General features: G+C 56.8%; 61 protein-coding genes and 2 riboswitches (1 of these 63 cut by a window edge). Of the genes, 51 read left to right on the forward strand and 10 right to left on the reverse strand.

All coding sequences use genetic code 11. The features are described from left to right. On the reverse strand, positions 1-356 hold a 356-nt coding region (locus KDN35_RS01740; protein WP_212131935.1), incomplete at its 3' end, for a hypothetical protein. Positions 357-598: 242 nt separating this feature from the next. Between KDN35_RS01740 and KDN35_RS01745 the strand changes: the two genes are divergently transcribed. The 4 genes from KDN35_RS01745 (at position 599) to KDN35_RS01760 (ending at position 2,713) form a co-directional block, all read left to right on the forward strand. Beyond that, a complete protein-coding gene (locus KDN35_RS01745; protein WP_212131936.1) occupies positions 599-1,759 on the forward strand; it encodes an iron-containing alcohol dehydrogenase in 1,161 nt (386 codons plus the stop codon). A gap of 168 nt (positions 1,760-1,927) precedes the next feature. After that, positions 1,928-2,149 (forward strand): WYL domain-containing protein, encoded by a 222-nt coding sequence (locus KDN35_RS01750; RefSeq protein ID WP_171564793.1) that lies wholly within the window; start codon positions 1,928-1,930, stop codon positions 2,147-2,149. Next, entirely contained in the window at positions 2,133-2,375 is a 243-nt protein-coding gene (locus KDN35_RS01755) for a LexA family transcriptional regulator (protein ID WP_212131937.1), read from the forward strand. The genes KDN35_RS01750 and KDN35_RS01755 overlap by 17 nt, the downstream gene beginning before the upstream one ends. A 59-nt stretch (positions 2,376-2,434) precedes the next feature. Further along, entirely contained in the window at positions 2,435-2,713 is a 279-nt protein-coding gene (locus tag KDN35_RS01760; RefSeq protein WP_249178862.1) for a YolD-like family protein, read from the forward strand. 101 nt (positions 2,714-2,814) lie between these two features. Here the strand turns inward: KDN35_RS01760 and KDN35_RS01765 are convergent, their stop codons facing one another. Beyond that, entirely contained in the window at positions 2,815-3,606 is a 792-nt protein-coding gene (locus KDN35_RS01765) for a DUF2935 domain-containing protein (protein WP_171564796.1), read from the reverse strand. Positions 3,607-3,901: 295 nt separating this feature from the next. Here KDN35_RS01765 and KDN35_RS01770 point away from each other — a divergent pair, with 295 nt between their 5' ends. Then, positions 3,902-5,626, forward strand: a complete 1,725-nt coding sequence (locus tag KDN35_RS01770; RefSeq protein ID WP_212131939.1) for a WG repeat-containing protein — start codon at positions 3,902-3,904, stop codon at positions 5,624-5,626. A 53-nt stretch (positions 5,627-5,679) separates the two neighbouring features. Here KDN35_RS01770 and KDN35_RS20220 read toward each other — a convergent pair whose 3' ends face one another. Together KDN35_RS20220 and KDN35_RS20045 are read right to left on the reverse strand one after the other, a co-directional pair. Further along, a complete protein-coding gene (locus KDN35_RS20220) occupies positions 5,680-5,928 on the reverse strand; it encodes a phospholipase A2 family protein (protein ID WP_230077890.1) in 249 nt (82 codons plus the stop codon). Then, positions 5,867-5,995, reverse strand: a complete 129-nt coding sequence (locus KDN35_RS20045) for a hypothetical protein (RefSeq protein ID WP_256379856.1) — start codon at positions 5,993-5,995, stop codon at positions 5,867-5,869. The genes KDN35_RS20220 and KDN35_RS20045 overlap by 62 nt, the downstream gene beginning before the upstream one ends. A 165-nt stretch (positions 5,996-6,160) precedes the next feature. Here KDN35_RS20045 and KDN35_RS01780 point away from each other — a divergent pair, with 165 nt between their 5' ends. The 17 genes from KDN35_RS01780 to KDN35_RS01860 all read left to right on the forward strand — a co-directional run bounded on the left by KDN35_RS01780 (position 6,161) and on the right by KDN35_RS01860 (position 20,215). Continuing rightward, the gene (locus KDN35_RS01780) at positions 6,161-6,406 is read left to right on the forward strand and encodes a hypothetical protein (RefSeq protein WP_171564799.1); all 246 of its coding nucleotides are present in this window, start codon (positions 6,161-6,163) and stop codon (positions 6,404-6,406) included. Positions 6,407-6,617: 211 nt separating this feature from the next. Then, complete coding sequence (gene mnmA, locus KDN35_RS01785) at positions 6,618-7,730, forward strand: tRNA 2-thiouridine(34) synthase MnmA (protein WP_212131940.1); 1,113 nt, start codon at positions 6,618-6,620, stop codon at positions 7,728-7,730. Between the two features lie 21 nt (positions 7,731-7,751). Then, on the forward strand, positions 7,752-8,078 hold the full coding sequence (locus tag KDN35_RS01790; protein ID WP_171564801.1) for a hypothetical protein: 327 nt from the start codon (positions 7,752-7,754) through the stop codon (positions 8,076-8,078). Between the two features lie 45 nt (positions 8,079-8,123). Further along, a complete protein-coding gene (locus tag KDN35_RS01795; RefSeq protein ID WP_212132044.1) occupies positions 8,124-8,636 on the forward strand; it encodes an ACT domain-containing protein in 513 nt (170 codons plus the stop codon). Between the two features lie 221 nt (positions 8,637-8,857). Then, a complete protein-coding gene (gene adh, locus KDN35_RS01800; protein WP_171564802.1) occupies positions 8,858-10,378 on the forward strand; it encodes an aldehyde dehydrogenase in 1,521 nt (506 codons plus the stop codon). Positions 10,379-10,411: 33 nt separating this feature from the next. Next, on the forward strand, positions 10,412-10,786 hold the full coding sequence (locus KDN35_RS01805) for a DUF779 domain-containing protein (protein ID WP_171564803.1): 375 nt from the start codon (positions 10,412-10,414) through the stop codon (positions 10,784-10,786). 168 nt (positions 10,787-10,954) lie between these two features. Then, positions 10,955-12,238, forward strand: a complete 1,284-nt coding sequence (locus KDN35_RS01810) for a glycoside hydrolase family 18 protein (protein WP_171564804.1) — start codon at positions 10,955-10,957, stop codon at positions 12,236-12,238. A 104-nt stretch (positions 12,239-12,342) separates the two neighbouring features. Further along, positions 12,343-12,570, forward strand: a complete 228-nt coding sequence (locus KDN35_RS01815) for a 50S ribosomal protein L7ae (protein ID WP_171564805.1) — start codon at positions 12,343-12,345, stop codon at positions 12,568-12,570. Between the two features lie 99 nt (positions 12,571-12,669). Then, a complete protein-coding gene (locus tag KDN35_RS01820; RefSeq protein ID WP_171564806.1) occupies positions 12,670-13,881 on the forward strand; it encodes an alanyl-tRNA editing protein in 1,212 nt (403 codons plus the stop codon). A gap of 36 nt (positions 13,882-13,917) precedes the next feature. Then, entirely contained in the window at positions 13,918-14,298 is a 381-nt protein-coding gene (gene kapB, locus KDN35_RS01825) for a kinase-associated lipoprotein KapB (protein ID WP_171564807.1), read from the forward strand. A gap of 46 nt (positions 14,299-14,344) precedes the next feature. Beyond that, positions 14,345-14,455: riboswitch (TPP riboswitch) on the forward strand. 232 nt (positions 14,456-14,687) lie between these two features. Then, positions 14,688-14,891: a sulfur carrier protein ThiS gene (gene thiS / locus KDN35_RS01830; protein ID WP_171564808.1), complete on the forward strand. Its 204-nt coding sequence runs from the start codon at positions 14,688-14,690 to the stop codon at positions 14,889-14,891. A gap of 4 nt (positions 14,892-14,895) precedes the next feature. Beyond that, entirely contained in the window at positions 14,896-15,666 is a 771-nt protein-coding gene (locus KDN35_RS01835) for a thiazole synthase (RefSeq protein WP_212131941.1), read from the forward strand. 1 nt (position 15,667) lies between these two features. Then, complete coding sequence (locus KDN35_RS01840; RefSeq protein WP_376717847.1) at positions 15,668-16,936, forward strand: acetylornithine deacetylase; 1,269 nt, start codon at positions 15,668-15,670, stop codon at positions 16,934-16,936. A gap of 8 nt (positions 16,937-16,944) precedes the next feature. Beyond that, complete coding sequence (gene tenA, locus KDN35_RS01845) at positions 16,945-17,625, forward strand: thiaminase II (protein WP_212131943.1); 681 nt, start codon at positions 16,945-16,947, stop codon at positions 17,623-17,625. Beyond that, a complete protein-coding gene (locus tag KDN35_RS01850) occupies positions 17,610-18,386 on the forward strand; it encodes an ABC transporter ATP-binding protein (RefSeq protein WP_171564812.1) in 777 nt (258 codons plus the stop codon). The genes tenA and KDN35_RS01850 overlap by 16 nt, the downstream gene beginning before the upstream one ends. Continuing rightward, on the forward strand, positions 18,386-19,165 hold the full coding sequence (locus KDN35_RS01855) for an ABC transporter permease (RefSeq protein WP_212131944.1): 780 nt from the start codon (positions 18,386-18,388) through the stop codon (positions 19,163-19,165). The genes KDN35_RS01850 and KDN35_RS01855 overlap by 1 nt, the downstream gene beginning before the upstream one ends. 15 nt (positions 19,166-19,180) lie before the next feature. Next, positions 19,181-20,215 (forward strand): ABC transporter substrate-binding protein, encoded by a 1,035-nt coding sequence (locus tag KDN35_RS01860; RefSeq protein ID WP_212131945.1) that lies wholly within the window; start codon positions 19,181-19,183, stop codon positions 20,213-20,215. A gap of 279 nt (positions 20,216-20,494) precedes the next feature. Here the strand turns inward: KDN35_RS01860 and KDN35_RS01865 are convergent, their stop codons facing one another. Next, positions 20,495-21,658, reverse strand: a complete 1,164-nt coding sequence (locus KDN35_RS01865; protein WP_212131946.1) for a glycosyltransferase family 4 protein — start codon at positions 21,656-21,658, stop codon at positions 20,495-20,497. A 255-nt stretch (positions 21,659-21,913) separates the two neighbouring features. On the opposite strand from KDN35_RS01865, the gene dacB reads away from it, so the two are divergent. The 14 genes from dacB to KDN35_RS01935 all read left to right on the forward strand — a co-directional run bounded on the left by dacB (position 21,914) and on the right by KDN35_RS01935 (position 37,550). Further along, on the forward strand, positions 21,914-24,814 hold the full coding sequence (gene dacB / locus KDN35_RS01870; protein WP_212131947.1) for a D-alanyl-D-alanine carboxypeptidase/D-alanyl-D-alanine endopeptidase: 2,901 nt from the start codon (positions 21,914-21,916) through the stop codon (positions 24,812-24,814). A 214-nt stretch (positions 24,815-25,028) separates the two neighbouring features. Further along, on the forward strand, positions 25,029-25,187 hold the full coding sequence (locus KDN35_RS01875) for a hypothetical protein (protein WP_212131948.1): 159 nt from the start codon (positions 25,029-25,031) through the stop codon (positions 25,185-25,187). Then, positions 25,184-25,927 carry a 5-oxoprolinase subunit PxpB gene (gene pxpB / locus KDN35_RS01880; RefSeq protein WP_171564818.1) on the forward strand — a complete coding sequence of 248 codons (744 nt, stop codon included), beginning with the start codon at positions 25,184-25,186 and terminating at the stop codon, positions 25,925-25,927. Before KDN35_RS01875 ends, pxpB begins: the two co-directional genes overlap by 4 nt. Continuing rightward, complete coding sequence (locus KDN35_RS01885; protein WP_212131949.1) at positions 25,924-26,928, forward strand: 5-oxoprolinase subunit C family protein; 1,005 nt, start codon at positions 25,924-25,926, stop codon at positions 26,926-26,928. The genes pxpB and KDN35_RS01885 overlap by 4 nt, the downstream gene beginning before the upstream one ends. A gap of 11 nt (positions 26,929-26,939) precedes the next feature. Next, positions 26,940-27,707, forward strand: a complete 768-nt coding sequence (locus KDN35_RS01890; protein WP_212131950.1) for a LamB/YcsF family protein — start codon at positions 26,940-26,942, stop codon at positions 27,705-27,707. Positions 27,708-27,728: 21 nt separating this feature from the next. Then, the gene (locus tag KDN35_RS01895) at positions 27,729-28,916 is read left to right on the forward strand and encodes an NRAMP family divalent metal transporter (protein WP_171564821.1); all 1,188 of its coding nucleotides are present in this window, start codon (positions 27,729-27,731) and stop codon (positions 28,914-28,916) included. An 83-nt stretch (positions 28,917-28,999) separates the two neighbouring features. Next, positions 29,000-29,791, forward strand: coding sequence for a putative hydro-lyase (locus tag KDN35_RS01900; protein ID WP_171564822.1), 792 nt, complete (start codon positions 29,000-29,002; stop codon positions 29,789-29,791). Position 29,792: 1 nt separating this feature from the next. Next, positions 29,793-31,073, forward strand: a complete 1,281-nt coding sequence (locus KDN35_RS01905; protein ID WP_171564823.1) for a purine/pyrimidine permease — start codon at positions 29,793-29,795, stop codon at positions 31,071-31,073. Between the two features lie 68 nt (positions 31,074-31,141). Then, complete coding sequence (locus KDN35_RS01910) at positions 31,142-31,978, forward strand: alpha/beta fold hydrolase (protein WP_212131952.1); 837 nt, start codon at positions 31,142-31,144, stop codon at positions 31,976-31,978. Positions 31,979-32,238: 260 nt separating this feature from the next. Further along, positions 32,239-33,549: a branched-chain amino acid transport system II carrier protein gene (gene brnQ, locus KDN35_RS01915; protein WP_212132045.1), complete on the forward strand. Its 1,311-nt coding sequence runs from the start codon at positions 32,239-32,241 to the stop codon at positions 33,547-33,549. A gap of 214 nt (positions 33,550-33,763) precedes the next feature. Continuing rightward, positions 33,764-34,957, forward strand: coding sequence for a DUF418 domain-containing protein (locus KDN35_RS01920; protein WP_216369281.1), 1,194 nt, complete (start codon positions 33,764-33,766; stop codon positions 34,955-34,957). Between the two features lie 114 nt (positions 34,958-35,071). Further along, positions 35,072-36,250 (forward strand): acyltransferase, encoded by a 1,179-nt coding sequence (locus tag KDN35_RS01925; protein ID WP_212131953.1) that lies wholly within the window; start codon positions 35,072-35,074, stop codon positions 36,248-36,250. A gap of 142 nt (positions 36,251-36,392) precedes the next feature. After that, positions 36,393-36,797: a MarR family winged helix-turn-helix transcriptional regulator gene (locus KDN35_RS01930; protein WP_171564827.1), complete on the forward strand. Its 405-nt coding sequence runs from the start codon at positions 36,393-36,395 to the stop codon at positions 36,795-36,797. Between the two features lie 48 nt (positions 36,798-36,845). Then, complete coding sequence (locus KDN35_RS01935) at positions 36,846-37,550, forward strand: YczE/YyaS/YitT family protein (RefSeq protein ID WP_212131954.1); 705 nt, start codon at positions 36,846-36,848, stop codon at positions 37,548-37,550. Positions 37,551-37,625: 75 nt separating this feature from the next. On the opposite strand, the gene KDN35_RS01940 is transcribed toward KDN35_RS01935, so the two are convergent. Beyond that, the gene (locus tag KDN35_RS01940) at positions 37,626-38,927 is read right to left on the reverse strand and encodes an aminotransferase class I/II-fold pyridoxal phosphate-dependent enzyme (RefSeq protein ID WP_171564828.1); all 1,302 of its coding nucleotides are present in this window, start codon (positions 38,925-38,927) and stop codon (positions 37,626-37,628) included. A 173-nt stretch (positions 38,928-39,100) separates the two neighbouring features. Between KDN35_RS01940 and def the strand changes: the two genes are divergently transcribed. Continuing rightward, a complete protein-coding gene (gene def, locus KDN35_RS01945; protein ID WP_171564829.1) occupies positions 39,101-39,628 on the forward strand; it encodes a peptide deformylase in 528 nt (175 codons plus the stop codon). A gap of 106 nt (positions 39,629-39,734) precedes the next feature. On the opposite strand, the gene KDN35_RS01950 is transcribed toward def, so the two are convergent. Then, on the reverse strand, positions 39,735-40,469 hold the full coding sequence (locus KDN35_RS01950; RefSeq protein ID WP_171564830.1) for a CAP domain-containing protein: 735 nt from the start codon (positions 40,467-40,469) through the stop codon (positions 39,735-39,737). Positions 40,470-40,476: 7 nt separating this feature from the next. Next, positions 40,477-40,627, reverse strand: a riboswitch (cyclic di-AMP (ydaO/yuaA leader). A gap of 169 nt (positions 40,628-40,796) precedes the next feature. Here KDN35_RS01950 and KDN35_RS01955 point away from each other — a divergent pair. The 7 genes from KDN35_RS01955 to KDN35_RS01985 all read left to right on the forward strand — a co-directional run bounded on the left by KDN35_RS01955 (position 40,797) and on the right by KDN35_RS01985 (position 48,504). Next, a complete protein-coding gene (locus KDN35_RS01955) occupies positions 40,797-40,952 on the forward strand; it encodes a hypothetical protein (RefSeq protein ID WP_171564831.1) in 156 nt (51 codons plus the stop codon). A gap of 244 nt (positions 40,953-41,196) precedes the next feature. After that, a complete protein-coding gene (locus tag KDN35_RS01960; protein ID WP_171564832.1) occupies positions 41,197-42,162 on the forward strand; it encodes a phosphotransferase in 966 nt (321 codons plus the stop codon). 37 nt (positions 42,163-42,199) lie between these two features. Further along, a complete protein-coding gene (locus tag KDN35_RS01965) occupies positions 42,200-42,934 on the forward strand; it encodes a 2-phosphosulfolactate phosphatase (protein WP_171564833.1) in 735 nt (244 codons plus the stop codon). 409 nt (positions 42,935-43,343) lie between these two features. After that, entirely contained in the window at positions 43,344-44,732 is a 1,389-nt protein-coding gene (locus KDN35_RS01970) for an amino acid permease (RefSeq protein WP_171564834.1), read from the forward strand. A gap of 246 nt (positions 44,733-44,978) precedes the next feature. Then, positions 44,979-45,614 carry a TetR/AcrR family transcriptional regulator gene (locus KDN35_RS01975; protein WP_349290947.1) on the forward strand — a complete coding sequence of 212 codons (636 nt, stop codon included), beginning with the start codon at positions 44,979-44,981 and terminating at the stop codon, positions 45,612-45,614. Positions 45,615-45,616: 2 nt separating this feature from the next. Then, positions 45,617-46,300: a DUF2306 domain-containing protein gene (locus tag KDN35_RS01980; RefSeq protein WP_171564836.1), complete on the forward strand. Its 684-nt coding sequence runs from the start codon at positions 45,617-45,619 to the stop codon at positions 46,298-46,300. A 131-nt stretch (positions 46,301-46,431) separates the two neighbouring features. Beyond that, positions 46,432-48,504 carry a thioredoxin domain-containing protein gene (locus tag KDN35_RS01985; RefSeq protein ID WP_212131956.1) on the forward strand — a complete coding sequence of 691 codons (2,073 nt, stop codon included), beginning with the start codon at positions 46,432-46,434 and terminating at the stop codon, positions 48,502-48,504. A 98-nt stretch (positions 48,505-48,602) separates the two neighbouring features. On the opposite strand, the gene KDN35_RS01990 is transcribed toward KDN35_RS01985, so the two are convergent. Together KDN35_RS01990 and KDN35_RS01995 are read right to left on the reverse strand one after the other, a co-directional pair. Beyond that, positions 48,603-50,000 (reverse strand): hypothetical protein, encoded by a 1,398-nt coding sequence (locus tag KDN35_RS01990; protein ID WP_212131957.1) that lies wholly within the window; start codon positions 49,998-50,000, stop codon positions 48,603-48,605. 98 nt (positions 50,001-50,098) lie between these two features. Then, the gene (locus tag KDN35_RS01995; RefSeq protein WP_171564839.1) at positions 50,099-50,245 is read right to left on the reverse strand and encodes a hypothetical protein; all 147 of its coding nucleotides are present in this window, start codon (positions 50,243-50,245) and stop codon (positions 50,099-50,101) included. A 246-nt stretch (positions 50,246-50,491) separates the two neighbouring features. Between KDN35_RS01995 and KDN35_RS02000 the strand changes: the two genes are divergently transcribed. Together KDN35_RS02000 and KDN35_RS02005 are read left to right on the forward strand one after the other, a co-directional pair. After that, positions 50,492-51,793, forward strand: a complete 1,302-nt coding sequence (locus KDN35_RS02000; protein ID WP_212131958.1) for an AAA family ATPase — start codon at positions 50,492-50,494, stop codon at positions 51,791-51,793. 19 nt (positions 51,794-51,812) lie between these two features. After that, the gene (locus KDN35_RS02005) at positions 51,813-53,537 is read left to right on the forward strand and encodes a hypothetical protein (protein ID WP_212131959.1); all 1,725 of its coding nucleotides are present in this window, start codon (positions 51,813-51,815) and stop codon (positions 53,535-53,537) included. A gap of 152 nt (positions 53,538-53,689) precedes the next feature. Here the strand turns inward: KDN35_RS02005 and KDN35_RS02010 are convergent, their stop codons facing one another. Beyond that, positions 53,690-54,568, reverse strand: coding sequence for a 5'-3' exonuclease (locus KDN35_RS02010; protein WP_212131960.1), 879 nt, complete (start codon positions 54,566-54,568; stop codon positions 53,690-53,692). 244 nt (positions 54,569-54,812) lie between these two features. Between KDN35_RS02010 and KDN35_RS02015 the strand changes: the two genes are divergently transcribed. From KDN35_RS02015 to KDN35_RS02035, 5 genes are all read left to right on the forward strand, one after another. Next, positions 54,813-55,016, forward strand: coding sequence for an alpha/beta-type small acid-soluble spore protein (locus KDN35_RS02015; RefSeq protein WP_304414317.1), 204 nt, complete (start codon positions 54,813-54,815; stop codon positions 55,014-55,016). Between the two features lie 188 nt (positions 55,017-55,204). Then, positions 55,205-55,477, forward strand: coding sequence for a hypothetical protein (locus tag KDN35_RS02020; protein ID WP_171564843.1), 273 nt, complete (start codon positions 55,205-55,207; stop codon positions 55,475-55,477). 131 nt (positions 55,478-55,608) lie between these two features. After that, positions 55,609-55,926, forward strand: a complete 318-nt coding sequence (locus tag KDN35_RS02025) for a hypothetical protein (protein ID WP_212131961.1) — start codon at positions 55,609-55,611, stop codon at positions 55,924-55,926. Positions 55,927-56,068: 142 nt separating this feature from the next. After that, positions 56,069-56,884 carry a GTP pyrophosphokinase gene (locus KDN35_RS02030; protein ID WP_171564844.1) on the forward strand — a complete coding sequence of 272 codons (816 nt, stop codon included), beginning with the start codon at positions 56,069-56,071 and terminating at the stop codon, positions 56,882-56,884. Between the two features lie 50 nt (positions 56,885-56,934). After that, positions 56,935-57,274 carry the 5' portion of a D-alanyl-D-alanine carboxypeptidase family protein gene (locus KDN35_RS02035; protein WP_212131962.1) on the forward strand. Its footprint extends 890 nt past the window's final position, so the window shows 340 of its 1,230 coding nt (coding positions 1-340); the start codon lies at positions 56,935-56,937; the stop codon falls past the right edge of the window.

Consider the following 57,274-nt stretch of genomic DNA (forward strand, 5'->3'; position numbering starts at 1 on the left):
GTATAATAGGGAACGGCTTCGGCACTGACAAACATCATGACGTTTTCCCATGTGATAGGGCTCCCTTCCATTATGACATAGCAGCTGCCGATCAGAAAAATCAGAACCTTTTCTGCGATGGCAGGGAGTATACCGATCCACACGGCTGCTCTTGTTGCCCCTCGTTTATGAGCAATCCCTGCGTACAGACCACCGACGATATATGGGATGACTACCATTACAGATCCTAAAACCAGTCCTGACACATCTCGATGTTGATCAATCGGCAGCTTCGTGATCGCAGTGTACATCCATGATGCAAGGAATAGGGTAACAAAATAGGAACCTGTAATCACATACCATCCATTTTTTATCACTGCTAGCCCCCCTGGGAACTGGAGTTCATACCGTATGACGAACAGATTGTCTGGCTGGTCACGTAAACATCAAAGCGATTTTTGCAGAAATTGCAACAACATTTTCGTATGGCGGTTTCTGTTCGTCGTACATAATTGTTCGCCTCAATAAGTGGAATATTTCAAATTTTGTGTGGAAATCCGTTTTTCCTGCCAGTTATGATGGTACTGTCACGAGCTTGTAAAAATCGGGGGGAAACCGGATGAATGCCTTTCACTACAATTGCTCCACGCGTATTGAAATGGGGATGGGCAAGGCTCTCCACCTGCCGGAACTGCTGCACTCCCTGCAGGTCGGCTCGTCCATATTGCTGGTCAGTGACCCCGGCGTGATCCGCGCGGGCCTGGTTGAACCGATCCAGACAGCTCTGCAGGAAGCGGGTTTTGCCGTGTCGCTGTTTGCGTCGCTCAGCCAAAATCCGCGGGATACGGAATGCTTGGCGGGAGCAGAACAATTCCGTGACACAGGTGCCAGCATGGTGGTGGCCATCGGCGGGGGAAGCGCCATGGACACGGGGAAAACGATCGCGCTGTGCGGACCAAATGGCGGAACGCCCGCCGACTACGCGGACGGACGGCTTCCCTACGCAAACATTGCCCCGATCATTTGCGTTCCCACTACAGCCGGGACGGGATCGGAAGTGACCCGCTCCGCAGTCATTACCGAGTCGGCCACGCACCGAAAAATGACGCTCAAACACGCCGCCTTGCGCCCAACGCTGGCCGTGCTTGATCCCAGTTTGACGCTCAGTGTTCCGCCCGCTGTCACTGCTGCCACCGGCGTCGACGCCTTGGTTCACGCCATCGAGGGGTATACCTGCAAGGTGACCAATCCGATCTCGCAAGCCCTCGGCGCCCGTGCGATGCAGACGATTGTCTCCGCACTGCCGGCTGCTTATGCCGATGGTCGAAATGTAGAGGCCCGTTCCGCCATGCTGGAGGGCAGTCTGCTGGCGGGGCTCTGTTTTGGCTCGGCGGATGTCGCGGCTGTGCACTGTCTGGCGGAAGCGCTCGGCGGGCTTTACGACACGCCCCACGGCGTCGCGAATGCAGTATTTTTGCCCCATGTGCTTCGGTTCAATGCAGTGGAAAACAAGCCGATGCACGCCAGATTGGCGCGTTACATGGGGTTTGCCGCCGATGCGGACGCGGACGAGTTGGCTGTCGAAAAGCTGATTGACGGCATTGAGGCCTTTACGCACAGCCTGGACATTCCAAAGCTGAAAGACTTGCCGGGTGTGCGCGAAGAGGACTTTCCGCGGATCGTAGAGCTGTCGGTGCAAAACGCCTCCACGCCAAGCAATGTGCGGACGATTACGGCGGAGGATTACCTGCGCATTCTGGAGGAGGCGTATCGGTCGTAAGAATGCCGGAAACAATTGAAGCGCTGCACTTCTGACGCAATCACCACAATGGGCTGACAATGGTGAACGAACACATGCTCCACGGACAGTGGGGCATTTTTTCTTGCATGTTCGCCTCATGTTCGCATATAATACAAACAAATGTTCGTATATACAGGAGGAATGACGATGATCGGGTACCTGCAGCGCTATATGAACAGCGGTCAGCTAGTCGAGATCATCTATCTGGATCGCCATGGGCGAACGTCGAAGCGAACTGTCCGAATTCATGAGATCAGCAGGGGGCGTGTAAAAGCCTACTGTTTTGCGCGTCGGGCGTTTCGCATCTTCTCCGTTGACAACATCCTCGCTGCAGTTCCAGTGGTGAAACAGCGTGCTGCAGGATATTGAACGGAAGGTGCTCCGCATCATCGCCAACTTTTCTGTTGGGCGCAGGCGAACGCCGAACGTGGATGAACTGTGCGTGAAAACAGGTCGTAGCCGCGCCGGTGTCATGGAGGTACTGGCCATTTTGGCACGGGAAGGGTACATCCAATGGGTTCGCTCACACCCGAACGACATCAAGCTGTTGGAAGCGTGGGAACGAAAGGAGACATCTAGATGGGGCAGAAAATAGGAGATTGGTTCAGAACCGCGCGGATGGTACAGCCGGAGAAAAAAACAGAAAGCGGGCCTGTGAACGCGGATGAAGGGCTTGCAGAGAGACCGGTTGTTGACGAGATCGACTATGATGAAAACTGTTTTCGTATCTATGACGCTACGCAGTACGACTACGCGATCAGCGTTACATGGTTCCGGGAAATATCCGCAGGACGCGGCGTGTTTGAAACGGCATGGGGGAGCGTAAAGCAGATTGACGCTGACGAACGACGGTTCCTGCTGGTCAGTGATTGGGATTCTGTGTGGATTCAGATCGAGGATGTCGTGCGTGTGACGAAATCGTACACCGGTTGACTCCTACAGCTCACTTGGTTCAAATGTTGTAAAATGTTGAAACCCCCATTATGGGGGTGGGGGTGGATTCATCATGCTTACAGACCGATATGACGTTCTCTTTATTTCGAGGAGGACAAAGCCACCTCAAATGCATCCAGGATTTCGAGAAAGCGCGATGCTTCTCTGAATACGTGATCAGCGAGCAGCGGCGGGATTATGCTTTTTATTCTGCATGCCTCAATCAGTTCACGTGCTGTCTTCTTGAAGTCGCGCAATTGACGTACGGAAACGCGATTTTGATCGACAAATTGTTCAAGGAGAGGAAGGGTTTGTGACTGAGGCCGCATGGAGTTGAGGTCAATCGCTTGATAAAGGAGTTGATCAAAGTCATGGCTAAACTCACGAGCCTGTTCGACAAGTTTTCTTTCGGAAGGATCAAGCAAGTGGTTGATAAATTTGGCGTGGTCTGCCATGATTCTGAGGAAAAATACATTTTCATTAATGATGGCATCGGGCAAGGGATCAAGGGTTCCCGTATTTAATTGCTCTAATCGATTCATGAAATAGGCAGCTTCCCTGCTGATATGATCGACCAACAAGGGAAAATTATTTCCCCCAATCTTGCAGCGAATAATCAAGTCAAGGACTCTTCGTTTGAACTTCCAAATGTGACAAACCGCATGGTGAACGACATTGTTAAATTCGAAAATTCTTTGCGGGTCTGCATCCGGCGAGAAGGCATGGGCCTGATTTTCAATGTCTTCAAAAATGTTGTAAAACCGATTGGCTTCGTCGATTAATTTGGTATCGTCATAACGAAACCCCAATTTAAGGAACAGGGAATGTTCTTTCATGATTCTTGACCAAAATCTGATTTCATCTAACGACCGACTCACAAATGTATCTGCCATACGGTAACTCCCCCATGCATTTTTGTGTCGCTTCGCGCAATCCTGGCCACTGGGAATGGACAGTTCCCAGCGTGGATTCGCATCCGCAGACGACTCCTTTGTATTTGCAAGTACGATGTATCTCTATGCCAATACCCAGGTCGTGGACTGGGCTTACGCCTACATTTTGAAAAAGTGCGAACTTGGACGCTCACGCCCAAAAATGTTTTGTGCTGGAAACTGGCAACCGGAACTTTTCCATTTCATTGGCGTCTTAACATTTTGCAACACATTTGACGAAAGAGGGAGAAGTTACTTGAAGAAGTACAGAAAACACTGCTTGAAGATGGTAGTCGCCGGCGTTTTGGCGTGGAGCAGCGTCGGTTTGACGGCTGCGGCGGAGTCCGTTACGTTTCAGGACGTCACCTCGGCCTACTGGGGGTACGATACGATCAGATGGGGTGTGGAGCAGCGTTTGGTTTCCGGTTTCCCGGACCGCACCTTCAAACCGGATCAGTACGTCAAGGAAAGCGAATTTTTGGCGATGCTGCTCCGTTATTACGCTAACCACGGAAACGCACTGACGCTTCAGCCTGCAGGTACATACTGGGCTGACGTTTATTATCGTCAGGCCGAAGCGTATCATTGGCCGGTGTCCCGTGCTCAGTCGGCTCGTCCGATCAAACGGGGCAGTGTAGCCAAACTGATTGCTGCCTCGCAGGGCTTCCGTTACGACACGAACAACGCGATCCAGTATTTGTACAACCAAGGGCTGGTCAAAGGGCGGGGGGAAACAGCCAGCTTGACCGGCTTTGCCAAGGAATCGTATCTCACCCGGACAGAAGCGGTTCAATTCATCAAGAATCTGGCGGACAAGTCCATCGTCCAAGCCAAACCGGCGCCCGATCAGCCGTCCACTCCGCTCATTCCGCCGAGTGAGAAATTGTACCCGTTCACCCAAAACGGCAAATGGGGATACATGGATGCTGCGGGTCGTGTCCTGGTCGATCCGCAGTTTAGCAATGCCAGACCGTTTCGGGATGGATTGGGGGCGGTATACTTCAACGGCAAATGGGGATTTGTCGGAGCCAATGGCGAATTGGCGATTCCCCTGCAGTTTGATGATGTGAAAGATTTCAGTGAGGGACTGGCTGCCGCGCGGGTCGGTTACAAGTACGGGTACATCAATAAACAAGGGAAGTGGGCCATCAACCCTGTCTATCCGCTGGGGTCTGCCTACGAGTATGACAGAGGCGTCGATTTTCAAGAGGGGCTTGCTGTCATTACACAAGGGAACAAGTACGCCTTCATCAACAAAAGCGGCAAGTTTGTCTCGGCAGCGTATGACGAGGTCATGCCGTTTCAGGAAGGACTTGCCGCCGCGCGGGTCGGCAACCTGTGGGGGTATATCGACCAAAACGGAAAGGTGGTCGTCAAACCGCAATTTGACATCGCCAACGACTTTCACGAAGGCCTGGCCGCGGTAGCGCGAAACGGTCGGTACGGCTATATCGGCAAAAACGGTGCCTACGTCATCAAGCCGCAATTTTCAGTGGAGGGGCTCAATTACAATTACAGCGGCAAGCCGCGGTTGTTTGACTTTCATGAAGGATTGGCCCGGGTTATGATCAGCGGGAAGTACGGGTATATCGACAAAACAGGAAAGACCGTCATTTCACCGACGTTTGACACCCGCAATCAAACAGGTGACTATGCCACGGATTTTTCTGACGGCCTGGCAATGGTCAGGATCGGATACCGATTCGGTTATATTGACAAGACCGGAAAAATGGTGATCCCGGCACAGTTTGATGAAGCAGAGTCATTCTCCGAGGGGCTGGCGCGCGTCCGCGTCAAGGGGAAAGACGGATTTATCGACAAAACCGGAACATGGGTGATTTCGCCGCAATTTTCCCATGCACGCAGTTTTCAAGACGGTTTGGCGCTTGTGACGCCGGACGGGTCGAACGATCAAATCTATATTGATAAAAAAGGAAACTACGTAATGAAACAAGTGGCTGGAACTGACCTGATCCAATGAAGTGAGGGGCGAATGACTTCATGACCAGATAACGATCCCAGGCGGTTGATCGCTTAGCGCTTGGGATCGCAGATGCTTTTGCAAAAATACAGATACATGAGATAGGCGATTCGCCCGTTCTCCGTCTTGTGATCAATGCACCGCTTCAGGCATTTCACCATTTTTCTGTCGCAGCTGCACGCAAAATAGCCGCGTTTTTGGTAACACTTGTCGTGCATCATGCAGCACCAGTCTATCTCGTCAATGGGCGGATTTGGCCCAGAACAGCCGGGACCGCACCAGTTTCCGTAAAAACAGGGAATTGATCCAAAACGCCGCTTGCGGATTGGCACTTCGCATCACCGCCATGGAAAGAGTTACTACTACCATATCGGGTTTCGCCAAAAGTGATTGTACGCTTATCTGATCGACTGACGCTGCTTTTTCACCATTGACAGTTCGGGGATTGGCAGCCGGCGTCAAGACTGGCAGAATGAAGAGGACAAGCCAGCTTCCCTGTACAGGGCCGAAGCGTTTGACGAAGGAGAGAATTCCATGAAGACGGCATTATACCAGATCGCCTATCAAATCGGCATCCATCCCACAAAAATGGCCAAGCTGGTGCGGGAAGGCGAAATTACCGGCGAGGTGCCGGGAGACAACCCGCAGTCCAAGGAGGCCTGGATCGACCTCCTCTCCCTGCGCAATTACATCGAGTGGCAGCGTGAGCAGGGGCGACTGGACGAAGCAGCCTATTGGAAGGCGATTCGCCACATTGAACGAACGCTTAAAAACCGGTAACCCGCAGACAAGGCAAAGGAAGTGGAACACCCGCCGGGAAGAGCGTCCCCATCTGTCTTTGCGTTGTACACAGTACGAAACGTTTTCCGCCTCAAACACAAAATAGAAAGGTGCAGTCAACCATTCGCACTTCGCTTTGTTTCTACACATGAATTGTCGCTGAAAACGTGGTATGCTGATAAGGAACCTTAGTGAAAAGAGGAGAAAGACCATGAAGCGACCAGAAGACACGCGCGTCGTCGTCGGCATGTCCGGTGGGGTCGACTCCTCCGTGACGGCTTACCTGCTGAAACAACAGGGATACGACGTCATCGGCATCTTTATGAAAAACTGGGATGATACCGATGAATTTGGCCACTGCACGGCGGAAGAAGACTTCCAGGACGTCCGGCGCGTCTGCGAACAAATAGGCATCCCGTACTACACGGTTAACTTTGAAAAAGAATACATGGAGAAAGTCTTCCAGTATTTTTTGGATGAATATAAACGGGGACGCACGCCCAACCCGGATGTCATGTGCAACCGGGAAATCAAGTTTGGCGAACTGCTCGACAAGGTGATGGACCTCGGCGCCGATTACATTGCGACCGGCCACTATGCCCGGGTGGAGTACCGGGACGGAGCGTATCGGCTGCTGCGCGGTGTTGACACCAACAAGGATCAGTCCTACTTTCTCAACGCCCTGAATCAGCACCAATTGTCCAAAACGATGTTTCCGCTCGGTTCCCTGACCAAGCCGCAGGTGCGGGAGATCGCGGAAAAAGCGGGGCTGGCCACCGCCAAGAAGAAGGACAGCACCGGGATCTGTTTCATCGGGGAGCGCAATTTCCGCGAGTTTCTGCAAAACTATCTGCCCGCCAAACCGGGGAACATCGAAACGGTGGACGGCGAAGTGATCGGCCGCCACGATGGCTTGATGTATTACACCCTGGGACAGCGGCAGGGGCTGGGTATCGGCGGCGGACACGGAAAGACCGGCCAACCGTGGTTTGTGGTTGACAAGGATTTGGAGCGCAACGTGCTGATTGTCGCCGAAGGGGCCGGCCATCCCCGCCTTTACTCTACCAGTCTGATCGCTACTGACGTGAACTGGATCAGCGGCAAGGAGCCGGAGTCTTCCTTTACCTGTACAGCCAAGTTTCGCTACCGACAACCGGATCAAGGTGTGACGGTGCATCTTCGCGAAGGCAACACCGTGGAGGTCGTCTTTGATCAGCCGCAAAAAGCGGTTACGCCGGGACAAGCCGTTGTCTTCTACAACGGGGAGGAGTGCCTCGGCGGCGGAATCATCGACCAGGTGACGCGGCTGGATGCAGAGAATTAACGCGGATGGGAGAATCGGAACGTGGAAGCGACACAGAAATCAAAGCTGATCATCGTTTCGTTTTTGCTGGGAGCGATACTCATCGGGGGACTGGCCTACATGGGCTTGTACACCACAAGTCAGGAGCACGTGTCGATGATTCACGAAAAGATCGCCAGCCAAGGGGGAAAGGTGACAGCCATTACCGTCGTCCCTGTGGATGAGAGCCCGTTTGAGAAGAGCGGAAAAGGAAACACGATCTACAAAATCACGTACGAAAAGGACGGCAACACCTTGACGGCGTGGTATCGCTCGATCAATCATTCCTCGATCATCAAAGAGGAAGAAGCGTGGATTCTCCCCAGGTAACACCCGAGAAAACAAAGAGATGACAGGGGATGTGAGTGCATGAACATGATCAATGCGGAACAACTGCGCGACCTGGCAAGCCTGATCCGCAGGCTGGAGCCAAATCTGGCGGGAGCGTCGCTGACGATCCTGGCATACGAGCAACGCGATGCCATTGCCAAGGCGTTGGTGGAAGGACTGGGTGCCGACGTACCGGTACAGACCAGTTCGGGGGAGTACGCCAACCATCTGGCTGTTGTCCGGGTGGGAGGCAACAAGTACACGATCGCCCAGGACTGGCGGGAGGTGTACATTGCCGAGATCAATTACTGTCCATGCCGGATTCCGCCGCAATCGCACGGACTGCTCGTCTATCATAATGATTATCCCGGCGTGATTTACGACGTGTCCCGCATATTAGCCGACAATCAAATCAACATCTCCAAATTGAATGTCTCCCGAGAGCAAAAAGGGAAAAACGCGCTGCTCGTGTCCGTTACCGACGAAGCCATTACGCCTGACGTGGTCACTGCCATTGAGAAACTGCCGCAGATCACCCGCGTGATTTCCCTCCAATGAAGCACACGGCCGTCCGCAACCGCGGGCGGCTGTTTTTTGTACATCATTTGTACATCAGCAGATGGATGAGCGGGACGGGGCTGTATTCGGTCTGGTGGCCAAAATCGGGCCCCTCCAAATTGTACGAGACCCGGGCTGGGAGAAACGCTTCTGATTTGTCCGCTCCCCTCATATGTATAAAAGGGATGAACATGAAAATGTAAGAGGAGGAGTGGCCATCGATGATCTACGCGCAGCCGGGACAACCAGGGGCAAAGGTTTCGTTCAAAAAGCGGTACGAAAATTTTATCGGAGGGAAATGGGTTCCGCCGGTAAAAGGGGAGTACTTTGAAAATGTCACGCCCATAACGGGACGGGCATTTTGCGAAGTGCCGCGCTCCACGGCGGACGATATTGAATTGGCGCTGGATGCGGCTCATGAGGCAAAAGCAGCGTGGGGGCGCACATCACCGGCAGAGCGGGCGGCCCTCTTGAACAAAATCGCCGACCGCATGGAAGCCAATCTGGAAATGCTGGCCGTAGCGGAAACGTGGGACAACGGCAAGCCGATTCGCGAGGCGCTGGCAGCCGATCTGCCGCTGGCGATCGATCATTTCCGCTACTTTGCCGGCTGCATCCGGGCCCAGGAAGGAAGCATCAGCCAAATCGACGAGCACACGGTGGCCTACCATTTCCACGAGCCGCTCGGCGTCGTCGGTCAAATCATCCCGTGGAACTTTCCGCTGCTGATGGCCGTATGGAAACTGGCTCCGGCACTCGCCGCAGGCAACTGCGTCGTGTTGAAGCCGGCCGAACAGACGCCCGCGTCCGTTCTGGTCTTCCTCGAACTGGTGCAGGACCTCATTCCGCCCGGTGTCGTCAATGTGGTCAACGGCTTTGGACTGGAAGCCGGCAAACCGCTGGCCACCAGCAACCGGATCGCCAAAATTGCCTTTACAGGGGAGACGACGACCGGCCGCCTGATCATGCAGTACGCGTCGCAAAACATCATCCCGGTGACGCTGGAGTTGGGCGGCAAGTCGCCAAACATCTTCTTTGAGGACGTCTGCGCCAAGGATGACGCGTTTTTCAACAAAGCGGTGGAAGGATTCGTCATGTTTGCGCTCAATCAGGGCGAGGTCTGCACGTGCCCGTCACGCGCCTTTATCCAGGAGTCGATATACGACCGGTTCATGGAAAAAGCGCTGGCCCGCGTTGCGGCGATCAAGCAGGGCAACCCGCTCGACACAGAGACGATGATCGGTGCGCAGGCGTCGGCGGAACAATTGGAAAAAATCCTCTCCTACCTCGACATCGGCAGACAGGAAGGGGCTCAGTGTCTGATCGGCGGCGAGCGGAACATCCTTCCCGGCGAGCTGAAAGACGGGTACTACGTCAAGCCGACCGTGTTCAAAGGGCATAACAAGATGCGCATTTTCCAGGAAGAGATCTTCGGCCCGGTCGTCTCCGTGGCCACCTTCCGGAACCAGGAGGAAGCGCTGGAACTGGCCAACGACACGCTGTACGGGCTGGGGGCAGGCGTTTGGACCCGCGACGTGAATCTGGCGTACCGGATGGGGCGCGAGATCCAGGCCGGCCGCGTCTGGACCAACTGCTACCACGCCTATCCGGCGCATGCCGCGTTTGGCGGGTACAAGGTATCCGGCATTGGCCGCGAGACGCACAAGATGATGCTTGAGCACTATCAGCAGACGAAAAACCTGTTGGTCAGCTACAGCCCGGATGCGCTCGGATTGTTCTGAGCGAGACAAAGCCCCTGTAAAAGGAGGAAGCGCATGGGCACAGTGCCGAAAGTGCTGGCAACAGAAGCGGCGCTGCGGTTGATCGAGCGGCTGAAGGAGAGGTACGGACCGCTGTTGTTCCACCAGTCGGGCGGTTGCTGCGATGGCAGCTCGCCGATGTGCTATCCGCGCGGAGAATTTCTCATCGGGGAAAACGACGTGCTGTTGGGCGAGATCGGCGAGACGCCGTTTTACATGAGCGCCGCCCAGTACGAATACTGGAAGCACACGCAGCTCATCATCGACGTGGTGCCGGGGAGAGGGGGCATGTTCTCCCTGGAAGGGCCGGAGGGCGTCCGCTTTCTCACCCGCTCGCGGGTGTTTACCGACGAGGAGATCCGCACGTTAAAAGAATCTGGCGAGCTGTGACAAGCGGCGGCGCGGTAAACTTCCGAAGCAAGTAACAAAGCATCCCGGAGGATCATCTTCGGGATGCTTTTTTTGCGGCAAACGTGTGAGCGTTTGGGCGAGACAAACACCTATCTGCCTCGCATTGAATACATGGAAGAGAGAGACAAAACGCGAAGGAGGAGGCGCATGCAAATTCATGTGGTGCAGCCGGGACAGACACTGTCAGGCATCGCCCAGGCGTACGATTCGTCTGTCGAAGCGATCGCGCGGGCCAATGAGCTCCCTGATCCCGGCAGGCTTGTCGTCGGACAGGCGCTGGTGATCCCCATCCGGGGCAGCTATTACTGGGTGAGGCAGGGTGATACGCTGTACACCATTGGCCAGCGTTTTGGCATCAGTGCCGCGGAACTGGCCCGGGCCAATCAAATTTCACAATTCCGTCCCCTGCAGGTAGGGATGCGGTTGTTCATTCCGCCGCGCCCGCGACCGGCGGCTGACTTTAACGCCTATGCCGAGCCGCGGCGAACGGTGACCCCGGCATTGGAGGCAGACGTGCGCAGAGCGGCGCCGCATCTGACGTATCTGGCGCCGTTCAGCTTTCGGATCAGGCGGGACGGCACGCTGTCGCCCCCGCCGCTAAATGACTTTGCGCAGATTGCCCGGGAGAATCGGAACGTCCTGATGATGGTGGTCACCAATCTGGAGGGGGAACGGTTCAGTTCAGATCTGGGCAGCCTGGTGTTGAACGACATGTCAGTGCAAAACCGGCTGCTGGACAACATCATCAGTACATCGCAGCGGCTTGGTTTTGGCGACATACACTTCGACTTGGAAGCTCTGCCTGCTGCTGATCGGGACGCCTACGTCCGCTTTTTGCGACGCGCCCGCCAGCGGGCGAGCGCAGTGGGAAAAATGGTCTCCGCCGCCCTGGCACCCAAGACCAGAGCAGATCAGCCTGGTCTTTGGTACCCCGCCCACGACTACCGGGCAATCGGAGAAATCGTCGACTTTGTCGTGATCATGACGTACGAATGGGGATACAGCGGCGGTCCGCCCATGCCGGTTTCGCCCATTGGTCCCGTACGCCGGGTCCTGGAGTACGCCTTGACGGAAATGCCCGCCAACAAAATCTTGATGGGCCAGAATTTGTACGGGTACGACTGGAGGCTGCCCTTCCAGCCCGGCACGACCGCTCGCTCCCTCAGCCCGCAGGCGGCAATCGCGTTGGCACGGGAGCGGAACGTCAACATTCAGTACGATTATCAAGCGCAGGCGCCGTTTTTCGAGTACACGGACGACGATCAGAACCGCCATCGCGTCTGGTTCGAAGACGCCCGTTCGATCCAGGCCAAGTTCAACCTGGTCAAGGAACTGGGCCTGCGCGGCGTCAGCTACTGGAAATTGGGGCTGCCGTTTCCGCAAAACTGGCTGTTGATCGAAGACAATTTTCGCGTTCGCAAACGAGTGTGAAGACTACGCAGAAACAAAAGGCGTACCTCCGAACGGGGCGTACGCCTTTTTCTTCGCCTGCCACTCATGGTATGATGGTGCAAAACGGAAGAAGGAGAGGGCATATGGGAGAATGCAGACTGAATCACAGCGTGGAAGACGTGCGGGCGAAGCTGGCGGAGCAGACGCCCTACCTGCCCGAAGCGCTGGCAGCCCGTCTTGAGGAATTGCTCGCAACGCCGCTGTCCCAGGAGACGTTGAACGAACTGTTTCATTTGTTGAAAAAATACGATCTCGCTTCGCCGGAGGAACGAGCAGAACGGGAGCAAAAACTGGCGCGACTGGCCGGCTGAGCGACACGTACATACGGCAGTATCCGGACGAGGGAGACTTGCGTGAAGCGAAATGGATAAAACCTGCTGGAAGACAAAAATCGGCAGTAAGGAGCGGCTATGAACAACCGATTGTACTATGACGATCCGTATTTGCACACCTTTGAAGCAAGCGTGCTGAAATGGGGGACGGAACCCGACGGGACACCGTACGTGGTGCTGGACCGCACTGCCTTTTACCCGACAGGGGGAGGGCAGCCCTGCGATTTGGGCGAGCTGGGCGGCATCCGCGTCATCGACGTGGTGGAAGTGGACGGTGACATCCGCCACCGCTTGGAAGCTCCGCTGCCCCAGGAGCGGCAGCAGATTGCGGGCCAAATCGATTGGCCCAGGCGGTTTGATCACATGCAGCAGCACGCCGGGCAGCACATCCTCTCGGCGTCGTTTGTCGAGGTACTGGGGGCAGAGACCGTCGCCTTTCACCTCGGCAGGGATTACGTCACCATTGATGTCCGGTTGGATGAGCTGTCCATTCAGCAGGCGGAGCAGGTAGAAGCCCTGGCCAACCGCATCGTGCTGGAAAACCGGCCCATCGAGGCACGGTTTGTCACGGACGCTGAACTGGCCCTCATGCCTCTTTGCAAACAGCCAACCGTCAGCGAAAACATTCGTGTGGTAATTATCCCGGACTTTGACTACAACCCCTGCGGCGGCACCCATCCGGCTCGGACCGGCGAAGTGGGGCCGATTAAAATCATCGGGTGGGAGCGGCACCGCGGCAACATCCGGGTCACGTTCCTCTGCGGTTGGCGGGCTCTCGCCGACTATTCCCGCAAGCATCTGCTGCTGCGTGAGTTGACCCGCACGCTGAGTGCCGGCGAGCCGGAGTTGGCCGAGCAGGTACAGCGGCTGGTGACAGAACGGGAGCAGCTGAAAGCGGCGCTGGAGGAAAAAGAAACACAATTGCTCGAAGGAGAAGCGCAGTCTCTGCTGGCGCAGGCGGTACCGCTGTCTGACGTACGGCTGGTGAAGGCCGTGTGGGCTGGCCGGAGCATGCAGCAGCTGCAGCAGCTCGCCAAACTGGTAACGGCACAGGCAGCGGACGCGGTCTGTCTGTTCGCGGCCGAGGGAGACAAGCTGCAGATTCTGTTCGCTCGCGGCGAGCAGGTGGCGCTGCCGATGAACCAGTTGCTCAAGGATACGCTGCCCTTGATCGACGGCAAAGGAGGCGGCAATCCTGCGCTGGCCCAGGGAGGGGGCGCGCCGATTCTTCCTGCGGAAGCGGTGCTGGCACACGCCTGCCGGCTGCTGGAAGAATCGATCAGGGTATAACAGGACTGACGCTTTTTCAAGAAAGGAGAGATAGACATGTCGCTGTGGCAAACGGGAGATTTGGTACGCGTCTCCTACAGAACGGGCGAATACGTGACGGAAGTGTTGGAAAATCACGGGGACAAACTGCTGGTCAAGGTGCTTGCGGTATTGAAATACCCGACGCAGGGCGACCTGCACAACCCATACGAGGTGGATGTGCCGCTGTTTCATCAGCGTCCCGCGCTGTCTTATCAGGAAAAGATCATGGTGCCCAGTCAGACCGTGATCCGTTACGGTGGAGCGGTGCCCGACTACAAGGAATCGGTTCAGACCGCTTTGGAGCGGGAGATGGACAAACTGCGCAAAATGGTCACGTGGGCCCAGCGCTGTCTCGACGAGTTGGAGGCACTGCGCAAGGAGACCTTTACAAACTAAGGGCAGCGTGCTACTGTAGTAGTCGAGCAAGCAAAACTGCATAGCGCAAATACCAAACGGGGGCCGAGCATAGTCGGCTGAGATTGTAACGAATGTGTTACTGACCGTTGAACCTGACCTGGGTCATGCCAGCGGAGGAAGAGGTATCGGCTGCATTAACGCACTGTCGTGATTTCGTGCCGCGACACGCGGACCGAAGTGCGATCACTGCACATGCATAACCAAAACCATCCGTGGCGGATGGTTTTTTTGTTTGCCGTCCGCCCGACATCGGTGCAAACGGCTTCTTCTGTCTGGACTTCGGTCAGGCAGGGAAGCCGTTTTTTTATCGGCTGGAAGACGACAAGCGGCCGGCCATTCCCGACGGCGCTGACGAAAGGAGGGGGACCATGCTGGTACAGTTGAACGGCAAACGCGTGGAGCTGGACGACGAGGTTAATACTGTCAGAGCCCTGCTAATGTCCTACCAACTGCAGGAAAAGATCGTGGTCGTGGAGCGCAACGGCGAGATTGTCGACCGCGCCCGTTATGAAACCACGCCAGTCGCAGACGGCGATCGAATCGAAATCGTTCACTTTGTCGGAGGAGGCTGACAAGATGGATACATTGAAAATTGGACCGTATGAGTTTCGTTCCCGCCTCTTGCTGGGAACCGGTAAATTTCCCGATTTGGACACGCAGACCCAGGCGGTGGCAGTATCGGAAGCGGAGATCCTTACCTTTGCCGTGCGCCGGCTCAATTTGGAAGATCCGCACGCGCCCAACTTTTTGGAACGGTTGGATTTGAAAAAATTCACCCTGCTGCCAAACACGGCAGGCGCTTACACGGCCGAGGAGGCGGTGCGGATCGCCCGGCTGGCCAAGGCGTCGGGGCTGTGCGACATGATCAAGGTGGAAGTGATCGGCGATCCCAAGACGCTTCTGCCTGATCCGATCGGCACCTTGGAGGCATCCCGCATCCTGGTGCAAGAAGGCTTCATCGTATTGACCTACACCAACGATGACCCGATTCTCGCCAAGCGGCTGCAGGAAGTGGGTGTGCACGCAGTCATGCCGGGAGCGTCTCCGATCGGTTCCGGCCAAGGGATTCTCAATGAGCACAACCTGCGCTTCATCATCGAAGACGCCAAGGTTCCGGTTATCGTGGACGCGGGCATCGGGTCTCCGGCCGACTGCGCCAAGGCGATGGAGTTGGGTGCGGACGGCGTCCTGCTGAACACGGCCGTGGCGCTGGCAGACAACCCGGTGCTGATGGCCGAAGCGATGAAATTGGCCGTGGAGGCGGGGCGCAAGGGTTTCCTCGCCGGGCGCATCCCGAAAAAGCGTTACGCCTCGGCCAGCAGTCCGACAGAAGGGATGATTGAATAACGTGGAACGCGTCACGGCAGCTATAGCCGAGCGGAGAGAAGAGTTGTTTGCCCTGCTGGCCGAACTCGTCGCTCATCCCACGGTCAGCCCGCCTGCCCGCAACAGCGGCGGCGCGCAGAGCCTGATCGCCCGAAAACTGGACGAGCTGGGCTTTGAGGTAGATCGCTGGCCGGTCTTTCCCGGCGATGACAACGTGGTGGGCCGCCTGCGGGGCACTGCGCCGGAGCGGGCGCACAGCCTGATCATCAACGGACATATAGACGTGGCGGAAGTGGGCGACGACAGCGGCTGGACCTATCCGCCGTTTACGCTTACCCGGGGCCGGGACGGACGCCTGTACGGACGCGGCGTCGCCGACATGAAAGGCGGGCTGGCAGCCAGCCTGTTTGCCATCCGGATGCTGCGCGAGCACGGAATCGAGCTGAAAGGCGACCTGATTTTTCAATCGGTGATCGGCGAAGAAGCGGGGGAAGCAGGCACTCTCTCCGCCATCGAACGGGGCTATTCCGCCGACTACGCCGTCGTGGTGGACACCAGCCACCTGCACATGCAGGGACAGGGCGGTGTGATTACCGGCTGGATCACGGTAGAAAGCCCCGTCACCCTGCACGACGGGATGCGGGCAAAAACCATCCATGCCGGCGGACGCGTGCACGGTGCCTCCGCGATCGAAAAGATGATGAAGATCATCGCCTCGCTGCAGGAGCTGGAACGCCACTGGGCAGTGATGAAGTCGTACCCGGGATTTTCGCCGGGCAGCAACACGATCAACCCCGCGGTCATCGAGGGCGGTCGGCATGCGGCATTTATCGCCGACCGCTGCGCGCTGTGGATCACCGTCCATTTTTACCCCAACGAATCGCATGAAGCGATCATTCAAGAAATCGAAGCCCATGTGCAGGCGGCGGCTGCGGCTGACCCGTGGCTGCGGGACCACCCGCCCACATTCCGGTGGGGAGGACGGTCGATGATCGAAGAGCGGGGCGAGATTTTCCCCTCGCTGGAATTGGATCAAAACCATCCGGCGCTGTCCAGACTGAAGCAGGCCTATCAGGCGGTGATGCAGCGTACACCTGTGGTGGACATGTCCGGAACGGTAACGGACGCAGGCTGGTTTGCCCACGCCGGCATTCCGGCGGTGATCTTCGGACCCGGCGAGCTGTCCCAGGCCCATGCCGTTGACGAGTCGATCGATCCAGACGAACTGGTCCGCTTTGCGCAAATCATGGCCCGGTTTCTCGCAGACTGGTGCAACACGGAAAAGGAGTGAATGTCCTCGTGGCCACTTTTACAGAGCGCCTGTTGAATCGCGTCGCTCCGATTTGGGAGCGTTCGCATCGTCATCCGTTCGTAACCGGCTTGGGCGACGGCAGTCTGCCGGTTGAATCGTTCCGGTTTTACCTGAAGCAGGATTACGTCTACCTGATCGACTACGCCAAACTGTTCGCAATCGCCAGTACCAAGGCAGACGATCTGGCCACCAGCGCCAGATTTGCCGCCCTGCAGGAGTCGACGCTTCATTACGAGATGGAACTGCACCGGCAGTACGCTGCCCGCTTCGGGATTTCCCGCGAAGAACTGGAGGCGACCGAGCCGTCATTTGTCATGCTGGCCTACACCAGCTACATGCTGAAAGTAGCCCACCAAGGCACGCTCGCCGAACTGGTCAGCGCCGTTCTTCCCTGCACGTGGAGCTATTGGGAGATCGGCAAGCAACTGGCGCAGGTGGACGGCGCACTGGATCATCCGCTCTACGGTGAGTGGGTGCGCACCTACAGCTCCGACGAGTTCGGCCAACATGCACAGTGGCTGATCGGACTGATGGATCAACTGGCGGAAGGCAAAAGTGAACGGGAGCTGAACCGTCTGGAAGAGCATTTTCTCAATACCTCGAGCATGGAGTATCTGTTTTGGGATATGGCATACCGGAGGGAAATGTGGCCGTGCGAGAAAAACTAGCCTTCGCCGGCGTCCGATTCTCCTACGGGGAGAAGGCCATTCTCGACGGATTTCAGCTTGCGGTCGGACGCGGCGAACTGGTCAGCCTGATCGGGCCGAGCGGGATTGGCAAAAGCACGCTGTTTCAGCTGGCGGCAGGCCTTCTGGAGCCGCAACACGGCGAGATCAGGCTGGACGGGGAACCGGCAGCCCGGCGGCTGGGGCAGGTCGCCTATATGCCGCAGCGTGATCTGCTGATGCCGTGGCGGACAGTCGTGGAAAACGCCGCGCTGCCGTTGGAGATTCAGGGCATGCCGCGCAGGGAGGCACAGGCCCGGGTAAGGCAGGAGCTGCCACGCTTCGGTTTGGACGGCTGGGCGGATGCTTATCCGGCGCAGCTCTCCGGCGGCATGCGGCAGCGGGTATCGTTTTTGCGCGCGCTGATGACGGGCAGCGACCTCTTGCTCCTGGACGAGCCGTTCAGCGCTTTGGACGGCATCACCCGGATGGAGATGCAGGAGTGGCTGCTTACGATGTGGCAGCAGACGGGTTGCACGATGTTGTTGATCACCCACGACATCGACGAGGCGATCCTGCTGGCGGACCGAATCGTCGTGCTGCTTGGCAGCCCGATCAGCAGTCCGGTGGAACTGGACGTCCCGGTGCCGCGGCCGCGCTCGCTGGCGAGCCGCAGTCATCCGGCGTTTCAGGCGCTGCGCGGGCAGATTTGGGAGCTGTTGCGGCAATCGGCCACGGCACAGCCGGTCGGGAGGTATGCGTGATGAAGACGGTTCACCAGGGTATCTGGTTTGGCCTCTCGTTCGTGCTGCTCTTGGCCGGCTGGGAAGCGGTCTGCCGCCTGTTTGCCATCCCGCCGTTTATCCTTCCGCCGCCAAGTGCCGTGCTGCTGGCCGTATGGGATTTGCGCGAGCAGCTGTTCGGCCTGCACCTGTGGGCAACGCTGCGGGAAGTGCTGTTGGGGTTGTCGGCGTCGATCGTGTTTGGCATTGCGCTCGCCCTGATGATGAGTCTCAGCCGCCCGGTGGAACGGCTGGTCTATCCCTATATCGTGATTTCACAGACGATTCCCATCATCGCCCTGTCGCCTGTCTTCATCCTCTGGTTTGGCTACGAACTGTCGGGAAAAATCGCTGTGACGATCCTGTTCACGTTTTTTCCCATCGTCGTCAGCACCTATGATGGTCTGCGCGCGGCCGACCCGGAGATGGTCAACCTGCTGAGGACGATGGGGGCGTCGCGCTGGCAGATTTTTTCCAAACTGCAGCTTCCGGCCAGCCTGCCGCATTTTTTCAGCGGTCTGAAGGTAGCGGCCACGTACAGCGTAGGAGGGGCGACCATCGGCGAGTGGCTGGGCGCGAGCGAGGGATTGGGCTATTTCGGCCGGCGCGCATCGGGCAATTTTCAGGCACCCGCCCTGTTTGCCTCCGTGCTGCTGCTCTCTGCGCTCGGCATGCTGCTCTTCTGGCTGGCCGGCACGATTGAACGGCGGTTTGCACCACATGCGCGCACAAACACACGGAAACAGATGAAAACACAGTAAGGAGAATATTGAGCCATGAAACGTTATTCCAGATGGGCCAAGACATTGATGAGCTTGTCGCTGGCGGCCGGGCTGGCGGCGTGCGGCAGCCCGGCAGGAAGCGAGACGGCACCGCAAGCCAATCAGCCGGCGGCGGGCACAGGCGAGCCGACCGAACTGACCATCGCGCTCGACTGGTATCCAAACGCCGTGCACTCGTTCCTCTACGCGGCAGAAGAACAGGGTTATTTTCGTGAGGAAAACCTGAACGTCCACCTGCAAATGCCATCGGACACCAACGACCCGCTGAAAATGGTGGCGGTCGGCAAGGTGGACTTGGCCATCAGCTACCAGCCGCAGGTGGTGCAGGCTCGTTCCGAAGACATTCCGGTCGTCTCCATCGCGGCGCTCGTGCGCGAGCCGCTGAACGTGATCATGACGCGCAAGGACAGCGGTTTGGACACGCCGGAAAAGCTGGTTGGCAAAAACATTGGCTATCCGTCCATTCCGCTGGACGAGTCGATCGTCCGCACTGTGCTGAAGCATACGGGCGCGGACGATTCCAAGCTCAGTTTTACCAACATCGGCTTTGACATCATCCCGGCGCTCACAGCGAAACAAGTGGATGCGGTAGTGGGCGGCTATATCAACCACGAACAGTTGATCCTGGAGAAAAATGGCGTGCCCGTCAACGTTATCAAGCCCAGCGACTACGGCGTTCCTTCCTACTATGAGCTGGTTATAGCCACCAGCGACGAGACCTTGGGCAAAAAGCAGCAGGCGCTGGAGGCGTTCCTGCGGGCGGCTGCCAAAGGACAGGAATACGTGAAGAACCACAAGGCGGAAGCGCTCCAGCTCCTCTTGGACAAACAGGCCAAAGAGTTCCCGCTGGATCAAGATGTGGAAACAAAGAGCCTGGACATCTTGCTGCCGCTGATGGACGCGGGCGACCAGCCGTTCGGCACCCAGACGGCCGAATCCTATCAGAAGCTGATCGACTGGATGAAACAAGAGAAGCTGATCACAAACGACGTCAAGGTGGACGACGTCATGCGCAATCTGTTGAAGTAGTTGAAGATAACGAACAAGCCCAAACGTTCAACACGCGTTTGGGCTTGCTTTTATCCTGCACACCCCCTTTCCTTTTTGCTGACAATGGTCTTATAATGGAAAGGGGAAATCAGGACAAGGAGACGTTTTGATGAACGACAATCGCGAAGATCGCTACAATAAGCTGATTATCTGGACGTTTGTCGGCAGTGTGTTGATTTGTACGCTGTCCGTCGCCATTTACATGTACATGATCATGTTTTGAATAAACGGGAACAACAATGAAGCCACTGACGCCGGTCAGTGGCTTTTTTTGGACGACGAGGCTGCTGAACGGACATCCTGGTAATGCGCTTTTAGTCGGCGGACTGTACCGTACCAGTTGAAAGAGGAGCGGACCCTCGTCCTGCCGTTGGCAATCAGCCGTCTGCGCAGTGCCGGATTGTTGCGGATGCGGGCGATGGCGCGGGCAAAAGCGGCCGGGCTGTTGGCCTGGTTGACCAGCAGGCCGCTGTGTCCGTGTATGACAACTTCCCGTATCCCGCCGCGATTGGAAGCCACAACGGGGATGCCGGATGCCATCGCTTCGGTGTTGACGGTGGCCAGGCCTTCGCGAAACAGGGTGGGGCAGACAAAGACATCTCCGAGTTGGAACATCTGGTGCACCCGGGAAGGCGGCACGTAGCCCGTGAAGCGGACAGGGACGCGCAGGCGCTTGGACAGATTGCGAACGTACCGCATGTATGGCGTCTGCCGCCTCACGCCTGGCCAGGAGGCGCCGACAGCCACCAGGCGGATGTTGGGTATGCGCCGTTTCAACTGAGCGACGGAGCGGATCAGGGTATGCAGTCCCTTGCCTCTGACGATTCGTCCGACGAACAGAACATTGAAACTCCCGGCCAATCCCATGCGTCTCCGCAGACGCAGTTTCGCCGCGGCCGGCCACGGACGGAATTTTACCGCGTCCACTCCGGGAATCGCGGTGCGGAATTTGTGGGCGTGGGCGGGATAGCGCCGTTTCATCGTGTTGGTGACAAACGACGATACGGACGTGATGCCGTTCACCTGACGGAGGATCGCATTGGCCTGCGGCAGGGTCAAGCGAGACATGAATGTAAGCGAGTGGAGCGACAGAATGATCGGCGTATGGGGGAACGCCTGTCGCACAAACGGAACAAATCGCGGCCGATTCTCAATCTGGATGATGTCAAACGACTGTCCCGCCACTTTGCGCAGCGCGGCGCGCAGGTAGGCGAACGGCCTGCTGCTGGGGACGCGGATCACCTGAAGGTTGCCGTCGACGTACCGGCTGACGCTCGGCAAGCGGGGATGGCTGCGGCTGAGCAGCACGACCTTTTCGCTTTGCGCCATGCGCTTGAAAATGTTGTACGTGACGGATTCGACGGAGCCGCCTTTGATCGGGGGGACCGGCAGTTGCTCTGGACAAACAACCAGGATGCGCACCTCTTCACCCCTCCACGTGTACGTTTGTTGAGTTAATGCCTGTATATCCTATGTCGGGACGAGGTGTGAACTCCTAGACAACTACCTGTTTTCAAAAAATAGGCCGCCCATGCCACACGGGGGATACAATGCTGCAAGAGAAACTGCCCCTTTGTTGCCGGTATGATATTTCGGAAAATTTTGCAAAATGGTATTATGGTACATAGGTCTGCTAGATTTTTCAATCTGGCACTACACTAGGAGAAGGAGGGTATTATGAATCAGTTACACAAACGCATAGGGATGTGGCTGCTGACGCTGCTGTTGCTGCTGAATGTTGCGGCGGTACCGGCCCTTGCCCAAAAGGCAGCAACCGCAGCCGACCCGCTGACAGCCCACATCGACAAGCTGCTGGCCGATCTGGCCCGTGATGAGAACAGCATCGGTCTTCACGCCGGCATCGCCGTATACGATTTGCACGAAAAGGCGTATCTGTACCGGCACAACGCCCACCGAACGTACGTGCCCGCGTCCAACCTGAAGCTCTTTACCTCTGTCGCGGCGCTGGACAGACTGGGCCCCGATTACCAATGGAAGACGGAGGTGTACGCTGCGGGCAAGCTGCTGCCAAGCGGCGTGCTCAATGGCGACCTGATCCTAAAGGGGTATGGGAACCCCGGGCTGTCCGTCGAAGACTTGCAGCGTATCGCGGCCGCGCTGAAGGAGAAGGGGCTGACCCAGATAAACGGCGATCTTTTGGTAGACGACAGCTATTTCGATGACACCCGCCTCGGCATCGGCTGGATGTGGGATGACGAGCCATACGGCTACAGTGCCCAAATAAGCGCACTAGCGGTACATAAGAACAGCATCACTGTAACAGTCACGCCGGCGAAACAAGCGGGAGAGGCACCGACGTTGACGATGGAGCCGGACACATCCTACATCCGGTTGGTAAACAACCTGAAAACGGTCGAAGGCACCACAAGCGACATCAGTGTAGAGCGGCCGCGCGGCACAAATACGGTCGTCTTTTCCGGAATGATCGGCATTCAGGCCAAGCCCTACCAGGAAGACGTGACGATGGAAGACCCCGCCCTGTTTGTTGCCGATGTGTGGAAGCGGCAGTTGGCTGCCGCCGGGATCAAACTGCGTCCCCAGGCGAAAACGGCCAAAACCACGGTCACTACGGGCGTCGCGCTCTACACCCACCTGTCCAAACCGCTGTCCGAGCTGCTCGTGGAACTGAACAAGGAGAGCGACAACTTCTACGCCGAGATGTTTTTGAAGACGCTTGGGGCGACGCAAAAAGGAGAGGGCAGCAGCAAAGCGGGGAGCGAAGTGGTCGCCGACGTGCTGAAGCGGGCAGGTATAGACGCCGGTTATCAACAGGTGGACGGTTCCGGCCTGTCTCGCTTCAACTGGATCACCGCCGAGCAGATGGTCAAACTGCTCGCCTTCGTGCAGGAGCAGGAGTATCGGGATGCGCTGGAAACGTCCCTGCCGATCGCCGGTGTGGACGGCACCTTGAAAAACCGTCTGCAGGGAACCCCGGCGGAGCGGAACGTCATCGCCAAGACCGGCTCGATGGGCGGCGTAAACAGCCTGTCCGGCTACGCCACAGCCAAAAACGGCCACAAGCTGGCGTTTTCCATCCTGATCAATGGCATCTACAAATCAAAGTACGCCCGCGATCTGCAGGACCAGCTCGCGATCCTGCTGACCCAGTACCCGGAGCTTGCCCACCCGGACAAATACGAGGCGCAGGAGCCCGCCACCTACAAGCTCTCTGCGCTGTTGGACCCGATCCTCGACGCTGCCGACCAGTCCGGTATCACCACCGGCGTGATCGTCAAGTCGCTGGACGATAAAGGAGACGACGCTGTCTGGTACGAGCGCAACGCGGATACGTTGATGACACCGGCCTCCAATTTGAAACTGCTGACATCAGCGGCGAGTCTCCTCCAGTTGGGGAGTGGGTATACATTTAAAACGGAGCTGTATGGATCGGCGCCCTTGCCGAAAAACGGCGTGCTGAACGGCGATCTGTATGTCAAGGGCTACGGCGATCCCACCTTGCACACGGAGGACCGTCTGAAGGTGCAGGAAGGCGTTTCCGTCGAAGAAATCGCAGGCTGGCTGAAAGCGCAGGGCATCAAGCGGATTAATGGCAATCTGGTGCTGGACGACAGCTATTTTGATGACCAGCGGCTCGGCCTCGGCTGGGCCTGGGACGACGAGAGCTACTACTACAATCCGCTGATCGGCGCGCTGTCCCTCAACCGCGGCACGGTCATGGTGGAGTACCAGCCGGGTGCGAAAGCGGGAGAAGCGGTTCAGGTAAATCTGCTGCCCAAGACCGCGTACGTCAAGATCATCAACGAAGCGAAAACGGTCTCAGCCGGTGAGGAAAACACCTTTGCCATCACGCGCGAACGTGGAACGAACACGATTCACGTCACCGGAAACCTGCCGCTGGGAACGGCAGGCGACTACGAACGGGTACCGGTGGAAGAGCCTGCCTTGTACTTCGGCACAGTCCTGCGGGAGGTGCTGGAAAAGGAAGGAATCACCTTCGCCGGCAGCGGCAAGGTATTAGCAGGAACTGTTCCCGCTCAGGCGGTCAAGTGGACGGAGTTTGCGTCGCAGCCGCTGCGGGAGATTGTCTCCTATCTCAACAAGAAAAGCGACAACTTCTACGCCGAGATGCTGTTAAAAACACTGGGTGCGGTCAAAGGGGAGGAGGGCAGCGCTGTAGCCGGTGTGAAGGTCGTGAGTGATACTGTTCAATCGCTTGGAGGCCGCACCAATTTTGACATGGTGGACGGCTCCGGTCTGACCCGCTACAACCTCATCTCCGCCCGTCACGTCCTGTCAGTGTTGGAGGGAATGAGCAGGCAGGAGACCTTCGAGATGTACTACGACTCCCTGTCGGTGGCCGGCGTGGACGGAACGCTGCAAAACCGGATGAAGGGAACGGCAGCCGAACAGAACGTACACGCCAAGACAGGCTCGATGACAGGCGTGAACTGCCTGTCCGGCTACGTGACCACCCAGGACGGCAAGAAGCTGGCGTTCTCCATCCTGCTGAACGGGTACGCAAAAGGCAGCAAAACCTTTACAGACATCCAGGATCAGATCGCCATTGCGCTCGCCTCATTTCAAGAGGACCAATGAAAAGCTGGCGACTTCACCATAGCTGACAGACCACTTAAAGCTGACGGATGTCAGGAAGTCCGCAAGCCTTGTCGGATCGACGGCAAGCAGCTTGCGGACGTTTTTATTAACGGAAAATTCGTGATTGTATACGGATTGAAAATTGTCGTATAATGAAAAACAAAAAAAACGAAAACGGAACAAAAATTCCGAATATCGGAACGGAGGGTGAGGATTGTCGGACATCAACAAATCGGTCCACAAGGCGGCGGACCTGCTTCAGCTGTTTCTCGCCCGCCAGCACCTGTCGGAAACGGTCGAACATGCCGTTCACCCGAACATGTGCGGACACGGACTGGCATGGCGACAACCGTCAGGAGGGAATCGGCGATGAAGGTACGTCTGGAACCGCTCGGCGATCACGCCGTGGTCGTCCGCTTCGGGACAAGCATTGACCCGCACATTCACAGCCAGGTGATGCAATTTTCCGCATCGCTGGAGCAGGAGCCGCTGCCCGGCATGGTGGAATACATCCCCGCTTATGTTACTGTCACGGTGTTTTACGACCCCTTCCAGTTGTACGAGCGATACAAGGGACGGCAGCGGATGGACGGAGGAAGCCGTCAGCCGTTTTCACCCTATGAATGGTTCTGCGGGCAGATTCGCGAAAGGCTGAACAATCTGGGGCAAACAGCCCCTGTCAGCGGCCGGTTGGTCAAGATTCCCGTCCTATACGGGGGCGAAATGGGCCCCGACCTCGGGGAAGTGGCCCGCCACAACAACCTGACGGAGCAGGAAGTGATTGAAACGCACGCCTCTGGCGATTACCAGGTGTACATGATCGGATTTGCCCCCGGATTTCCCTATATCGGGGGGATGCCGGAAAAAATCGCCACACCGCGGAGACAGTCACCCCGCCTGTCCATTCCGGCAGGTTCTGTCGGTATCGCCGGCAAACAGACTGGCATCTATCCGCTGGAAACGCCGGGCGGTTGGCAGATCATCGGCCGCACGCCGCTGAGGCTGTTCCGTCCGGAAGCAGATCCGCCCAGCCTGCTGCAGGCAGGGGATCGCGTCCAGTTTGTGCCCATAACGGAAGAGGAATTTCGCGCATACGAGGAGGGATCGGCATGACGATACGCGTCATTCGCCCCGGACTGCTGACAACGGTCCAGGATGCTGGGCGTTACGGGTATCAAAAACACGGCGTGATCGTAAGCGGGGCGATGGACCCGGTTGCCCACCGGGCCGCCAATCTGCTGGTGGGCAACTGCGACGCAGACGCCACGCTGGAAATGACGCTGATCGGACCGGCCCTCGAATTTACGGAGGACGCGCTGATCGCCATTTGCGGCGCCGATTTGTCGCCCACGATCGCCGGCGTTCCCGTGCCGCTGTGGAAGCCGGTGTGGGTAAAAAAGGGCGCCGTCCTGGAGTCAGGCGGCTGCCGTGCCGGGGCGCGCAGTTACCTGGCTGTGGCCGGAGGGATACAGGTGCCGGTGGTGATGAACAGCCGCTCTACATACTTGCGGGCCGGTATCGGCGGTCATGAGGGGCGGCCGCTTCGTGCCGGAGACGTTTTGAAAGCCGGGCCGCTTCCGGAACAGTCGGCGATGATGATCCGCCACTTGCGCTCGCACGCGGAGGAGGGGGCATTTGTTCCGGCAGAGTGGGGGATCGGACCGGAATTGCTACCGGCATACGATTCATCGCCAGTGATACGGGCCATGCGCGGCAGTCAGTGGGACTGGTTTACAGAAGCGAGTCAGGAGGCATTTTTTTCGCAGGCGTTTCGGATCTCACCGCAATCGGACCGAATGGGCTACAGGCTGGAGGGACCTGTCTTGTCGCTCGTCTCGCAGACGGAGCTGATCTCCGAAGCCGTGTCGTTTGGCACTGTGCAAGTCCCGGCCGAGGGCAAGCCCATCGTGCTGCTGGCCGACCGGCAGACGACGGGCGGCTATCCGAAAATCGCCCAGATTGCCAGTGTCGATCTGCCGCTCATCGCCCAGACCAAGCCGGGGGATGTGATCCGGTTCGTCGAAATCAGCCGGGCCGAAGCGGAAGCGCTGCTGCTTGAGAGGGAGTACAGCATTCGGCAGGCCAGGTTGGGCATTCAGTTCAAACTTGCATAGGAGGGATTTGCATGCACCGCGTGGATCTCAATTGCGACATGGGAGAGAGCTTTGGCGCCTACACGATTGGAAACGACAAAGCGATTCTGCCCTATATCACTTCCGCCAACATCGCCTGCGGCTTCCATGCCGGCGATCCGGGCACAATGCGCCGGACGGTAAAGCTGGCACTGGAACACGGCGTCATGATCGGCGCCCATCCGGGCCTGCCTGATCTGCAGGGCTTCGGCCGGCGCAACATGGCCGTATCTCCGCAGGAAGCGTACGATTTGATCGTCTATCAGGTGGGAGCACTGCAGGGCTTTGTACAGGCGGAAGGAGGCACGATGCAGCATGTGAAACCGCATGGAGCCTTGTACAACATGGCGGCTGCCAACCCGGAACTGGCCCGGGCGATTGCCGAAGCCGTCTATCGGATCAATCCGGAGCTTTACCTGGTCGGACTCGCGGGCAGTCAGCTTGTTGTGCAAGGGAAGAACATCGGTCTGCGGGTAATCAACGAAGTCTTTGCCGACCGCACCTATCAGCAGGATGGCTCGCTGACGCCCCGCAGCCAGCCGGATGCGCTGATTGCCGATGACGAACAGGCGGTCTCCCAAGTAATCCGCATGGTCAAGGAAGGTAAGGTGACCACACGGCAGGGGACAGACATCGAGATAACGGCGGAAACCGTCTGCATCCACGGCGACGGTCCGCACGCACTGACGTTTGCCCGCAAGATTCGTGCGGCGTTGGAAACGTCTGGAATCGCAGTCAAGGCGATGAAACATCCAATGTAGAGACAATCGGGGGGATCTAATATGAAAGCATCGAGAATCAGCCTGCTGTTGGGTGCCGCATTTTTGATGGCTACGTCCGCCATCGGACCGGGCTTCTTGACGCAGACGACTGTATTTACGCAGCAGTTGGCCGCCAGTTTTGGCTTTGTCATCCTGATGTCGATCCTGCTGGACATCGGGGCGCAGCTGAACGTGTGGCGCATTATCACGGTCTCGGAAAAGCGGGCCCAGGACATTGCCAACATGGTCCTGCCCGGCCTGGGTTACCTCGTCGCTCTGCTGATCGTCCTGGGCGGTCTGGCGTTTAACATCGGAAACGTCGCCGGAGCGGGGCTGGGATTGAACGTGCTGTTTGGCATCTCTGCAGAGACGGGGGCGTTGGTAAGTGCAATCATCGCCATCGGGATTTTCCTCGTGCGCGAAGCAGGCAAACTGATGGACCGATTTGCCCAGTTCATGGGCGCTGTCATGATTGTCCTGACCCTGTACGTAGCGGTCACCTCTTCGCCGCCTGTGGGGGAAGCGGTCGTCAAATCCTTTGTTCCCGACACCATTGACGTGCTGGCGATCGTCACCCTGGTGGGCGGAACGGTCGGGGGATACATCACGTTTGCCGGCGGCCATCGTCTCCTGGACGCGGGGATCAAGGGGGTTTCCTCCTTGCCGGAAGTGACGAAAAGTTCTGTCTCCGGTATCGCCATCGCGTCTGTCATGCGCATCATCCTGTTTCTCGCAGCGTTAGGCATCGTCGCCCAGGGGCTGCAATTGGACCCCTCCAATCCGCCTGCATCCGTCTTTCAGTTGGCGGCTGGACAGGTGGGGTACAAGATCTTCGGCGTGGTCATGTGGGCCGCGGCGATCACTTCGGTCATCGGCAGCGCCTACACATCGGTCTCGTTTATTCGTACCTTCCATGAAAAGATTGACCGTTACCACAACTGGATCATCGTCGGCTTCATCGCTGTTTCCACGCTGGTCTTTGTGCTGGTCGGCCGTCCCGTGAAAATCCTCGTTTTGGTGGGGGCGTTAAACGGCTTGATTCTCCCGCTAACGCTCGGGGTGATGCTGATCGCCGCCTATCGCAAAAACATCGTCGGGGATTACAAACACCCGCTGTGGATGACCATTTTCGGCTTGATCGTCACGATTACGATGGCAGTCATGGGCGTATATACCTTGGTGAATGAGCTGCCGAAACTGTTCCAATAATCAGGAAGAATGGATACCGCAGGACGCTTGCCGCCGCCTGCGGTGTTTTCCGTGCAATCCACGACTGAATGGAGGGACTGAGCATGAACGAGTTTGCGTCGATGCATCCGAAAGAGGCCCGTATGCTGATGCGGGAAGGGCGTTGGGACAAACCGACGGCAGGAATGGCTGCCGGATATGCACAGGCCAACCTGGTGATTTTGCCGCAATCTCTCGCTTTTGACTTCCTGCTGTTTTGTCAGCGCAATCCAAAGCCGTGTCCCGTACTGGATGTGACCGAACCCGGATCACCCGTTCCGGCACTGGTCGCTCCGGACGCCGACCTGCGTACCGATCTCCCCCGATACCGTGTCTATCGGAAGGGTGTACTGGCGGAGGAAGTCACCCGGATTGACCATTTGTGGCGGGAGGATATGGTCGCCTTTTTACTGGGGTGCAGCTTTACCTTTGAACAAGCGCTGCTGGACAACGGCATTCCGGTGCGCCACATCGAACAACACTGCAACGTGCCCATGTACGTAACCAATCTGGACTGTGCAAAGGCGGGCCGCTTCTCCGGCCCGATGGTGGTCAGCATGCGGCCCATTCCGCACGATCAGGTGGTGCGGGCGGTACAGGTCACCTCCCGCTTTCCGGCGGTGCACGGCGCACCCGTCCACATCGGCGACCCGCGGCAGATCGGGATAGCCGATGTAAACACGCCTGACTTTGGCGATCCCGTCCCGATTTATCCGGGGGAGGTCCCCGTCTTTTGGGCCTGCGGCGTGACGCCGCAAGCTGTGGCGATGCGCTGCAAACCGGAGCTGATGATCACCCACGCTCCGGGGCACATGTTTATTACCGACCAGCGGGACGCGCAGTACGGGGTACTGTAACATGCGGCAGGCACTCTCGATCATTCAGTGGGCCATGTTTATCCTCGCCGGCAGTGTGGTGGCTCCGCTCGCGATCGGGCAGGCGTACGGCATGACGCCGGTGGAAATCGCCGACTTTGTGCAGCGCTCGCTGTTTGTCCTGGGGGTCGTATCGGTCCTGCAGGCCCTCTGGGGACACCGGCTGCCCATCGCCGAGGGGCCCGCAGCGCTGTGGTGGGGCGTGTTTCTCCTGTTTGCTTCCCTGGCTCCCGCGATGGGACTCCAGCCGCGCGAGGTTCTGCCTGCCCTGGAACTGGGGCTGATCGCAAGCGGCCTGATTTTCCTTGCACTGAGCGCGTTTGGCTGGATGGACCTGATTCGCCGGCTGTTTTCGCCGACGGTGGTCGGCACGTATTTTCTCCTGCTGGTGGCGCAGATGAGCGGACCGTTTGTCACCGGCATCCTGGGAGCAAAATCGGGCGCGATTGACGGAAAAGCGGCGGCCATTTCGCTCGCTACGCTCATCGTGTCGCTGGTCCTGGCAAGGAGCCGATACCAACTGCTGCGCAGTTATTCGGTGCTGATCGCAATTGCGTTTGGCTGGTCCTTGTTCGTCCTGGCGGGCCTGTACCAGAAAATCGAAGCACCGGCAGAGGACTGGGTTTCCCTGCCTCATCTGCTGTCGTGGGGATGGCCGCACGCTGACGGCGGCATTATGCTGACCTCGCTCATCGTCACCGTCCTTTTGCTGAGCAATCTGATCGCCAGCATGGAGGCGGTGAAACGGGTGGTCCACCCTGCCGAGCCCGTCAGTGCCAACCGGTCCGGCATCATCATGGGCATCAGCCAACTGCTGTCCGCCGCGTTTTCCACGATCGGCTTCGTGCCGGTGTCCTACACGGCCGGCTTTATCCTGACCACGCGGATGAAGGACAAATGGCCGTTTGTGATGGGCAGTCTGCTGCTGGTCGCGGTCAGTTTCATACCGGCGGTCACGCTGTGGTTTGCCTCGATCCCCGTCTCGGTGGGGTACGCCAGCGTGTTCCTCTCGTTTGCCAACATGATTGGCATGGGAATCCAGGAGATCGCCAAAAGCGGGCTGGATGAACGGCAGGGGTATATCGTCGGCGTTGCGCTGATGGCCGGTGTCGGCTGCATGTTTTTGCCCGCCTCATTCCTGGCGCAGCTGCCGCCCTACATCAGTCCGCTCGTCAGCAACGGTCTTTTGATGGGCGTGCTGATCTGCATGGCGCTGGAGCGGCTGGTCCACTCGCGGCCTGCGTCCAGCCGGGAAAGCGAATAATTCTTCCCATTTTTCTGCAAACGTGGTATGATGACACAGAACAAACGTTCGAGTTGGGAGGAAGACAAATGGAATGCGTGCTGGACGACGTGACGGTTCATTACGTAGAATACGGTGAGGGATATCCTGTATTGATGCTGCACGGATTTTCACCTGATCATCGGCTGATGACGGGCTGCATGGAGCCTGTCTTCGCCGACCGTCCGGGCTGGCGGCGGATCTATCTGGACCTCCCGGGGATGGGACGGACCAAAGCAGCGGATTGGATCACAGGATCGGATGAGATGTTGTCGGTCGTCGAGCGGGTGGTGGAGCGGCTGATACCGCACGGAGCGCCGTTTTTGGTCGCGGGAGAATCCTACGGAGGCTATCTCGCCAGGGGGCTGCTCACCCGGCAGGCGCATCGAATGGCCGGTATGCTGCTGATCTGTCCGGCCATTCACGCGGAAAAGGAGAAACGGGACCTGCCCCCGCTTACCGTGCTGGCTCGGGATGAGAAACTGCTGGCCGAACTGACGCCGGAAGAGCGGGAGGAGTTTACCTCCATTGCTGTCGTGCAGGACCGCTGCAGCTGGGAGCGCTTTGAGCGGGAAATCCTCTCCGGCTTACAGATGGCCGACAAGCACTTTCTGAACAAGCTGAAGCAGCGATTCTCGTTTTCCTTTGATGTGGAACCGCTGGTCGGGCGGTATGACAAACCGGTGCTGATCCTGACCGGACGGCAGGATGACTGCACGGGCTACCGGGACGTGTGGACGATCCTGGAACATTATCCGCGGGCTAGCTTCGTCGTGTTGGATCGCGCGGGCCACAACCTGCAGATCGAGCAAAGCCGGCTGTTTACCGCGCTCGTCCACGAATGGCTGGACCGTGTGGAGGAGGAGCTGCGCAGGGAAAAACGGTAGTCTGCGTCAGTCAGGCAGCCGGTTATGTTCCTATGTCTCCGTCTGTCGTCCGCACGAGTAACAATTTCAGCGTGCAGACACAGGACACGGCGTACCATCCTGATCAGGAACGTATTTTTCAAATAAATTGAAATCATTCACAAAAGTGAACATTGCGAATATCGCGTTGCTACTGGATTCCCGGCGGAAAAGTTGATAGAATCCCTCTCTATATAGGAGGAGGGAGCTATACTGTGAAACATACGCTGTCCAAAAAGGACATGGTCCTGATCAGTTTTATGCTGTTTTCCATGTTTTTTGGGGCGGGAAATCTCATTTTTCCGCCGTTTCTCGGTCAATCGGCCGGTGAGCAGGTGTGGCTATCCCTCGCAGGCTTTCTGCTGTCGGCGGTAGGGCTGCCGATTCTCGGGGTCGTTGCCATCGCCAAGGCGGGCAGCTTTTTCGCGCTGTCCCAACGCGTGCACCCGGTCTTTGCCTGGCTGTTCCCGCTCTTGATCTACCTGTCGATCGGTCCCGGTCTGGCGATTCCGCGCGCCGGAAGCCTGGCGTTTGAGATGGGAATGGCGCCGTTTCTGCCGGCTGCCTGGTCGACGCAGCCGTGGGGGCTGGCCGTGTACTCCGCCGTCTTCTTCGCGGTGGTCTTCTGGCTGAGCCTGTCCCCGTCCAAACTGGTGGATCGCTTCGGCAAGTTGTTGACCCCGACGCTGTTGGCAATCATTTTGCTCATCTTTGTTAAAAGCCTGCTGTCTCCGATGGGGCCATCGGCGCAGCCTGTCGGGCCGTACGCCGAGCATCCCGCGTTTCAGGGATTTCTCGACGGGTATCTGACCATGGATGCGCTGGCCGCTTTGGTCTTCGGCATCGTCGTGGCCAACACGCTGCGCGCCAAGGGCATCGAGGACAAAGGTCGCCTGTCCGTCTACATGATTGGCGCCGGTCTCGGGGCGGGTGTGCTGTTGGGCGTCATTTACGTGATGCTGGGGATGATTGGTTCCGCCAGTTCGTTCTTGGGCAAAGCGGACAACGGGGCGCAGATTCTGACCAACGTGATGGGCTACCTGTTCGGCGCCAGCGGGAAAGTGCTGCTTGGCGTCGTGTTTACGGTGGCGTGTCTCTGCGTTTCCATCGGACTGGTCACCTCGTGCAGCCAGTACTTCAACAGCCTGCTGTCGCGCCTTTCGTACCGGGCCTGGGTAAGCATCCTCTGTCTCGTCAGCATGACGATCGCCAACCTGGGGTTGACGCAAATTCTCGCGGTCTCCGTACCAATCCTGGGAGCGATCTATCCGGTCGCCATCGTGCTCATCCTTCTGGCGCTGGCCGACCGCGTCATTTCCGCCCGTTCGTTTGTCTACGTGACCACGGTCAGTCTGGTCGCGCTGTTTGGCGTGATTGATCTGATCAATGCGACGGCGGGAAATCACCGCTGGGACACCTGGCTGAATGCGCTGCCGCTGTATGCGCAGGGAGCCGGCTGGGTGATGCCGGCGCTGATCGGGTGCTGCGCCGGCATGGTGCTTGATTTCAGCAGACGAATCCGGGGCGAAAGAAGAGAGGAGCAGCCGTCCTAAGACGGCGATGCAGGGGGGAAGAAGCAGACGATTCTGCTTTTTCCGCCCTGTTTTATATTTCCCGCGTCTTGCGTAAGAAAGCTCGGGATTCATACCGGCAGCATCTCGTGCTTGCGCCCTTGTTATTCTGGAAGATTGTGACTTTTTGCCGGTACGTTCGTAGTAACCAAGGGAAGATTACATAGGAAAACACGGAAGATACGAAAAAGAAAGGATGACGCGAGTGAAGGCAACACCCGTCTCGGCTGGGGAGAGGATCGCCGAACTGGATGTTCTGCGCGGATTTGCCCTGTTTGGCATCTTTTTGGTGAACATGCCCACTTTCCTTATGCCTGACCTGTTTCTCCCAGATGACCGTTTGCCGCTGTCGCATTCGGTGTCGGACGATTGGATTCGGCTGCTGTTCGACATGTTTGTCCAAACCAAGTTTTACACCATCTTTTCATTTTTGTTTGGCGCCGGATTTTACCTGTTCATGAGTCGGGCAGAGCAGAAGGGATATGCGGCCAAACGGTTGTATCTGCGCCGCTTGACCGGGCTGATGCTGTTCGGGCTGGTCCACCTGCTGTTTTTCTGGTATGGGGACATTCTCCACACCTATGCGCTGGCGGGCTTGTGTTTGCTCTGGTTTTTCAACAGATCGGAAACGTCCATACGCAGGGCGGCACTCATTCTGCTGATCGGGTGGAATCTGTTGATGGCGCTGACGCTGTTGATTCCCGGCGAATCTTCGTACAGCGCTGAAACATGGCAGCTTGCACAGGAAACGATCTCCGTGTACAACCAGGCGGGGCTGGCGGAATGGCTGCAGTTCCGCTGGACCCATGAACTGCCGATCGTGCTGCAGAACGATTTGATAAACGTCTTGTCCATCCTGCCGCTGTTTTTGCTGGGATTGTACGCAGCCAAAAAGGGCGTCTTTCATCGTCCCGAACAGCACATGGCGGCCATCAAGCGCGTCTGGCTGCTGGCGCTGGCTGCAAGCGTTCCGCTGGTGGCGATGATTCCGCTTGTCCAATCTGGCGTCGTGGACCTGCCTGCACCGCCCGACATAGCTGGACTGGTGTTTATCGGGTGGAGCGGCCTGGCGCTGTGCGCGTTTTACATCACGTCACTGCTTCTGCTGATGCGGACAGGGCGAGGACGAAAGCTGCTGGCACCACTCGCGCCTGTGGGGCAGATGGCACTGACCAATTACCTGGCGCAGACCGTTCTGTCGCTTTGCATCGTCCGGTTTTTCCATCTGTACGGGGAGGCGGAGATGTGGCTCGGACTTGTGCTGTGCCTGGTGATTTTTCCGCTGCAGGTGGCGTGGAGCCATTGGTGGCTTGCCCGCTATCGATTCGGACCGCTGGAGTGGCTGTGGCGCTGTTTGACATACGGTATTGTTCCACAGATGAAACGATGAGGCACATTCGCATCGGTCCGCCGCCCGCGCTGCACTTTCAGGCCAGTGCGGCGGATCGGCAGGATGTGAATATCTGTATTTTTTTGAACGGGAGAAAGGGTTGGAAACGAGTCAATGGCCCGAAAAGAACGAATTGTTGAACTGGACGCGTTACGCGCTTTTGCCTTTTTTGCAGTGGTGTTTCAGCACGTGATCGGCGTCTACATGCGAAAGCCCGGAGTGGACGAGATGACGGCATTTTTGTACGGAAATCTATTTCACCTGTTCAAGTTTGCCGTTCCGGCTTTCGTCTTTATTACCGGACTGGTGCTGTTTTACAACTACTACGACCGGGTGAACTACCCCGGCTTTATCCGCAAGCGGTTTACCGAGATCGTCGTGCCCTACGCGATCTGGTCGTTGATCTACATGGTGTGGCGCCGAGACGTGACCGGGTGGGACGTCTCGGCGCTCGTCAGCTTCGTGAAATCGTTGGTCGCAGGCACCGCCTCGTACCACCTGTGGTTTGTCGTCATGATCTTTCAGTTTTATCTGCTGTACCCGCTGCTGTTAAAAGGCTTCAAGGCGGCAAAGCAGCGTTTGTCCGGCCGCGCGGCACAGGCGCTCGCCGTCGCAGCGGCGGCGTTCGTGTACGCGGGACTGATGTGGGTGTCGGCACGCTATCTGCCAGCTCATCCGTTCCGTTTTGACGTGGCCTGGCTGGACGCGTATCTGATCACCTGCAGGGACCGCAATTTCCTATACTATTCCTTTTATTTCCTGCTGGGCGGGATGGTTGCGTTGGCACTGCCCGCGTTCCGCTCGTTTCTGCAGCAGCGCTGGCCCTACCTGCTGATTGTGTTTGCCGCTGCCTACGCGTACATCGGGTATGAGCTGGTCAGGGATTCGGGCGGCTATATGGTCAACCTCAACGTGGCCACGTCGCTGAAACCGTCCATGTTTATCTATACGGTGGCCCAACTGCTGCTGATCTACCTGCTGGCCGTCCTCGTGACAAAACGGGACTCGCGCTGGACTGCCTTGTTTGCGATGATCGGCCGGAATTCGTACGGGGCGTACCTGGTTCATGCTCTCGTGCTCACGTACGTGATGAAGGGTTTGAACCTCTGGGATGTCACCTTTAGCAGCATGTTTGGCAGCGTGATTGCGTTTCTGCTTTGTTCATCGGCTTCGATCGCTCTCTCGTACGGACTGGCCAAACTGCCGTTTGGAGCATTGTTGGTCGGGGCGGCGGAAAAAAAGCGGACCAGTGCGCCGGGACAGGCGGACAAGCAGTGGAAGCAGGCGATGTAAGAGGATGATACGAAAAAGGCTTCTCTACAGGGGAAGCCTTTTTGCATGTGCTCCGTCAGATTGACAATTTCCACGGCGTATCTGTATACTTAGCTGGGTAAAAGTTAGCTAGGTAAATAATTGACGGGAGGAATGTGTCACCGTGTACGGACACAAGGTGAATCAACTGGGCAGGCGTTTTTCCAAGACGCTGAACGAACGGCTGACCCCGCTGGGTCTGTTCACGGCCCAGTGGGCTGTCGTCGTGCGGCTGCTGGAAGGGCCGGCCACGCAGACGGAGTTGTGCCAATACCTGTGCGTGGAAGCGCCAACAATGACCCGCACGCTGGCCCGGATGGAGCAGGCAGGATGGATCGAGCGGCACAGCGGTGCGGACAAACGGGAGCGGCGGGTGGCACTTACGGAGAAGGCCCGAGCGATGGCGGACGAGTGGATGCGCGCATCAGACTTCGTCGAAGCGAAAGCCGTGCGGGGAATTTCCGCCGACGAGCTGGCTGTGTTTTCTAGCGTGATAGATCGCATGATGAAGAATTTGAGTGAATCGTAGAAAGAGCCGCAGCAGGCGGCAGGAGATAGGAGAGGAGCAGAGATTGCGATGAAGCGAAAACAGGCAGGGTTGAGGCGTGCGGGGGTTTTCGGCGCCAAGCTGGTGCTGTTTGTCGCCGGTCTGATGGTGCTGGCGCTGGGCGCCGTGTCGTTGATGCGCGCCGCGGTGGGCGTCGCCACCTGGGACGTGCTGCACATCGGGTTGGCCGGGCTGACGGGCTGGTCGATCGGCACGTGGGTGCAGATCGTCGGCATCGCGATGATCGGCATGGCGTGTGTGCTGGACCGTCAGTGGCCGCGTATCGGCAGCGTCGCCAACATCCTTTTGATCGGCTATTTTGTCAACGGATTTCTCGACGCCGGGATCGTGCCGACGTTTTCGGCCTTGTGGGCCCGGTTTGCCCTGTTGCTTGCGGGGATTGTGCTGATGGGGATCGGGTCCGGCATGTACGTGGCTTCCGGCATCGGGGCGGGGCCGCGAGACGGGCTGACGCTGTCCCTGGCTCGGCTGACCGGCCGGTCGATCCGGCTCGTCCGCACCTTTCTGGAAGGGATTGCACTCTTGTGCGGCTGGCTGGCAGGCGGTCCCGTCTCCGTAGGGACGTTTGTCTCCGTGTTCCTGATTGGTCCGGTCATGCAGGCCTCGCTCGGCTTTTGGCGCGGTCAGGTGCAGCGCTGGGAACGCTGGGGCGGGGAGCAGTCGGGACCGCAGGCGATTCCCCGTGTTCAAGGCCAGGCAGAGCGCGCCTCCTGATTGAAAAGCGTCAAAGAAAAAGCGTTTTGGCGATAGAAGCCAAAACGCTTTTTTGCTGGGCGGTGCCGTGCTCTGCTATTGTTGTCCCTGCAGGTCTTTTACGCCGCTGTACACCAGGTTGAACAGGTCCTCGATCTGTTCCTCCTCGATGCAGGAAAAGGCGATGCGCAGATCGGTGTCGCCCAGAGCGATCGTGCCGACGCCGTATTTCTCCAGCAGGTGCGTGCGGAGCTCTTCTGCGTTGACGGTTTTCAATTTGAGGCACATGAAGTAGCCGGAGTTGAACGGATAGTAGGTCCAGGCGTCGTCAAACCGGCCGCTGTCCAACAGCTCTTTGACGCGGTTGGCCCGGCGCTTCATGATCTCAAATTTTTCCTGCTTTTGCGCCTGGAATTCCGGGGCGTTCAGCGCATGCAAAACAAAGGTCTGCGACGGATGCGGACCGCTGGAGATGGTCGCCCGAATGATGCCGAGCGTTTTCTGTTCCAGTGCGGCCAGTACCGCATCGTTGGCTGCGCCGTACGTGATAAAGCCGACGCGGAATCCCCAGACGTATTCCTCCTTGGTGGCGCCGTCCACCTTTACCGGCAGCACGCGCGGATGCAGGCCGCACAGCTCGGCAAACAGGGATTCTCGCATCGAGTCTTCGAAGAACAGGCTGAAGTACGCGTCATCCGTAACGGCCACGATGTTGATACCGGCTTCGGCCGCTTCCTTCAGTGCGGCAACAATCTGCTTGCCTTCCTCGATGCCCGGCGTGTACCCTGTCGGGTTGTTGGGGAAGTTGAGCACGACGATGGCCTTGCCTTTTTCCTTTTGCGCCAGGATGGCATCGCGGAGGCCGGCTGCGTTAAACTTCATGTCCGCGTTGTAGAGCGGGTAGTAGACCAGTTCTGCTCCACGGCGAATGGAGAAGGTGAGCTCGTAGTTTTCCCAGTTTTTGTCCGGCAGAATGACGGCGTCTCCCGGCCCGGCGAACAGATCAGCGACCACGCTCAGCCCGTGGGTCAGCGCATTGGTGACGATTGGATTGCCAAAGGTTTTATCCGCAAGCGACGGATGTTCCTCGATCATCTTTTTCCGCCATGCCGCACGCAGTTCCGGTTTACCCGCGGGCGGGGCGTACTCGTACAGATCCTTGGGATTGTAGGCGGACAAGGTGCTTTGGATCACGTCCAGATGCATCGGTTGGCCATTTTCCAAGGCAATTCCAATCGTGGCATTGTATTTGTGCCCTTTTGCCTTGGCTTCGGCAGACTGGCTGAGTATGCCTTCCTTGGGAAAGTAGATGAGCTTGCCCAGGTCGGACAGCATGGCAAAGACGTGCGGATTTTCTCGCTGAAGCGTATCGTTGAGCTTTGCTGCCAATGAATGCATGGTTTCCTCCCTCTTCGTTTCCATCATCAATCATGTTTACCATTAAAGATAGCGCATATAAGTGTGTTTGTCGATTGAAAAAACGGACGGAAGCCGGCGCAGATCAATTGACGGATGTCAGGTGCATTTGTTACGGTGAATACACGACAGTCTCAAACGAGAGGGGAACCGATATGGCAGAACGGCTCATCGTAAAATTGGGCGATCCGATCCTGCGGCAAATCTCGAAGCCAGTGACTGCCGTCACGAAAAACGTGGAAAGAATCTTGAACGACATGGCGGACACCATCTACGCCGACGAGGGCAGGGCAGGCTTGTCCGCAATCCAGATCGGCATACCGAAGCAGCTGGTCGTGATGGACTGCGGTACCGGCCTGGTGGAGCTGATCAACCCGCGGATCGTGGAAAAAAAAGGTGCAGAGATAGGGGCCGAAGGGTGCTTGTCCATTCCCGGCGTGGTCGGCAGAGTGAAACGGGCCACGTACGTGAAGGTAATAACGCTGAACCGGGCGGGCGAAGAAGTGGTCCTCGAAGCGGAAGGCTATTTGGCCCGCTGCATCCAGCACGAAATCGACCATCTGAATGGCATCCTGTACATCGACTACGTCAACGTTCTGTATGATGCCAGCACCGGCAAGCGGCTGAAACCCGAGGCCGCCAATCCGATTCTCGCGCATAAACGCCCATTGATCCGGTATTAGCGGTCTGCCCGGCATTGACGAAACGAGCGATGCAGCTGACGTCGCCGGCAAAAAAGCCGTGCCTCTCATGCGAGAAGCACGGCTTGCTGTTTCCATTGTTCATCGTTTATCCGGTAAATTCCTGCACCCAGTAACCATTGTAGTACGCCACGCCAATTTTCGTGAAGTTCGGATTCAAAATATTGGCGCGATGGCCTTGGCTGTTCATCCATTGCTGCATGACTTCCTGCGGGCTGCGCTGACCCATTGCGATATTTTCGCCGGCCGTTCTGAACGTGATGCCGTATTGTTTCATCATGTCAAACGGAGAACCGTAAGTCGGGCTGGTGTGGCTGAAGTAGCGGTTTTGGTACATGTCGACCGCTTTGTCCATGGCCACTTTGGACAGGGCGCTGTCCAGCGTCAGCGGCTTCAAGCCGGCTTTCGCGCGCTCCTGATTCACCAGGTCGGCCACCTGCTTGGCAAATTGAGAAACGGACGGTGCCGCTTGTTGGGCCGGTGCTTTCGGCTGGGTCACAGCATTGTTGTTGGCGGGAGCTGTCTGATTTTGTGCCGGTTGTTGCACCGGTTTATTAACAATTACCGGTTTCTTCACGATTACCGGCTGCTTGACGGTTACCGGCTGTTTCACAGTAGTCGGTTGTTTCACAATGACCTGGTTGTTCACGGTCCAGATAGGGGTAATGCTCCGTACCTTTTGGTAAAAATCGGAATATTGAACCAATTGTTTTTGGCTGGTGATCGATTGGTACGGGCACGTCGCGGCAAATGCGGACGTGGAAATGCTGGTTACGGCCAATCCCATAGCGATGGCAAGAATCGGCTTGGCAAATCGTTTCATGTGCACATCGTCTCCTTTTCTTCGCCTACGAGGTTAGTTGTCGGGTTAGGATTGAGGAGACAACCCTTTGCCATGCGGCAATTCACCCCATGCAGACCGTCGTCTGCAAAAAAAATCCCCCGCACTTCCACTCTCGGAAGTTTCGGCTTGTTTTTGGCTCGCTTACGAGAATAACAAAGATACCGGAAAAAAGGAACCTTTAAAATATGGAAATGAGATGGAAACGACGGTCACTTAGCGCCCGCCGTGCCCGCTGTTATCGGCCGTATAGCAATCTCGGATTTGCAACCATACTAAATGGGAAACCAACATGGGAGGCGATCAGCGATGGACAAGCAGACAGATGTCAATGTGGAACTGCAGCAGGTGGGCGCGTATCCGACCAAGCAGAAAATGCACCAGCAAAACGTGACGCTGCTGGATGAGAAAGAGCGCGAGACGACACCGACGAAGCAGCCGTCCAGCGAAAATACGCAGGGCTAATCAGGCAATCAGTCCGCGAATTGATACCAACAGGAAGTCATGGTACAAAACGGTTATCCTGCCCAGACGGGATAACCGTTTTTTTATGACGTTCGTGGACGTTCGTGACAAACGGCGCAGGCATGTCGAGGTGCTCTCGGCCATGCTGCCATCATAAAGAACATGTATGGAAGTACCAGAATGTTCTTGTTATCAGAAGCATGGATGATATAATGAAAAAGCTGCCATTTTTGGGAGGTGTAGCATGAACGGACAAATCGAATGGCTGCGAAGCAAAAGTCCCGCACTTCGATCAGCAGTCGGCTTCGAGCCGATCACCAATGGGTTTTCGACAGACAGAAAATATCTGGTCCAGATGGTGTCGGAAGAACGGCGAATCCTGCGCATAGCAGACCAGAGCAACTGGGAGCGGAAGCGGTCGGAGTTTCATATTCTCCACGCCCTGCAACCGTTCGGAGCGAGCATTCCGCAGCCGATTGAATACGGGATATCAGAGGACCTGCAGATTTGCTACATCCTGTTGTCCCATATCGACGGAGAGGTCGCCCGGGACATGCTGCCTCTCTGTACGGAAGAAGAACAGTTTTTTATCGGATGGCAGGCGGGTCAAGACCTGAGAAAACTGCACCAGCTTCACGCGCCGTCCGGCATCCCCGCCTGGAATTCGCGAGCCGTTCAAAAACACGCGAGATACCTCGAAGCGTATCGCACTGCTGGCAGTGCCATACCGCACGACGAGAAAATCATGGCGTTTGTGGAAGTAAACAAGGCGTATCTGCGCAAGCGGCCAAACCGGTTCCAGCACGATGATTTCCACGTGGGCAATCTGATCGTAAAGGACAAGCAATATGCCGGGACCATCGATTTCGACCGGTTCGATTGGGGAGATCCCATCTGCGACTTTTGCAAGCTGGCCTTGTTCAGCAGAGAAGTAAGCGTCCCCTTTTGCTTCGGACAGATTATCGGATATTTTTACCCACGCAAGATCCCGCCGGAGTTTTGGACGTTGTACGCGGTATACGTGGCGATGAGTCTGTTCTCCGCCGTGGTCTGGACTGCCCAAATGGGTCATGAGCAGCGTCAGGAGATGCTCGGCAGAGTGCAGCTCATTGCGGAAGATCACCTGTATTTTGAACGCATGGAACCGGTGTGGTTTTCACAAGATCGAGACAAGTGGGAAGCGTTCGCGCAGTCGCATTGTCAACATTGAAGAGGGACACGCAGTCCTGGAAAGGAAGGGGAAGCAAATGGCGGATGTGGCAGTGTTTCAGCAAAACGGATTTCACGCCCGTTTTGATTGGGGGTATGAAGGGGTGAAAGCCTTGGCCCCTGTTTCCGACATCGTGGTGATCGTCGATGTGCTCTCGTTTACGACCTGTGTCGATGTGGTCCTCGCTCGGGGCGGAGTGGTGTATCCATATCGCTATCGGCATGCGTCCGCCTCGGAGTACGCAGCCAGCGTACAGGCCGTATTGGCCGGTAAACGCGGCGAGCCCATCTCGCTGTCTCCCGCTTCGCTCTCTGCGATTGACGAGGGGTGCCGGATCGTACTGCCGTCGCCCAACGGAGCCACGTGCGCCTTTTTGGCAAAGGACAGCGGCGCGATTGTGGTGGCCGGCAGTTTGCGGAATGCCTCGGCGGTGGCCCGGTTCATCCGAAATACAGGGGGCATCGTCACGGTGATCGCCAGCGGAGAGCGGTGGCCGGACGGCAGCCTCCGTCCCGCATTCGAGGACATGGTTGCGGCAGGGGCGATCCTCGGAGAACTTCACGGATACCGGCTGTCACCGGAGGCCCGCCTGGCTGTCGCTGCCTTTGACGCCGCCAAGTCGGAGATGTACCCGCTGCTGTGTGAGTCTGCCTCGGGACGGGAGCTGATCGCGGCGGGATTTGCCGAGGATGTGGCGATCGCTTCCGTTTGGAATGCCAGCCAGGTGGTTCCCGTGCTCAATCGCGAAGGGGCATTTGTTTCCGGATATTAAACATTTGTTTAAAAAATTCCTTCGTCTCACTCGCAAACGCTCCTCAATCATGATCTGCATCGTTGTGACAAACACGGACGCAGGGCCTCACTGTGCCATGTGGCCTTGCTCAAATTGATTGAACAATCACATATTTTTAATTATTCGATTACGTCAGAAATGTTGATTTACCAATGTTTTTTTTTACTTGCACAATTGTCTTCGCGAAGAAAACATATTACAATACAATTACTTCAGCGCGAAGCAGAAGGAAAATAGTGTACAATTTTTCTCACTATTAGGAATGCTGAATAAAAATGGTACTGTCAAAAAACGGGATACCTGCCGCGTCATCGCGGACGAAAGGAGTGTCCCGCAGCATTCCTGAAAAGACAGCCGGTGTTGGCAGAAAGGAAAGAGGGAGCGACTAGTGGCGAACAAGGAATTGAAGCGGGGCCTGCAAGCGCGTCATATTCAAATGATCGCGTTGGGCGGAACAATCGGAGTTGGTTTATTCATGGGCTCGGCGAGCACGATCAAATGGACAGGCCCGTCCGTGATGCTCGCGTACGCAATTGTCGGGATTTTTATCTTTTTCATCATGCGTGCAATGGGGGAAATGCTGTACCTGGAGCCCAGCACGGGATCATTTGCGACCTTTGGACACAAGTATATCCATCCCCTGGCAGGTTATGTGACGGCCTGGAGCAACTGGTTTCAGTGGGTCGTCGTCGGGATGTCGGAAATCATCGCCGTCGGGACGTACATGAAATACTGGTTCCCGGATTTGCCCGCCTGGATACCAGGGTTGATCGCGATGCTGATCCTCGGTGCGGCAAACCTGTTCTCCGTGAAATCGTTTGGTGAATTTGAGTATTGGTTTGCCATGATCAAGATTGTGACCATTGTCTTGATGATCGTTGCCGGGTTTGGACTGATTTTCTTCGGTTTTGGCAACGGAGGAAACGCCATCGGGTTGTCTAACCTGTGGGAACACGGCGGATTCTTCGCAGGCGGCTGGACAGGCTTTTTCTTTGCGCTCTCGCTGGTGATCGGGGCTTATCAAGGGGTGGAGCTCATCGGGATTACCGCCGGTGAGGCAAAAGATCCGCGCAAAACGCTGACAAGTGCGATTCAAAGTATCATTTGGCGGATTCTGATCTTCTACATTGGTGCGATCTTTGTAATTGTAACCGTTTACCCGTGGGATCAACTGCAGTCGATCGGCAGCCCGTTCGTGGCAACCTTCGCGAAAATCGGGATTACGGCCGCAGCAGGGTTCATCAACTTTGTCGTCATCACTGCCGCCATGTCTGGCTGCAACAGCGGCATCTACAGTGCGGGTCGCATGCTGTACACGCTGGGGGTAAATGGACAAGCGCCGAAATTCTTTACCAAGCTGACCCACAACGGCGTGCCGCTGCTCGGAACGCTCGGCGTTCTCGTAGGGCTGGCCGTAGGTGTTGTCTTGAACTACCTGGCACCGGAAAATCTGTTTGTCTATGTATACAGTGCCAGTGTGCTGCCCGGCATGGTTCCGTGGTTTGTGATTCTGATCAGTCAAATCCGCTTCCGTAAGGCAAAAGGCGCCGAGATGGCACAGCATCCGTTCAAAATGCCGTTTGCACCGGTATCCAACTATCTGACGATTGCCTTCCTGCTCATGGTGCTGGTAGGGATGTGGATCAATCAAGAGACGCGCATCTCTCTTGTGGCGGGGCTGGTCTTCCTGGCTATTGTCGTGATCAGTTACTTTGCGTTTGGAGTGGGCAAGGCCAAAACCACGACGCAGGCGGAAGCCCATGAGGAAATCGCGTAAGAACGGATATGCGGTTAACGAAAAACGAAAAATCGATCTGTAAAGAGGGACATGTAAAAATGTCCCTCTTTTTTATGTTTATGCTCGCAATCAAAAAATAACTTGACTAAATAACTTAACCGGGGTTAACCTTTTAACTGAAGTCAAAAGATCAAGTGGAGGGATTAGCAAATATCCGGATTGCAGGAAAAGATACAACCGGAAGCTATCGGAAAAGGAGGGCAGAACCAACTGATGGGTAAAAAGGTGCCACTGCGTGAGCTCAAAAAGGCGAGGTCGAAAATCGCGCTTTTTCAGGCCAGTCTCGATCTGATCGGCAAAAAGTCGTTTAAAGACGTGAAGGTGGAAGACGTATGCGAAAAAGCGGAAGTCTCGAAGGTCACTTTTTTTAAATTTTTTCCGCAAAAAGAAGACGTACTGATTTACTTCATGTGCTTGTGGCTAACGGAGCGTATGATCGAACTCAAGCTGCATCCGAAACGGGGTATCGAGGCGATCCGTCATCTGTTTCAACACGTTGCCGCAGACGCCAGGGAAAGGCCGGGACTGATGCTGAGCTTGATCGGGTTTATGACGGAAGTAAACATGCACCCCCATATGCCGACCCTCAGTGAAGCGGAAATCCAGATTCTGTATCCCGACAAAGAAACGCTTGTTGACGCGGAAGCGCCCAATCTCGGTGCGTTGTTTACTCAGTTTATCGAGGAAGCGAAGGAAGACGGGGACATACCGGACCACCTGCCGACGGATGACCTGGTGAAAGCCACGTTCACCATTTTCTACGGCGCTTATCTTACCGCGCATCTATACAACTCTGATCAATTTATGGAGTTTTATGACCTGCATTTGCAACTATTTCTGTCAAACGGAGTGTACAGGTGAAGATGAGAAAAATATGGATGGGAGTCGCGTCTGTACTGGCTTTGGTCGTTTCCGCGTATGCGATTGTGCAGTTTGTCGTGTTTAACCCGAAAAGCGCCGGGCTGGTACAGCTGCATTTGTTGGATAAAGAGTTTCCTTATACACAGTGGGTCAATTTCCTGTATCTGCATGCCGTCGGATCGGCGATCGCTCTGGCCGTCGGGCCGTTGTTGTTCAGCACGCGGCTTCAGACAAAACACCTGCGCCTGCATCGCCAGTTGGGCAAACTGTATGTATTGTCGATCGGGGTTGGCGGGGTCTCCGGCATCTACCTGGCCTTTGAGGCACTCGGAGGGGTGATGAGTCAAGCGGGATTCCTGGCGTTGGACGTGGTCTGGCTGGCGGCCACCTATCTCGGGTACAAACGGATTCGTCAAAAGCAGGTCGAGCAGCATCGGGAATGGATGCTGCGCAGCTACGCGCTGACGTTTGCAGGCGTCACGCTGCGGTTCTGGCTCGGTTTGCTGGGGATGCTGACCATCCCGGTTGAAAGCCTCTCACAATCCGACTTGCTGTTGGGTGACTTTAACCGCATCTACCGGATTGACGCCTGGTTGTGCTGGGTCCCCAACCTGATCGCTGCCGAATGGCTGATCCGCAGGCGGCGCAAAAGCGGAGCCCAAGCGCGCTTTCCGCTTGCCGACTGACATGCGGCACTCCGATTTTCCTGTACGAAAAACAAGGATTGGATGGAAATGGGGCAGTCGTGTTTTTTGTTCATGCAGGGTATGCTATGTGTCATATACAATAAAATCCAGTAGGAAAGGGGTTGTTCCCCATGACAACGCACCGCAAACCCAATCAATTGGCCAAAGAAAAATCACCGTATTTGCTTCAGCATGCCTACAACCCCGTTGATTGGTATCCGTGGGGAGAAGAAGCGTTCACCAAAGCCAAACAGGAAGACAAACCCATCTTCCTCAGCATCGGCTACTCCACCTGTCACTGGTGTCACGTGATGGAACGCGAATCGTTTGAAGACGAAGAAGTGGCCGCGCTGCTGAACGAAAAGTTTGTCGCCATCAAAGTGGATCGGGAAGAGCGACCGGATGTGGACCACATCTACATGACGGTCTGCCAGGCGATGACCGGACAGGGCGGATGGCCGCTGACCATTGTGATGACGCCGGAGAAAAAGCCGTTTTTTGCCGGGACGTATTTTCCCAAGTCGGCCAAGTGGGGACGGCCGGGCGTGATGGACATTCTGCGGCAGCTTTCCGAGGTCTGGGAGAATGACCGGGGACGGATCGACCGCAGTGTGGACCACATTTACAACACACTGGCGCCGCAGATGGCCCGGACCGCTCCGGGGACGCTGAGCCGGGAGACGTTTGGGAAAGCGTTGGAGCTGTACAAACAGCAGTTTGACGACATCTACGGGGGCTTTGGCGAAGCGCCCAAGTTTCCCACGCCGCACAACCTCATTTTCCTGCTGCGCCACGCCAAGGCGGCGGGTGAGACGGAGGCGCTGCAGATGGCGGAAACCACCTTGGAGCACATGCACCGCGGCGGCATTTACGACCACGTGGGATTCGGATTCGCCCGCTACTCCGTAGATCAAAAGTGGCTGGTGCCGCACTTTGAAAAGATGCTCTACGACAACGCGCTTTTGGCCTACGCGTATCTGGAGGCGTACCAGGCCACCGGCAAACGCGACTACGCCCGCGTCGCCCGCGACATTTTCACCTACGTCCTGCGCGACATGACCGACCCGGACGGAGGCTTTTATTCGGCGGAAGACGCCGATTCGGAAGGAGAAGAAGGCAAATTTTACATCTGGACGCCGTGGGAAGTGCGCGATGTGCTGGGTGATGAACTGGGGCAGCTTTACTGCGAGGCGTATGACATCACGGAACACGGCAATTTTGAAGGACGCAGCATCCCCAATCTGATCGGGACCGATCTGGATGCGTTCGCCCGCCGCCGGGGAATGACTGTTGAGGAATTGACGCAACGATTGGAAGAAGCCCGCCAGAAGCTGTTTGCCCGACGGAAACAGCGGACCCATCCGGGCAAGGACGACAAGATTCTGACGTCCTGGAACGGCTTGATGATCGCGGCGCTGGCCAAAGGGGGGCTGGTGCTGGGAGAGCCTGCATATCTGGAGGCGGCGGAGCGGGCATGTGAGTTTATCGAGAGCAAACTGCGCGACGCCAACGGCCGTCTGCTGGCTCGCTACCGCGACGGAGAAGCGGCGTATCTCGGCTACGTGGACGACTACGCTTTTCTCATCTGGGGGCTTACGGAATTGTATGAGGCCGGACAGGAGCCGCAGCACCTCAAGCGGGCGCTGGAGCTGGCCGATGATCTGCTCCGCCTGTTCTGGGATGAAGAAAACGGCGGACTGTTCTTCTACGGCAGTGACGGCGAACAGCTCATCGCCCGACCCAAAGAAATATACGACGGCGCGACTCCTTCCGGCAACGGCGTCGCCGCCTACACCTTCCTGCGGCTGTTCTACCTGACGGGACGAAGCGATTTGCGCGACAAGGCGGAGCGCCTTTTGACGACATTTGCGGGGAGCATCAATCAGTACCCCATCGGGTACAGCTTTTCCCTCTTGGCGATGCAGCTGCTCCTGCATCCGGTGCGGCAGGTGGTTATCGCGGGCCCAAGAGACGATGAGCGAGCGCAGGCGTTTCTCCAGGAGACGCGCAGCGGTTACGCCCCGTTCACAGTGACTGTGCTGCACGATCCGACCGAAGAGCTGGGCAGCATGGCCGAAGTGGTCCGGGACAAAGTGATGCAGGGAGGCGAAGTGACGGCCTACATCTGCGAAAACTTCGCCTGCCGCGCGCCGATTACCGATCGGGAACAGTTCCAAGCAGAGCTGGAGCAGACGCGCGCGTGAGGGACCATTCCTGAAAACGAAAAAGAATTGACAGCTACCACATATTACTATATAAAAGAAGCCTCACCGACTGGCTGAGGCTTCTTTTTTTCTCCTATTCAAATCAGAAACATGGCCACCAGCGTGGTCACCAGCAGGCCGATCACGACCGGGTAGAGATTGCGCCGCGCCAATTCGAACGGATCGACTCCGCAGATGGCGGCAGCCGGAAGCAGCGCCCACGGGATAATCGTGCCGCCGCCCACCCAGATGGCGGCGATTTGCCCGAGTGCTGTCAGCGTCGCCGCTCCGCTTCCCAGTGCGGTCGCAAACAGTTGGGCAAGGGAACCGGCCAGCGTGATCCCGGAGAACCCTGAGCCATCCAATCCTGTGATGACGCCGATCGTCGTCAGGGCGAGAGCGGCCACCTCCTTGCCAATCGGGATGGTGTGTGCGAGAGCGACGCCCAGATCGTTGACGATCCCATGGGAACCGTTCGGCAGCATCTCGCCAAACACGCTGACGAAGCCGCTGTCACCCATGTAGAAAAACGCAGCGATGGGGATGACGGGACCAAATACGCGAAATCCGAATTGGAATCCTTGGATCAGGTGAGCGGTTACCTGTTCCAGACCAGCCTGTCTGTGGGCCAGCACGGTGACCATTAACAGGATCAACAGCGCGGTGCCGCCGACCAATGCGGTGGCGTCGCCTCCTCTCAGATCCAGCGCGAACATGGCCACGACATCCAAAAGAAACAACAGGGGAACCAGCGTCGCCAGCCCGCTGCGCAGCACGGGCGAAAGCCGGACAGGTGCGGTGTCGCGAGGCGCGGAGAGTATGGCTGATGCTTCCGGATCGACGCGAAGTGCTCCGCTTTTCATGTCTTTATTCAGGTACCAAAACGCGGTCAGAGTGGTAACCGTCCCCATCACGATGACCAGCGGCACGCTGGCGGTCATCACTTCGGCGACGGGAAGGCCGGCCGCCTTTGCGGTGAGCGTGGGTGCACCCTGGATGATAAAGTCACCGGACAGGGCGATGCCGTGACCAAACAGGTTCATCGCGACGGCTGCGCCGACAGCGGGCAGCCCCACACGGAGAGCGACAGGCAGCATCACCGCGCCGATCAGCGCCACAGCTGGCGAAGGCCAGAAGAACCAGGACATGATCATCATGACAATGCCAATCACCCAGTATGCCAGCGCCGGCGTCCGCACCAGCGAGGCCAGCGGCCGGATCATCGTTTCGTTGATGCCCGTCTCGGTCAGCACGCGGCTCATCGCTACGATGATGCAGATGACCAGAATCGTCGGCAGCAGTTCCGTTATCGCGTATATGAAGCTGCCGAACACGCCACCCACCGCCGCCGATATTGAACCGGTAGCCGTCAGGCCGAGCGCGGCGATCCCGGCGATGCAGATGAGACTGGTATCGCGGCGGAGCACCATGGTGGCGATAATGCCGATTACGAACAGGACGTACACCCCGTGGAGCCAGGACAGTTCAACACCCATGCCCATCCCTCCTTCTCGTGTGTCGGGCAAACCTCTCTTGTTCACACACTATGCGGAGGTACAGACATGGGTGATAGCGGATTCTATCTTACAATTTTTTACAGTTTACTATAGTAGAGCACGCGCCACACTTCCCACATCCAGTGATGGGTGACGTGGTCCAGCTCTTCTGTTCGGCTCAGGATTTTAAAAATCCGTTCCATCAGATGATTGTATTCTTCATCAGACAGGTGAAGCTGGGGCATGACGATCCTCCTTTTGCATGTTTTGCTCTTGTTGGATATTGTTTCCAACACACACCTTCCATCATACGCGCGTGCCGCCGCGTTCATGCCAGCCGCCGTACCCCGCGTTCGTGCATTGGCTTGTGTGGTCCGATCAGGATGTATACACTACAGGTAGAGAGTGCCAACCGATACCAATCACATCTTGCACGAGGAGGGGGAACGGCGCAGCACGTCTGCCGTGACAGCACGATTGCGCCAGCGATGATGAACAAGTCAATCCCATTGACACACAAATTGGAACAAGCAGTCGAACTACTGGAGCGCCGTTTTCTCGAACGAAGCGAGCTGATCCGTCTGCTGCTGTTGGGCATCATGAGCGGAGAGAACGCCCTGCTGATCGGGCCGCCGGGTACGGCCAAATCGCAGATGGCCCGGGCCGTCGCTCAACTGTTCGGCTCCGAACACTGGTTTGAATACCTGCTGACGCGATTCACCACGCCCGACGAAATTTTCGGCCCCGTGTCACTGCAGCAGTTAAAACAGGACCAGTACGTGCGCAAGACAGCAGGCTACCTGCCGTCTGCCCAATTTGCCTTTCTTGACGAAATCTTTAAAGCCAACAGCGCGATCCTCAACTCCCTGCTCTCCATCCTAAACGAGCGCGTCTATTTCAACGGGAGGGAAAAAGAGGCGGTGCCGCTGCTGTTTTTAATCGCTGCGTCCAACGAGCTGCCGGACGAGGATGAACAGTTGACCGCGCTGTACGACCGCTTTCTCATCCGCTACGAGGTGGGCTACCTGCAGCAGGCCTCCAGCTACGAAAAAATGTTTTCACTGCCGAGCGAACCGCTGCCGGTTGTCTTTTCCCTCCATGACGTGAAGGACATCCAGCACGAAGCGTCCCGGGTCAGCATCCCGGAATCGCTGATCTACTTCCTCTACCGCTTGAAGCAGGACATGGAAGCAAAGGAGTTCGTCCTCTCTGACCGGCGATGGAGCAAGATTGCCCACGTCTGGAAAACATCGGCCGCCCTTCACGGCCGTGAAAGTGTCTCGATCTGGGATACGGTGTTTACCCCGCACATGCTCTGGGACGTGCCGGAAGATTTGCCTGTATTGCAGGAACTGTTTGACCAGCGCTTCACCGAACAGTTGAAAGCAGACATGGAGCACGACTTGCCGCTTCGCCGTTCAAAGCAGACCGCTGAAAAGTGGATGGAAAAAGAAGCCGATCTGCATGCGTTTCAGTTTAAGAAAGAGATCGGGGCCAAACTGGGAAAAGAGGCCGCCGAGCACTACCGTTCGCTTCTCGACGAATGCCGGTTGGAGCTGGAAGAGACCGGCCGCGACCTGCGCAACCGCCTGCTTCAGTGGCAGCAGCGGGAGCAGGATCTGACCGCGTTCGTGCGGGAGAAAAACCGACTGCTGCCCAATCCGGAAAAATACACAGTCAAATACGCCCATCTGCGCATTGAAGGTGAGCGAATCCTGCAAATGCTGCAGGGCATCTACCGTACGGTATTTGACCGGGAACTTCCCGGCACCGAATACGATTACACGCTGTAGGAAGGCAGGATGCAATCGCATGATCATTCGTGCCAGTCGGGTCGACCGCTACTTGTTTGATGCGTACCAGTACTCGTCGCGCACAGCGCGCGAATGGATGGAAGAAGCCAAAGCGCGGGCGCCGTGGTTCGACCGCGAACTGTTGGCCGATTTTTTCCTGGCGTTTTATCTTGTCCATCCCGAACTTGACCAGACGAAAGACGCACCGCCGTTTCACCGCTGGATGGTGCAGACGCTGATGAAACAGTATTTTTACCGGATGATCCACCCGCGGACGGCAGGCAATGAGAGCGCCGCCTTCAAGACGGCCATCAAGGCGCTCATGTGGCTGACGGCGTCATACGCGGAAGAAGTAAAACGCCGGGAGCGGGAACAGCAGCTGACGCCCTTGGTCGCCGGACTTCAGCAAAAGCAGGGACACGAGGGCAGAGAACAGGCCCAATTGTCCGAGCTGCTGACGGAAAAACAGGTTGCCAAACTTCAGCTTGTCGGCTACACGCTGCAGCAGGGCAAGCGCATGGTAGAGGACAAACAGCAGGCGATGGATACCCGGCCGCTGGTGGAAGCGGAGATCCGCTCCCTGAAAGCGCGCATTCAGGAACTGCGGGAAGAGATGCGGGTGAATGTGACCAAGCGCCCCAAGCTGCAGCAAAAAGTCAAAAAGCTTGAGGACGAGCTGGGCCAGCGGGAAAAACAGCGAGAGCGGCTGTCCAGGCAGGAACGGGAGGCCGTGGCCCAGTTGGAACAGGAGCTGGGGCAGTGGCTGGACCGTTCCCTGAAAGAGACGCTGTCGCAGGAATCGGACGACACGTTGTTCGTCCATGAGCTGCTTACGGCCAGCCAGAGCTTTGCCAACCGCCGCTGGGGGCATGAGTTGGGCAAGCTCCGGCGCCAGAGCTTTGAACAATATATGAAGTGGCTGGAAAAGTTGAAACGGCATCCGGACCTGGTTGATTTCCTTAACGAGGTGGGGCGCAACGTCCATCACGTCCGGATAAAAAGGAAGCAGATGCGCTCGCGGCGGCTGCCGGAAGAATACTACGATCTGAGGCAGTCGGGCGACATCGCTCACATGCTGCCAAGCGAAGCCGGCCTTTTGGCCGATGCGGATTACGAGACGTATTTTCTGCTCAAGTGGGTAGAGCAGAAGCTGATGACGTACGACACTGTCGGATGGCTGGAGGAGCCGCCCAAAGGTCCCGTGATCTGCATGCTGGACACTTCCCATTCGATGCGGGGGAGCAAACTGCGCCTGGCCCAGCTGTTTGTCATGACGTTTGCCGCGCTCAGCCTCCTGGAAAAACGAGACTTTTTGCTGCTGCTGTTTGGCGCAAAAGGAGAACTTCGCGAACAGGCCCTGTACCATCGGCGGCCGGACTGGCCCGCGTTTTACGCGCTGGCGCAAATGGCTTTCGGGGGCGGAACGCACTTTGATGCGCCCATGAAGCGGGCGATTCAAATCGTGGAGGAGAACCAGCAGTTTCGCGGGGCTGATTTCGTCATGGTGACGGATGGGGTGGGCGGCCTTTCCCTGTACGTGCGCGAGATGCTGGCCGATCTGGCCAAGCGCAAACAAGTGCGGCTGCACAGTCTCATCGTAGGCTCGCCCCGTCAACACCTGGTCCAGAAGTACGACATCCTGGGGGTCTCCCACCGGGTCCGCTTTGCCGCGACATGGGACTGCCAGGAAGAAGAGAACACCCGTTTGCTTCTCGATGTATTTGAGGAACGATACAAATCGTGAACAACCGCCGCGCATGTTAATTGAAAAAATCCCGGACCCTTATTCAAAAGGGCCGGGATTTTTCGCGTGCACGTTGGCGGTACGACTGCTCCGAGCGTATTCTTGCTCTGTCCTCGAGCTGTCACCATCATGGCAGACGGCGCTGTCGTGACTCAGCTTACCCTGCTGACCAGCGTGCGGCCAAACTCCAGTTCGGCAAACTTTTCACGAACGCGCTCCGGATCGTATTCCCATTTTGCCGCTTCGAGTGAAAAGTCGATCGGCGCATCGCGGAAAATCGTCGCCAGCTTTTTGCTCAGATACACCTGTTCGCGGTGTTCTTCCAGTTTGGCGCGCATTTTGGGCGTGCATGCATCCAGATTGGCGTACAGTCCGTCCAGCGAGCCGTGGGCGGCAATCAGCTTGACTGCCGTCTTCTCGCCGATCCCCGGGCAGCCGGGAATGCAGTCGGAGGCGTCGCCCATCAATGCCTTTACGTCGACGACCTGTTCCGGATTGATCCCGCGGACGGCCAGCAGGCTGGCGGGTGTGTAGTGTTCGTGCTTGCCGCCATTTTTCAGGATTTTCACGCTGACCTGCTCGGACAAAAGCTGCAGACTGTCATAATCACCGGTCGCGATGACCACCTGATGTCCCTCGGCCTGAAGCCGCGTGCTGACAGTGCCGAGAATGTCGTCTCCTTCATATCCCGGGATGCCCAGGTTGGGGACGGAAAATGCATCCGTCACCTCCTTGACCAGATCAAACTGGGGGACCAGTTCCTCGGGCGGTGCCACCCGGTTGGACTTGTATCCCTCGTACCACTGACAGCGAATCAGGGTTTCCCGCGCAGCCACATCCCAGCCGACGGCGACGTGGGTGGGGCGCACCAGATCGATGTAGTCCAGCATCATTTTCGTAAACCCGTAGACAGCGTTTGTATAAACGCCTTGTGAGGTCTGCCGATACCCGCCCGCCCAGGCGGAGGCGTAAAACGCACGAAACAAAAAACTCATACCGTCAATGAGCAGTACTTTTTCGGGGTGGTTCACAAAAACGCGACTCCTCTCGTGTCCAACTGTCTCGCCCCATTATAACACAAAGCGTACGATCAACCTTGACAGATTTTACATCGACGAACACTGCATGGATGCGTTCAACGGAGGGATGATAGTAACACGAGAGAGCCAGAGTTGCTCTCACTCCACCGCCTCTCGGTCTCAACGGAGAGAAGCGGCTTCGCTGGCGGTTCAACCCCGTCCCGGGAGAAAACTTGTTATGAAGGAGGAATCACACGTGGCAAACAACACTGGTGGATCCAACAACCTGGTAGTTCCTCAAGCAAACGCAGCGCTTGACCAACTGAAGTATGAAATCGCTGCTGAATTCGGCGTAGTTCTTGGCCCTGACACCACCTCCCGTCAAAACGGTTCTGTAGGTGGCGAAATCACCAAGCGTCTGGTAAGCTTTGCTGAACAACAACTGGCTGGTCGCAGCTAACATCTGACAAAAAGCAAATAACTGGATGAACGAGGCCCCGGACAGGGGCCTTTTCTTTGCGTGTGCGTGGTGTACCCGCCCTTTCTTTTTCTCCCGGTGTAAACACACAATCATATTCCGGGACTAGTCATATGGTGTAGGGAACAGGCAAACTAACCATGGCTGACGGAAAGGAGTGACGTCCGGGAATGAAAAAGAAAGAAGTAAAACGCCTGCTGCGGGACAATCCCGATTTCAAGGCGTGGCTGATGCAGGACGCTGCTCGCATCTCCAGTATCCGCTCCAATCCTGAAAAGGCAGGGGAGCTGTTCAGGCGCTGGAAGGACCGAAAAAAAGGGAAGATTGACTTTACCTCCATCTCGCAGAAGACAAAACGGGCAAGCGAGATGCTGACGAACATGACATCCATCATGGAGATGATGGCCGATTACAACAAAAGACAGGCGGAGCAGGAACAATAGGAAGGCTGGATGGTTAGCCTTCTTTTTCTTTTTCCTTTCCCGTATTCTTTTGGTATACTGGAAAATGGAAGGGAATGCGTCATTTTGATTGCTCGCCCATATACCTGGTCATTGGATTTCCATTCCCTTAAATGCGAAAGCCGGGCGCGTACCTGGTGCTGTCGGTGGACAAGCAGCATTTCGCCAACCTGATCATCGCCCCCAACACGAATGCCGCCGACAAGCTGACTGTCAGCACACAGATGAACCAGATGCGGCACAACACGGAACGAATCGATGCCGACCAGACAGAGATAAACGCGGCACACTTCCGCTTTAGATGCCGTATTTTTCCGATACGTATCTCATGCCTGCCCCAAGGCCGTATGACGACGCCGTTTAGCTGTCAGCGCGTCGTCACGGGAAAGCCGCAAATTGCCTTGCGGACAGGCTCAGACGCGGCCGGATAATCGGCCGCATGGGGAGCACCGTTTTTTTCACAGGTCCCCATCCATCTTCACTGCGGCATGCTGATTTCACAACACGTATATGAACCTGCAGCCGCTGTGGAGATTCGCCTTTCCTCTGGGAGTGACATGGAGGTGAATTTGCATGAGTACTACACACGTACCCAACAAGGTGCTGAACAACCTTGTTCATTTTCTGGCCCCGTACGAACAGGCTGTCGATGAACTCAAGCTGAAATTGAAGGGCATCAAGTACGGTTTTTTGAAAAGAGGCCGCTATTCACCCATCGAGTTCGTCGTCGGGCGGGTGAAAAAGGTTGACAGCCTGATCAAGAAAGCGCAGGAAAGAGGGATCGATTTTCAGCAGGACACCTGGCAGGAGCGAGTGGCCAGGGAGATTACGGATATCGCCGGACTGCGCATCGTCTGCCGGTACATTGATGACGTGCGTGAAGTCCAGCAGCTGTTGCAGGAGCGGGAGGACATCGAAGTCCACGACATCAAGGACTACATCGCAACGCCCAAGGATTCCGGATACCGCAGCATCCACATGATCGTTTCCTACACAGTGTACCACGGAAGTGAAAAAATCACGCTGTTCTGCGAAATTCAAATTCGTACGTTGGGCATGAATTTTTGGGCGACGAACGAACACGAGCTGCGTTACAAATACGCCGGGAACATCCCGGAAAACGTGATGCAGCAGCTCCACGAGGCGTCCGTGATCACGCACCAGTTGGACGTCTTGATGAACAGCTTGCGCCAGGAGATTTTGACGCCGCCCGAAGTGAACACGTCGCTTGAGGAAAAACTGGAAGAAATCTTCTCGCTGTACGTGAAGCAGGATTTTGAATCAGCGGCAGCGTTGTACCGCGAACATGTAAGCGGTTTTGAACAGGCTTTTCAAGACAATCCGAAATTTAAAATGATTCACGATCTGCTGGGCAAGCGACTGGGCTAGCCGAGCACGCGTGCTGATGCCCGCAAGTACAAAGAAAGGAACCGACAACCATGCGTCTACTGCTTACGTACCTGCTCGTTGCAGCATGCGTTTTGTGCAGCTTCAACGTGCAGCCCGCATCCGCCCGTGGGGAAGACAATCTGACACCCAGCGGCATTTACGGGGAATCTGCCATACTGATTGACGCGGCAACGGGTCAGATTTTGTTTGAAAAAAATCCGCATCTTCGCCTGTATCCGGCGAGCATTACCAAAATCGCCACCGGGATTTACTCGATTGAAAACGGCAATCCGGATGATATTGTAACCGTCTCCAAAAGAGCTCGCTACGAAGAAGGCACACGCGTGTACCTGGGCGAAGGGGAGCAGGTCACCCTGCGCAAGCTGGAGT

It is taken from the genome of Brevibacillus sp. NL20B1 (assembly GCF_018195675.1).
Taxonomy (GTDB): Bacteria; Bacillota; Bacilli; order Brevibacillales; family Brevibacillaceae; genus Brevibacillus; species Brevibacillus aydinogluensis.

Coding starts and splice junctions, on each gene's coding strand:
- KDN35_RS01745 (WP_212131936.1), top strand. CDS start 599: ATGAATGCCTTTCACTACAATTGCTCCACGCGTATTGAAATGGGGATG.
- KDN35_RS01750 (WP_171564793.1), top strand. CDS start 1,928: ATGATCGGGTACCTGCAGCGCTATATGAACAGCGGTCAGCTAGTCGAG.
- KDN35_RS01765 (WP_171564796.1), bottom strand. CDS start 3,606: ATGGCAGATACATTTGTGAGTCGGTCGTTAGATGAAATCAGATTTTGG.
- KDN35_RS20045 (WP_256379856.1), bottom strand. CDS start 5,995: ATGGTAGTAGTAACTCTTTCCATGGCGGTGATGCGAAGTGCCAATCCG.
- KDN35_RS01780 (WP_171564799.1), top strand. CDS start 6,161: ATGAAGACGGCATTATACCAGATCGCCTATCAAATCGGCATCCATCCC.
- mnmA (WP_212131940.1), top strand. CDS start 6,618: ATGAAGCGACCAGAAGACACGCGCGTCGTCGTCGGCATGTCCGGTGGG.
- KDN35_RS01795 (WP_212132044.1), top strand. CDS start 8,124: ATGATCAATGCGGAACAACTGCGCGACCTGGCAAGCCTGATCCGCAGG.
- adh (WP_171564802.1), top strand. CDS start 8,858: ATGATCTACGCGCAGCCGGGACAACCAGGGGCAAAGGTTTCGTTCAAA.
- KDN35_RS01805 (WP_171564803.1), top strand. CDS start 10,412: ATGGGCACAGTGCCGAAAGTGCTGGCAACAGAAGCGGCGCTGCGGTTG.
- KDN35_RS01810 (WP_171564804.1), top strand. CDS start 10,955: ATGCAAATTCATGTGGTGCAGCCGGGACAGACACTGTCAGGCATCGCC.
- KDN35_RS01815 (WP_171564805.1), top strand. CDS start 12,343: ATGGGAGAATGCAGACTGAATCACAGCGTGGAAGACGTGCGGGCGAAG.
- KDN35_RS01820 (WP_171564806.1), top strand. CDS start 12,670: ATGAACAACCGATTGTACTATGACGATCCGTATTTGCACACCTTTGAA.
- kapB (WP_171564807.1), top strand. CDS start 13,918: ATGTCGCTGTGGCAAACGGGAGATTTGGTACGCGTCTCCTACAGAACG.
- thiS (WP_171564808.1), top strand. CDS start 14,688: ATGCTGGTACAGTTGAACGGCAAACGCGTGGAGCTGGACGACGAGGTT.
- KDN35_RS01835 (WP_212131941.1), top strand. CDS start 14,896: ATGGATACATTGAAAATTGGACCGTATGAGTTTCGTTCCCGCCTCTTG.
- KDN35_RS01855 (WP_212131944.1), top strand. CDS start 18,386: ATGAAGACGGTTCACCAGGGTATCTGGTTTGGCCTCTCGTTCGTGCTG.
- KDN35_RS01860 (WP_212131945.1), top strand. CDS start 19,181: ATGAAACGTTATTCCAGATGGGCCAAGACATTGATGAGCTTGTCGCTG.
- dacB (WP_212131947.1), top strand. CDS start 21,914: ATGAATCAGTTACACAAACGCATAGGGATGTGGCTGCTGACGCTGCTG.
- pxpB (WP_171564818.1), top strand. CDS start 25,184: ATGAAGGTACGTCTGGAACCGCTCGGCGATCACGCCGTGGTCGTCCGC.
- KDN35_RS01885 (WP_212131949.1), top strand. CDS start 25,924: ATGACGATACGCGTCATTCGCCCCGGACTGCTGACAACGGTCCAGGAT.
- KDN35_RS01890 (WP_212131950.1), top strand. CDS start 26,940: ATGCACCGCGTGGATCTCAATTGCGACATGGGAGAGAGCTTTGGCGCC.
- KDN35_RS01895 (WP_171564821.1), top strand. CDS start 27,729: ATGAAAGCATCGAGAATCAGCCTGCTGTTGGGTGCCGCATTTTTGATG.
- KDN35_RS01900 (WP_171564822.1), top strand. CDS start 29,000: ATGAACGAGTTTGCGTCGATGCATCCGAAAGAGGCCCGTATGCTGATG.
- KDN35_RS01905 (WP_171564823.1), top strand. CDS start 29,793: ATGCGGCAGGCACTCTCGATCATTCAGTGGGCCATGTTTATCCTCGCC.
- KDN35_RS01910 (WP_212131952.1), top strand. CDS start 31,142: ATGGAATGCGTGCTGGACGACGTGACGGTTCATTACGTAGAATACGGT.
- brnQ (WP_212132045.1), top strand. CDS start 32,239: ATGGTCCTGATCAGTTTTATGCTGTTTTCCATGTTTTTTGGGGCGGGA.
- KDN35_RS01920 (WP_216369281.1), top strand. CDS start 33,764: ATGACGCGAGTGAAGGCAACACCCGTCTCGGCTGGGGAGAGGATCGCC.
- KDN35_RS01925 (WP_212131953.1), top strand. CDS start 35,072: ATGGCCCGAAAAGAACGAATTGTTGAACTGGACGCGTTACGCGCTTTT.
- KDN35_RS01935 (WP_212131954.1), top strand. CDS start 36,846: ATGAAGCGAAAACAGGCAGGGTTGAGGCGTGCGGGGGTTTTCGGCGCC.
- KDN35_RS01940 (WP_171564828.1), bottom strand. CDS start 38,927: ATGCATTCATTGGCAGCAAAGCTCAACGATACGCTTCAGCGAGAAAAT.
- def (WP_171564829.1), top strand. CDS start 39,101: ATGGCAGAACGGCTCATCGTAAAATTGGGCGATCCGATCCTGCGGCAA.
- KDN35_RS01950 (WP_171564830.1), bottom strand. CDS start 40,469: ATGAAACGATTTGCCAAGCCGATTCTTGCCATCGCTATGGGATTGGCC.
- KDN35_RS01955 (WP_171564831.1), top strand. CDS start 40,797: ATGGACAAGCAGACAGATGTCAATGTGGAACTGCAGCAGGTGGGCGCG.
- KDN35_RS01960 (WP_171564832.1), top strand. CDS start 41,197: ATGAACGGACAAATCGAATGGCTGCGAAGCAAAAGTCCCGCACTTCGA.
- KDN35_RS01965 (WP_171564833.1), top strand. CDS start 42,200: ATGGCGGATGTGGCAGTGTTTCAGCAAAACGGATTTCACGCCCGTTTT.
- KDN35_RS01980 (WP_171564836.1), top strand. CDS start 45,617: ATGAGAAAAATATGGATGGGAGTCGCGTCTGTACTGGCTTTGGTCGTT.
- KDN35_RS01985 (WP_212131956.1), top strand. CDS start 46,432: ATGACAACGCACCGCAAACCCAATCAATTGGCCAAAGAAAAATCACCG.
- KDN35_RS01990 (WP_212131957.1), bottom strand. CDS start 50,000: ATGGGTGTTGAACTGTCCTGGCTCCACGGGGTGTACGTCCTGTTCGTA.
- KDN35_RS01995 (WP_171564839.1), bottom strand. CDS start 50,245: ATGCCCCAGCTTCACCTGTCTGATGAAGAATACAATCATCTGATGGAA.
- KDN35_RS02000 (WP_212131958.1), top strand. CDS start 50,492: ATGAACAAGTCAATCCCATTGACACACAAATTGGAACAAGCAGTCGAA.
- KDN35_RS02005 (WP_212131959.1), top strand. CDS start 51,813: ATGATCATTCGTGCCAGTCGGGTCGACCGCTACTTGTTTGATGCGTAC.
- KDN35_RS02020 (WP_171564843.1), top strand. CDS start 55,205: ATGAAAAAGAAAGAAGTAAAACGCCTGCTGCGGGACAATCCCGATTTC.
- KDN35_RS02025 (WP_212131961.1), top strand. CDS start 55,609: ATGCGAAAGCCGGGCGCGTACCTGGTGCTGTCGGTGGACAAGCAGCAT.
- KDN35_RS02030 (WP_171564844.1), top strand. CDS start 56,069: ATGAGTACTACACACGTACCCAACAAGGTGCTGAACAACCTTGTTCAT.